The sequence below is a fragment of the Nocardia asteroides genome (assembly GCF_900637185.1).
GTDB classification, from domain to species: domain Bacteria; phylum Actinomycetota; class Actinomycetes; order Mycobacteriales; family Mycobacteriaceae; genus Nocardia; species Nocardia asteroides.
The window spans coordinates 1,948,414-2,006,084 of the sequence record NZ_LR134352.1 but is presented as its reverse complement, the minus strand read 5'-3'; the positions used below and the strand labels follow the sequence as shown (position 1 = coordinate 2,006,084).

44 protein-coding genes (1 of these 44 running past the window's edge) are annotated in these 57,671 nt (G+C 69.7%); 24 read left to right on the top strand and 20 right to left on the bottom strand.

Going from position 1 to position 57,671, the window contains the following annotated elements; genetic code table 11:
* The 3 genes from EL493_RS09290 to EL493_RS09280 all read left to right on the top strand — a co-directional run.
* Positions 1 to 3,846, top strand: the final stretch of a protein-coding gene (locus tag EL493_RS09290) for an amino acid adenylation domain-containing protein (RefSeq protein ID WP_019045338.1). The gene continues 5,034 nt to the left of window position 1, outside the view; the window shows 3,846 of its 8,880 coding nt (coding positions 5,035-8,880); its start codon lies beyond the left edge, outside the window; it ends in the stop codon at positions 3,844 to 3,846.
* 36 nt (positions 3,847 to 3,882) lie between these two features.
* On the top strand, positions 3,883 to 4,878 hold the full coding sequence (locus EL493_RS09285) for an ABC transporter substrate-binding protein (protein ID WP_030200303.1): 996 nt from the start codon (positions 3,883 to 3,885) through the stop codon (positions 4,876 to 4,878).
* Between the two features lie 153 nt (positions 4,879 to 5,031).
* Positions 5,032 to 5,775, top strand: a complete 744-nt coding sequence (locus tag EL493_RS09280) for a hypothetical protein (protein WP_019045336.1) — start codon at positions 5,032 to 5,034, stop codon at positions 5,773 to 5,775.
* A 171-nt stretch (positions 5,776 to 5,946) separates the two neighbouring features.
* Here EL493_RS09280 and EL493_RS09275 read toward each other — a convergent pair whose 3' ends face one another.
* From EL493_RS09275 to EL493_RS09265, 3 genes are read right to left on the bottom strand one after another with little or no spacing between them, the layout of a single operon-like run.
* Positions 5,947 to 7,365 carry an NAD(P)(+) transhydrogenase (Re/Si-specific) subunit beta gene (locus EL493_RS09275; RefSeq protein WP_030200304.1) on the bottom strand — a complete coding sequence of 473 codons (1,419 nt, stop codon included), beginning with the start codon at positions 7,363 to 7,365 and terminating at the stop codon, positions 5,947 to 5,949.
* A 17-nt stretch (positions 7,366 to 7,382) separates the two neighbouring features.
* Positions 7,383 to 7,685, bottom strand: a complete 303-nt coding sequence (locus tag EL493_RS09270; RefSeq protein WP_019045334.1) for an NAD(P) transhydrogenase subunit alpha — start codon at positions 7,683 to 7,685, stop codon at positions 7,383 to 7,385.
* Positions 7,685 to 8,803: a Re/Si-specific NAD(P)(+) transhydrogenase subunit alpha gene (locus EL493_RS09265; RefSeq protein ID WP_022567382.1), complete on the bottom strand. Its 1,119-nt coding sequence runs from the start codon at positions 8,801 to 8,803 to the stop codon at positions 7,685 to 7,687. Before EL493_RS09265 ends, EL493_RS09270 begins: the two co-directional genes overlap by 1 nt.
* Positions 8,804 to 9,212: 409 nt before the next feature.
* Here EL493_RS09265 and EL493_RS09260 point away from each other — a divergent pair, with 409 nt between their 5' ends.
* From EL493_RS09260 to EL493_RS09250, 3 genes are read left to right on the top strand one after another with little or no spacing between them, the layout of a single operon-like run.
* A complete protein-coding gene (locus EL493_RS09260; RefSeq protein ID WP_019045332.1) occupies positions 9,213 to 9,665 on the top strand; it encodes an HIT family protein in 453 nt (150 codons plus the stop codon).
* Positions 9,662 to 10,504: a maleylpyruvate isomerase family mycothiol-dependent enzyme gene (locus tag EL493_RS09255; protein WP_019045331.1), complete on the top strand. Its 843-nt coding sequence runs from the start codon at positions 9,662 to 9,664 to the stop codon at positions 10,502 to 10,504. The genes EL493_RS09260 and EL493_RS09255 overlap by 4 nt, the downstream gene beginning before the upstream one ends.
* Positions 10,504 to 11,178 carry a Type 1 glutamine amidotransferase-like domain-containing protein gene (locus tag EL493_RS09250; protein WP_019045330.1) on the top strand — a complete coding sequence of 225 codons (675 nt, stop codon included), beginning with the start codon at positions 10,504 to 10,506 and terminating at the stop codon, positions 11,176 to 11,178. Before EL493_RS09255 ends, EL493_RS09250 begins: the two co-directional genes overlap by 1 nt.
* Here EL493_RS09250 and EL493_RS09245 read toward each other — a convergent pair.
* On the bottom strand, positions 11,149 to 11,652 hold the full coding sequence (locus EL493_RS09245; RefSeq protein ID WP_019045329.1) for a GtrA family protein: 504 nt from the start codon (positions 11,650 to 11,652) through the stop codon (positions 11,149 to 11,151). The two genes, EL493_RS09250 and EL493_RS09245, sit on opposite strands and share 30 nt — an antisense overlap.
* A gap of 56 nt (positions 11,653 to 11,708) precedes the next feature.
* Positions 11,709 to 12,038: a hypothetical protein gene (locus EL493_RS09240; protein WP_019045328.1), complete on the bottom strand. Its 330-nt coding sequence runs from the start codon at positions 12,036 to 12,038 to the stop codon at positions 11,709 to 11,711.
* A 295-nt stretch (positions 12,039 to 12,333) separates the two neighbouring features.
* Between EL493_RS09240 and EL493_RS09235 the strand changes: the two genes are divergently transcribed.
* Both EL493_RS09235 and EL493_RS09230 read left to right on the top strand, forming a co-directional pair.
* Complete coding sequence (locus EL493_RS09235; RefSeq protein WP_019045327.1) at positions 12,334 to 13,707, top strand: FAD-binding oxidoreductase; 1,374 nt, start codon at positions 12,334 to 12,336, stop codon at positions 13,705 to 13,707.
* 40 nt (positions 13,708 to 13,747) lie between these two features.
* Positions 13,748 to 14,032, top strand: a complete 285-nt coding sequence (locus tag EL493_RS09230) for a GNAT family N-acetyltransferase (protein WP_019045326.1) — start codon at positions 13,748 to 13,750, stop codon at positions 14,030 to 14,032.
* A 22-nt stretch (positions 14,033 to 14,054) separates the two neighbouring features.
* Here EL493_RS09230 and EL493_RS09225 read toward each other — a convergent pair whose 3' ends face one another.
* On the bottom strand, positions 14,055 to 15,614 hold the full coding sequence (locus EL493_RS09225) for an ATP-binding protein (RefSeq protein ID WP_022567380.1): 1,560 nt from the start codon (positions 15,612 to 15,614) through the stop codon (positions 14,055 to 14,057).
* A 375-nt stretch (positions 15,615 to 15,989) separates the two neighbouring features.
* On the opposite strand from EL493_RS09225, the gene EL493_RS09220 reads away from it, so the two are divergent.
* The 7 genes from EL493_RS09220 (at position 15,990) to EL493_RS09195 (ending at position 21,965) form a co-directional block, all read left to right on the top strand.
* Positions 15,990 to 16,787, top strand: a complete 798-nt coding sequence (locus EL493_RS09220; protein WP_162178131.1) for a phytanoyl-CoA dioxygenase family protein — start codon at positions 15,990 to 15,992, stop codon at positions 16,785 to 16,787.
* Between the two features lie 5 nt (positions 16,788 to 16,792).
* Entirely contained in the window at positions 16,793 to 16,915 is a 123-nt protein-coding gene (locus EL493_RS33505) for a hypothetical protein (protein WP_267890425.1), read from the top strand.
* 146 nt (positions 16,916 to 17,061) lie between these two features.
* Complete coding sequence (locus EL493_RS09215) at positions 17,062 to 17,982, top strand: HEXXH motif domain-containing protein (RefSeq protein ID WP_019045323.1); 921 nt, start codon at positions 17,062 to 17,064, stop codon at positions 17,980 to 17,982.
* Positions 17,972 to 18,913 carry a hypothetical protein gene (locus EL493_RS09210; protein WP_019045322.1) on the top strand — a complete coding sequence of 314 codons (942 nt, stop codon included), beginning with the start codon at positions 17,972 to 17,974 and terminating at the stop codon, positions 18,911 to 18,913. The genes EL493_RS09215 and EL493_RS09210 overlap by 11 nt, the downstream gene beginning before the upstream one ends.
* A 7-nt stretch (positions 18,914 to 18,920) precedes the next feature.
* Positions 18,921 to 20,144: an MFS transporter gene (locus tag EL493_RS09205; RefSeq protein ID WP_019045321.1), complete on the top strand. Its 1,224-nt coding sequence runs from the start codon at positions 18,921 to 18,923 to the stop codon at positions 20,142 to 20,144.
* A complete protein-coding gene (locus tag EL493_RS09200) occupies positions 20,137 to 21,198 on the top strand; it encodes a hypothetical protein (RefSeq protein ID WP_022567377.1) in 1,062 nt (353 codons plus the stop codon). Before EL493_RS09205 ends, EL493_RS09200 begins: the two co-directional genes overlap by 8 nt.
* Complete coding sequence (locus EL493_RS09195) at positions 21,189 to 21,965, top strand: hypothetical protein (protein WP_022567376.1); 777 nt, start codon at positions 21,189 to 21,191, stop codon at positions 21,963 to 21,965. The genes EL493_RS09200 and EL493_RS09195 overlap by 10 nt, the downstream gene beginning before the upstream one ends.
* 39 nt (positions 21,966 to 22,004) lie before the next feature.
* On the opposite strand, the gene EL493_RS09190 is transcribed toward EL493_RS09195, so the two are convergent.
* From EL493_RS09190 to EL493_RS09170, 6 genes are all read right to left on the bottom strand, one after another.
* Positions 22,005 to 35,702: a non-ribosomal peptide synthetase gene (locus tag EL493_RS09190; RefSeq protein WP_019045318.1), complete on the bottom strand. Its 13,698-nt coding sequence runs from the start codon at positions 35,700 to 35,702 to the stop codon at positions 22,005 to 22,007.
* Positions 35,699 to 36,382 (bottom strand): DUF6875 domain-containing protein, encoded by a 684-nt coding sequence (locus EL493_RS32240; RefSeq protein ID WP_019045317.1) that lies wholly within the window; start codon positions 36,380 to 36,382, stop codon positions 35,699 to 35,701. Before EL493_RS32240 ends, EL493_RS09190 begins: the two co-directional genes overlap by 4 nt.
* 554 nt (positions 36,383 to 36,936) lie before the next feature.
* Complete coding sequence (locus tag EL493_RS09185; RefSeq protein WP_019045316.1) at positions 36,937 to 38,094, bottom strand: acyl-CoA dehydrogenase; 1,158 nt, start codon at positions 38,092 to 38,094, stop codon at positions 36,937 to 36,939.
* Between the two features lie 154 nt (positions 38,095 to 38,248).
* On the bottom strand, positions 38,249 to 38,905 hold the full coding sequence (locus EL493_RS09180; protein WP_019045315.1) for a TetR family transcriptional regulator: 657 nt from the start codon (positions 38,903 to 38,905) through the stop codon (positions 38,249 to 38,251).
* Positions 38,906 to 38,992: 87 nt separating this feature from the next.
* Positions 38,993 to 39,499, bottom strand: coding sequence for a 5-(carboxyamino)imidazole ribonucleotide mutase (gene purE, locus EL493_RS09175; protein ID WP_019045314.1), 507 nt, complete (start codon positions 39,497 to 39,499; stop codon positions 38,993 to 38,995).
* A gap of 149 nt (positions 39,500 to 39,648) precedes the next feature.
* Positions 39,649 to 40,875, bottom strand: coding sequence for a 5-(carboxyamino)imidazole ribonucleotide synthase (locus tag EL493_RS09170; RefSeq protein WP_022567374.1), 1,227 nt, complete (start codon positions 40,873 to 40,875; stop codon positions 39,649 to 39,651).
* A gap of 39 nt (positions 40,876 to 40,914) precedes the next feature.
* Here EL493_RS09170 and EL493_RS09165 point away from each other — a divergent pair, with 39 nt between their 5' ends.
* Positions 40,915 to 41,463, top strand: coding sequence for a GtrA family protein (locus EL493_RS09165; protein WP_022567373.1), 549 nt, complete (start codon positions 40,915 to 40,917; stop codon positions 41,461 to 41,463).
* A 2-nt stretch (positions 41,464 to 41,465) separates the two neighbouring features.
* Here the strand turns inward: EL493_RS09165 and EL493_RS09160 are convergent, their stop codons facing one another.
* The 3 genes from EL493_RS09160 to EL493_RS09150 are packed head-to-tail and all read right to left on the bottom strand — an operon-like array spanning position 41,466 to position 44,054.
* A complete protein-coding gene (locus tag EL493_RS09160) occupies positions 41,466 to 42,773 on the bottom strand; it encodes a sensor histidine kinase (protein ID WP_019045311.1) in 1,308 nt (435 codons plus the stop codon).
* An 8-nt stretch (positions 42,774 to 42,781) separates the two neighbouring features.
* Positions 42,782 to 43,483 (bottom strand): response regulator transcription factor, encoded by a 702-nt coding sequence (locus EL493_RS09155; protein ID WP_019045310.1) that lies wholly within the window; start codon positions 43,481 to 43,483, stop codon positions 42,782 to 42,784.
* A 40-nt stretch (positions 43,484 to 43,523) separates the two neighbouring features.
* Positions 43,524 to 44,054 (bottom strand): PH domain-containing protein, encoded by a 531-nt coding sequence (locus EL493_RS09150; RefSeq protein ID WP_019045309.1) that lies wholly within the window; start codon positions 44,052 to 44,054, stop codon positions 43,524 to 43,526.
* 128 nt (positions 44,055 to 44,182) lie between these two features.
* On the opposite strand from EL493_RS09150, the gene EL493_RS09145 reads away from it, so the two are divergent.
* Positions 44,183 to 45,157, top strand: a complete 975-nt coding sequence (locus EL493_RS09145) for an acyl-ACP desaturase (protein WP_019045308.1) — start codon at positions 44,183 to 44,185, stop codon at positions 45,155 to 45,157.
* A gap of 51 nt (positions 45,158 to 45,208) precedes the next feature.
* Here EL493_RS09145 and EL493_RS09140 read toward each other — a convergent pair whose 3' ends face one another.
* Positions 45,209 to 46,003: a biotin--[acetyl-CoA-carboxylase] ligase gene (locus tag EL493_RS09140; RefSeq protein WP_019045307.1), complete on the bottom strand. Its 795-nt coding sequence runs from the start codon at positions 46,001 to 46,003 to the stop codon at positions 45,209 to 45,211.
* 123 nt (positions 46,004 to 46,126) lie between these two features.
* Between EL493_RS09140 and EL493_RS09135 the strand changes: the two genes are divergently transcribed.
* The 3 genes from EL493_RS09135 to EL493_RS09125 all read left to right on the top strand — a co-directional run bounded on the left by EL493_RS09135 (position 46,127) and on the right by EL493_RS09125 (position 48,902).
* Positions 46,127 to 47,767 carry an acyl-CoA carboxylase subunit beta gene (locus EL493_RS09135; RefSeq protein WP_019045306.1) on the top strand — a complete coding sequence of 547 codons (1,641 nt, stop codon included), beginning with the start codon at positions 46,127 to 46,129 and terminating at the stop codon, positions 47,765 to 47,767.
* Positions 47,768 to 47,930: 163 nt separating this feature from the next.
* Entirely contained in the window at positions 47,931 to 48,260 is a 330-nt protein-coding gene (locus EL493_RS09130; protein WP_030200323.1) for an acyl-CoA carboxylase epsilon subunit, read from the top strand.
* 6 nt (positions 48,261 to 48,266) lie between these two features.
* Entirely contained in the window at positions 48,267 to 48,902 is a 636-nt protein-coding gene (locus EL493_RS09125) for a Maf family protein (protein WP_019045304.1), read from the top strand.
* Here EL493_RS09125 and EL493_RS09120 read toward each other — a convergent pair.
* Complete coding sequence (locus EL493_RS09120) at positions 48,828 to 49,601, bottom strand: helix-turn-helix transcriptional regulator (RefSeq protein WP_019045303.1); 774 nt, start codon at positions 49,599 to 49,601, stop codon at positions 48,828 to 48,830. The genes EL493_RS09125 and EL493_RS09120 overlap by 75 nt on opposite strands.
* A gap of 152 nt (positions 49,602 to 49,753) precedes the next feature.
* Between EL493_RS09120 and EL493_RS09115 the strand changes: the two genes are divergently transcribed.
* From EL493_RS09115 to EL493_RS09100, 4 genes are all read left to right on the top strand, one after another.
* Entirely contained in the window at positions 49,754 to 50,644 is an 891-nt protein-coding gene (locus EL493_RS09115) for a sulfurtransferase (RefSeq protein WP_022567371.1), read from the top strand.
* Positions 50,645 to 50,830: 186 nt separating this feature from the next.
* Entirely contained in the window at positions 50,831 to 52,636 is a 1,806-nt protein-coding gene (locus EL493_RS09110; RefSeq protein ID WP_022567370.1) for an acetyl/propionyl/methylcrotonyl-CoA carboxylase subunit alpha, read from the top strand.
* Between the two features lie 156 nt (positions 52,637 to 52,792).
* Positions 52,793 to 53,761 carry a patatin-like phospholipase family protein gene (locus EL493_RS09105; protein WP_019045300.1) on the top strand — a complete coding sequence of 323 codons (969 nt, stop codon included), beginning with the start codon at positions 52,793 to 52,795 and terminating at the stop codon, positions 53,759 to 53,761.
* Positions 53,762 to 53,813: 52 nt separating this feature from the next.
* A complete protein-coding gene (locus tag EL493_RS09100; RefSeq protein ID WP_019045299.1) occupies positions 53,814 to 54,158 on the top strand; it encodes a hypothetical protein in 345 nt (114 codons plus the stop codon).
* A 457-nt stretch (positions 54,159 to 54,615) separates the two neighbouring features.
* Here the strand turns inward: EL493_RS09100 and EL493_RS09095 are convergent, their stop codons facing one another.
* The 3 genes from EL493_RS09095 to EL493_RS09085 all read right to left on the bottom strand — a co-directional run bounded on the left by EL493_RS09095 (position 54,616) and on the right by EL493_RS09085 (position 57,663).
* Positions 54,616 to 55,731 (bottom strand): metallophosphoesterase, encoded by a 1,116-nt coding sequence (locus EL493_RS09095; RefSeq protein ID WP_019045298.1) that lies wholly within the window; start codon positions 55,729 to 55,731, stop codon positions 54,616 to 54,618.
* Positions 55,732 to 55,804: 73 nt separating this feature from the next.
* Positions 55,805 to 57,145 (bottom strand): L-lysine 6-transaminase, encoded by a 1,341-nt coding sequence (lat, locus tag EL493_RS09090; protein ID WP_019045297.1) that lies wholly within the window; start codon positions 57,143 to 57,145, stop codon positions 55,805 to 55,807.
* A 65-nt stretch (positions 57,146 to 57,210) separates the two neighbouring features.
* Entirely contained in the window at positions 57,211 to 57,663 is a 453-nt protein-coding gene (locus tag EL493_RS09085; protein ID WP_030200325.1) for an Lrp/AsnC family transcriptional regulator, read from the bottom strand.
* Positions 57,664 to 57,671: the final 8 nt, after the last annotated feature.

Genomic DNA, 57,671 nt, shown 5'->3' with positions numbered 1-57,671 from the left:
TCGCCCCTGCAAGAAGGCCTGCTGTTCCACGCCATTCGCGACGGCGTCGAGGATGTCTACGCGCTGAGCGCCCGCGTCGACCTGCACGGACCGCTCGACGGCCCCCGCCTGTCGGCCGCCTTCGACACCGTCGTCGGCAGGCACCCCACCATGGCCGCGGCCTTCCACCACGAGGGCCTGGACCAGCCGGTGCAGGCGATTCCGCGCGCGGTCGGGATGCCGTGGCGGGAGGTCGACCTGTCCGGGCTGCCGTCGCGCATCGCCGAGGCCGCCGCCGACCGGCTGGAAGCCGACGCGACCAGGCACCGCTTCCCGGTCGACCGCTCACCGATGCTGCGCGCCACCCTTCTCCGCATGCCCGGTGACGCACACCGGCTGGTGCTCAACACCCACCACCTGGTGATCGACGGCTGGTCCACTCCCATCGTGCTGCGCGAGGTGCTGGCCACCTACCACGGCGACGACCTGCCCGCCCCCGCGTCCTACCGCGACTACCTGGCCTGGCTCGGCACCCGCGACCGCGCGGCCGTCCGTGCGGCCTGGTCGCGGCGACTGGCCGGGTTCGCCGAGCCGACACTGGTGCGCACTGATACTTTCCGCGAGCGCGAGTTCCGGCAGTGGGAGGTGCCGCTGCCCGCAGAGCTGTCCACCGCGCTGACCGACCTCGGCCGCCGCCGGGGTCTGACCCCGAACACCCTGGTACAGGGCACCTGGGCGCTGGTGCTGGCCGCGCTCACCGGTCGCACCGATGTCGTCTTCGGCGCCACCGTCTCCGGCCGCCCCGCCGAACTGCCCGGTGTGGCGGGCATGGTCGGCCTGTTCGCCAACACCGTGCCCGCGCGCTGCGACTTCGACCCCACCCGCCCATTGCTCGAGCAGCTGGCCGAACTCCAGGAACACCAGTTCGCCATGCAGGAGTTCGACTACGCCGGACTCGCGGAGATCGAACGCATCGTGGGCCTCGGCACCCTCTTCGACACCCTGGTGGCCTTCGAGAACTTCCCGAATGCCGGTGCCGGGCAACCGGACTCGCACACACTGCGCCGCGGCGCATTCCACAACCACGGCAACACGCACTACCCACTGACCCTCATCGCCCCGCCGGGCGACCGGCTCACCCTGGTGATCTGGTACGACCGCGCGGCCGTCCACGACACCACCCTGGCCCGGATCTCCGACCGGATCACCGCGATCCTGCACGCCCTCACCACCACCGAGAACCCCTCTCCCGCACCATTCCTGGAACCCCTCACGTCCGCCACCACTGCCGCCGCATCAGCTGCCGCGACCGGGCCCGGCGCACAATCGCCCGCCAGCACCGGCGCGGCATCCCCGGGCGACGGCAGTGAACAACTTCCGCAGGGCGACACCCTCGCCGACTGGGGTGCCCCCGTCGATCCGGCTTCCCCCGCCATCACGGCAGAACGCGTCACCATCGACTTCGGGGAATTCGACTCCCGCGCGAATCGCCTTGCCCGCTGGCTCATCTCGCACGGTGTCGGCCCCGAAACCGTGGTGGCCGTGGCCATGCCGAGGACCATCGACTCGGTCGTCGCGGCACACGCCATCTGCCGGGCCGGCGGCGCCTACCTGCCGATCGACCCGGAACAGCCCGCGCAGCGCGTGGCCCAGATCCTCGACACGGCGGCCCCGGCGCTGGTCCTGCGCTCGCTAGACGAGGCCGACACCAGCGGCTTCGCCGACACGGTGCTCACCGACGCCGACCGCCTGGCTCCGCTGCGCCCGGCCAATACCGCCTGCCTGCTGTTCACCTCGGGCTCGACCGGCGTGCCCAAGGGCGTGAGCCTGTCGCACGCCGCGATCGTCGCCACCTTCACCTGGCTGCACCGCGAGGTCCGGTTCGGTCCCGGCGACACCATGCTCTACCGCACCCCGCCGATCTTCGACGCCTCGCTCATGGAGATGTTCCTGCCCTTGCAGGTCGGCGCGCGGATCGTGCTGACCCGGCCCGGCGGCCACCGCGACCCCTACTACCAGGCACAACTCATGAGCGCCGAGCGGGTGACGGCGATGTGGATGACCACCTCCATGCTCACCGTGCTCGCCGAGGAGGCCGACCTGTCCGGCTGCGCGGATCTGCGCTGCGTCCTCACCGGCGGCGAGGTCCTGCCGCCCGCCACCGCGCACCGCGTGCGCGCGCTCACCGGGACGGCGGTCTACAACTTCTACGGCCCCACCGAGGCCGCGATCGGCTTCACCTTCCACGAGACCGTCGACGCCGACACCACGTCGGTGCCGGTCGGCGCCCCCGCCGATCCGGTCCGCATCCTCGACGACCAGCTGCGCCCGGTGCCCGACGGCACCATCGGCGAGCTGTACATGACCGGCGTCCGGCTGGCGCGCGGCTATCTGGCCCGTCCCGGCCAGAGCTCAGCCGCCTTCGTCGCCGACCCGGAGGGCACGGGCGCACGCATGTACCGCACCGGCGATCTGGTGAAGCGGAACCCCCGGGGCGAGCTCGACTACGTCGGCCGCACCGACAGCCAGGTGAAATTGCGCGGCCAGCGGATCGAACTGGGCGATATCGAATCGGCACTGCGCACCTGTGCCGGCGTGGCCCAGGCGGTGGTGTTGCTGCGCGAGGACACCCCGGGTGACCAGCGCCTGGTCGCCTACCTCATCGCCCGCTCCGGCATCGCGCTCGACACCGACTCGGTGCGCGAACAGCTCCGGAAGGCACTGCCCGCGTACATGATTCCGTCGGCGTTCCTGGTGCTGGATCACATTCCGCGCACCGCGACCGAGAAGATCGCCCGCCAGGAGCTGCCCGCACCGGAAACGGCTCCGTCCGTGTCGATTCCCGGCTCCGCCCTGGAACCTGCGGGCTCGATCGAGGATCCGGTCCGGGCTTCCGGTCTGCTCGACCTAATCCGCCAGGCCATGGCGGCGGTACTGTCGATCGACACCATCGGCACCGACGACGACTTCTTCGCCCAGGGCGGACACTCACTGCTCGCGGTGCGCCTGGTCGGCCGCCTCACCCGGGCGGAGCTACCGGTCGTCCTCGACGATGTCTTCTCCGCTCCCACCCCGCGCGCGCTGGCCGCCCGGATCGGCGCGGTCGACCCCGACGCGCACCGGCCGACCGACGGCCTGGCGAGTTTGGGCCGCCGCCTCGATCCGGTGCTGGAACTGCGCGCCGAGGGCTCGGCGCCCCCGCTGTTCTGTGTCCACCAGATCGGCGGCACCGCATGGAAATACGCGCCCCTGGCCCGCCTGCTGCGCGCCGAACGACCGATCATCGGCCTGCAGATGCCGCAGCTCACCGAGCCGGACCGGCAGACCGCCACCCTCGACGACCTGGCCCGGTTCTACCTCGACGCCGTGCGCCGCATCCAGCCGCACGGCCCCTACCACCTGCTCGGCTACTCCCTCGGCGGCAATATCGCCCACGCGATGGCCACCATCCTGGAAGCCGAGGGCGAGCAGGTGGCCTATGTGGGCCTGCTCGACTCGCATCCGCTGTCGAACCTGACCGAGCGGGCCGCCGCGACCCTGGCCGATCCCTCCGGCATGGAAACACTCGTGCCCGAAATCGGCGAGTACCCAGCCGAATTGGCGGCCGTGGTGGTCCATGCCGCGACCGAGCTGCTGCGCATGGTCACCATGTCCGAGTCACCGCGCTACAGCGGCCCGATGGCCCTGTACTGCGCGGACAACGGCCTGGAACCCGAGCGCGTGCGCGCGCAGCTCACCGGCTGGCAGGCCGCGGGCGCGCAACTGGTGGTCCGGCGACTTCCCTACACCCACAACGAGATCGCGATGCCGACCGGCTGGATCGAGGTCGCCGCACTCATCGACGCGGACCCCGCGATCCGCGCCTGAGCTTTCCACCTGGATAGAAAGAAGGAAACAACTCCCATGTCAGCGCACCGAATGACGGCACGCATGCGTGCCGCCGTCGCACTCCTGATCGTCGCGGTGACCGCGACGGCGGCGGGCTGCGGCAACTCCGCCTCCGAAGCCGCCGACGGCGGAACCCGCCAGGTGGACACCCCCAAGGGCCAGGTCACCGTCCCCGCCGACCCGCAGCGCATCGTGGTCCTCAACGGCGCCCTCGCCGGATACCTCTACGACCTCGACGCCAAGGTGACCGCCGCCGATCCGCGCATCCTGGGCGTGACGCTGAAGGCGGGCGAGTTCCCGGCCGCCTGGGCCGCGGACGCCAAGGAGCAGGGCACCGTGGCCGTGCCCTCCGGTGACGACCTGAACCTGGAGTTCATCGCCGCCCAGAAGCCCGACCTGATCATCGGTGGCGGGCCCGGCTGGCCCGGTCAGCAGACCATCAAGAACTACGACAAGCTGGCCGCCGTCGCCCCCACCGCCCTGGTGCCGTCGGACCTGGCCAACTGGCAGGACCAGCTGAAGACCGTGGCCAACTATGTCAACCGGCCCGACAAGGTCGACGGCATGATCACCACCTACACCGACAAGGTGGCCGAGGTGAAAGCCGCGCTGAAGCTACCCCAGGGCCCGGCCGCGGTCTACCAGTCGCAGGCCGACGGCAAGCCCATTCTGCTCGCCCCGAAGACCCCGCTGGCCAACCTGCTCACCGACGTCGGCATCACCATCGACGACAAGATCGAGGCCAAGGCGGGCAACCCGGAACGCGCCCAGGCCGGTGACTGGGTCACCTTCAGCCCCGAGCTGCTGAGCACCGTCGTCGACGCCCCCGCGCTGTTCGTCATCAAGCTCGACGGCGGCCGCGACATCGCCCAGCTGAAGCAGGACCCGGCCCTGGCCATGCTCCCCGCCTTCCAGAAGGGCCAGCTCTACGAGCTCCCCGCCACCGCCAAGCGTCCGGACTACCGCGAAGCCATGGCAACACTCGACCTGCTGGCGCAGCGCTTCAAGTGACGTCCTTCGGCGGGTGATCCGAACCCGTCCCGCACCCCGTTCGCCGGAGCCTCGGCGGGCGGGGTGATCGCGTTTCGGAGGCGGTTGTCGTGTGGATCTTCCAGGTGTGGCACAGTCGGTTTCGCGACAGTCGCAGCGGAGTGGGGGTCAGCGATGCGCAAGATCGTCGGAATCGAGCCGTTTCTCGCCGAGCGCGCGGGTCTGCTCACGGAGGGCAACCGACTCGCAGCGGAGTACAAGAGGCTGGGTGCCACCGAAGAGGGCTTCGCCGCCTATCGGGGCTTCTCGGCACTGCACGCCCGCTACCAGGAACTGCTGCCCGACATCGTGGTCTCGCGCTGCCCGTTCACCGCGCAGCTGGTGTACTGGCCGCTCGACACGGTCGATGTCGACGGGTGGTTCTGGAACGCGCGCAACCCGGTGCGCCGCACCGACCCGGTGCCGCACACCTGGTTGTTGATGGGCGGTGCGATGCGGCTCGACGGTCCGCCCGCGCCCGCGCCGTTCGACCGCTGGGTGGGGCCCGATGTGCCCTATGTCTATGCCGAGGCCCTCGATCATCCCGAGATGCGGGCCGTGATCAGCGAGGTGCGCGTCGGTCCACACACCGGGTGGCCGATCACCTACCACTGCTCGGTCCATCGACCGCGCGGCCTCGCACTCGAACCGGTATGGGGCAGTGAGCATTACGACGTGGCCGCCGCCCCGCGCCGGTATGCCGCCTGGGACGACAACTGGCACATGAACACCCCCGACTTCGACCTGCGACCGTGGCTCGACAGCGGCAAACTCCTGTGGATCGCCCCCGGCGACACCACCGCAACCCTGCGCACCGGCTCCACCGACTGCCCCTACCTGGACCTGCCCGGCACCCGCAAATACAACCCACAATTCTGAGCCGATGAGCTCGGCGCGGGGCGTTGCCGACCACCCGCACCGCCGCGCCCCCCTGCCCGCCGACATCGAGCACGAGCCGGACGACGTCGACGGCGACGAAGCCGCCGCCGCAAAGCAGCGGGCCCCGCTGTTCTTCGAGAACAGCGGGGCCCGCGTGCGTGACCGCCTGACTTACAGCGCCTTCAGTTCCTCGGTGACCGCACCGACGGACTTCTTGGCGTCGCCGAACAGCATGGAGGTGTGGTCGGCGTAGAACAGCGGGTTGTCGATGCCGGCGAAGCCGGAGTTCATCGAGCGCTTGAGCACGATGACGCTCTTGGCCTGGTCGACATTGAGGACCGGCATGCCGTAGATCGGGCTCGACTTGTCCTCGCGCGCCGCCGGGTTGGTGACGTCGTTGGCGCCGATCACCAGGACCACATCGGTGCGGTTGAACTCACCGTTGATGTCGTCCATTTCCTTCATGGCGTCGTAGGAGACCTCGGCCTCGGCCAGCAGCACGTTCATGTGACCGGGCATACGACCGGCGACCGGGTGGATCGCGTACTTGACCTCGACACCCTTGCCCTCGAGCAGGGAGGCCATCTCCTTGACCGCGTGCTGGGCCTGGGCGACGGCCATACCGTAGCCGGGCACCACGATGACCTGGTTGGCGTAGGCCATCTGGATCGCGGCGTCGGCGGCCGAGGTGGCCTTGGCCGACTTGGCTTCGCCACCACCGCTCGCGGCCGCACCGCCGCCGCCACCGAAACCACCGGCGACGATGGCCGGGATGGACCGGTTCATGGCCTTGGCCATGAGGTTGGTGAGGATGGTGCCGGACGCGCCGACGATCATGCCCGCGACGATCATCGCGGTGTTGTTCAGCGCCAGACCGGCGGCCGCGGCCGAAAGACCGGTCAGCGCGTTGAGCAGCGAGATGACGACGGGCATGTCCGCGCCGCCGATCGGCAGCACGACCATCAGGCCGAGGATGCCCGCGAGCACCAGCAGCGCGATCATCCACAGCTGCGAGACACCGCCGTTGTCGGCGCCGAGACCGATCACCACGGCGCAGACCACCGCGCCGACGAGCAGCAGCAGGTTCAGCGGCTGCTGCAGCTTGCCGATGCCGATCGGCTTGCCGGACAGGATCTCCTGCAGCTTGGCGAAGGCGATGATCGAGCCCCAGAAGGAGACCGAACCGATCACCGCGGCGAACAGCGAGCCGATGATGATGTGGATGTTGGGCTCGTCGTGCAGCGCGGAGAAGCCCGAGCTGTCGATGAACTCGGCCCACGCGATGAGCGCGACCGTGCCACCACCGACACCGTTGAACGCGGCGACCAGCTGCGGCATCTCGGTCATCTTGGTGCGCACGGCGGGCGGAACACCCAGTGCCACACCGACGACCAGGCCGCCGGCGATCAGGATCCAGTTCAGCAGCTCGGTGTGCCGGATCGAGATCAGCGTCGCGATGACCGCGATGGCCATACCGACCGCGGCGATCTGGTTACCGCGCACCGCGGTCTTCGGGCCGGTCAGGCCCATCAGACCGTAGATGAACATGGAGAAGGCCACGATGTAGAGGCCGTTGACCAGGTAGGTCATGTTGTCGACTGCGTGCATCACTCGGCCGCCTTCTTCTTACCCTTGAACATGCCGAGCATGCGGTCGGTGACCACGAAGCCACCGATGACGTTCAGCGTTCCGAACACCACGGCGACGAACAGGATGATCTGGACCAGCAGCGACGGGTCCTTCACGTTGCCCAGCGTCACCAGCGCGCCCAGCACGACGATGCCGTGGATGGCGTTGGTGCCCGACATCAGCGGGGTGTGCAGGGTGTTGGGGACCTTGGAGATGACGGCGAATCCGACGAACCCGGACAGGACCAGGATCGCGATATTGGCGAGAAGTTCGGTGTACATCAGGCTTCCACCTCACGAGTGACACAGGAGTCCGCGAGCACCTGATCGTCGAAATCGGGCGCGAGCTTGCCGTCGACCAGCATCAGTTCCAGCAGCGCCGCGATGTTCTTGGAGTACAGCTCGCTGGCGTGCTCGGGCATGGTGGCGGGCAGGTTCAGCGGCGAGGCGATGGTCACCTCGTGCTTGACCACGATCTCGCCGGGCTCGGTGAGTTCGCAGTTGCCGCCGGTCTCCCCGGCCAGGTCGACGATCACGCTGCCGGGCTTCATGCCCTCGACGGCGGCGGCGGTGACCAGGCGCGGCGCGGGACGGCCCGGCACCAGCGCGGTGGTGATGACCACGTCGAAGCCCTTGATGGCGTCTTCGAGGGCCTTCTGCTGCTGGGCCTTCTCGTCGTCGGTGAGTTCGCGGGCATAGCCGCCTTCACCGGCGGCGTCGATGCCGAGGTCGAGCCACTGGGCACCGACCGAGCGCACCTGGTCGGCGACCTCGGGTCGCACGTCGTAACCGGTGGTGCGACCGCCCAGACGCTTGGCCGTGGCCAGCGCCTGCAGACCGGCGACACCCACACCGAGCACCAGCACGGTGGCCGGCTTCACGGTGCCCGCCGCGGTGGTCAGCATCGGGAAGAAGCGGGTCGACTCCGACGCCGCGAGCAGCACGGCCTTGTATCCGGCGACATTGGCCTGCGAGGACAGCGCGTCCATCACCTGCGCGCGCGAGATACGCGGGATCGCCTCGACGGCGAAGGCCTGCACACCGGCGGACTTCAGCGCGCCGATCTGGTTGTCGGCGTTGCGGGGCGCGAGGAACCCGATCAGGGTCTGCCCGGAGGACAGCTTGCCCACCTCGGCGTCGCTGGGCGGGGCCACCTTGACCACGATCTCGGCCGACCACGGATCACCGATGGTCGCGCCCGCCTCGACAAAGGCATCGTCGGGGATGAGCGCACCGAGGCCGGCACCGGCCTCGACGACCACCTCGACGCCCTGCTTGGTCAGGGCGGGGATGATCTTGGGCACCAAGGCGACCCGCCGCTCTCCCGCGCCGGACTCGCGAACGACTCCGACACGCGCGCCGCGCGGCGAACCCTCGCCCACGTTTTGCGTTGTCTCCACTAGTCAGACTTCCTTCTCATGCTGGCTTCGAGCCGGGAACCACGGGGTCAGCCGATATTACTTACGAGTAGGTTCGGCGTAAATCCTCGCAACTGTACTCGGCTCGCGGTGAGCCTAGCGGAGATGCCGATCACACCGGACTGCTGGACCACGCATCCCCAAACCGGACAGAGCCGACTCGTTTCGCCAAGTTGCCGACCGTTCGATCCCGTGAGCGCCGTCCCGGCGCTCGCGTTCACCTTCGTCGCCGCAGGTAGAAACGAACAAGACCGCACCGGTGGGTACGTAACCCACCTCGACGTCCGGATCCTGGTCAGCCGACCGGCTCCCCCGCCGGAAGTGACGCGCGTCATGTCGGCGGCCGCGGCGGACTGTTGCGCGACCCACACCACACCGTAGGGTCGACGCTGTGAACGACTGCGTCTTCTGTCGGATCGTGGCGGGTGCCGCACCGGCGACCAAGGTCTACGAGGACGACGCGGTCTGCGCGTTCCTCGACATCCGGCCGATCACCCGTGGCCACACGCTGATCATCCCCAAGCGGCACGCCACCGAGCTCGACGACCTCGATCCGGACCTCGGCGCGACGCTGTTCCGCACCGGTCACCGCCTCGCCCGCGCCCTGCGCCGCAGTGGCCTGGCCGCCGACGGCGCCAATCTCATTCTCAACGACGGCACCGCCGCCTTCCAGACGGTCGGGCACGTGCATCTGCACGTGGTCCCCCGCAAGCACGGCGACAAGCTCAGCTTCGCCAAGGGCTTCCTGCTGCGCCGTCCGCACGAACCGACGTCGACCGCGGCGGCGATCCGCGCCGGTCTCACCGCGCTGGACAACAGCGAAGCAGAAGGAGCACAGGGATGACCGACCGCACGCCCGACCGCGAGCAGCTCACCGATCTGCTCGCCGAGCAGTGGGAGGCCATCGGCACGCTGGTCGCCGATCTGGACGAGAAGGCCTGGCGCCTGCCGTCCCCGCTGCCCGGCTGGACCCTGTTCGACGTGGTCGCGCATGTGATCGGCACCGAGTCGTGGCTGCTCGGCGAGACCCCGCCGCCGCACGACCCGCTGCGGCCCAAGACCGATGTCCGCACGCTGCCGCATGTGCGCAACGAGGTCGCGGTGCTCAACGAGATCTGGGTGGACCGGCTACGCCCCCTCTCGGGCAAGCGGCTGCTCGCGCTGTTCGACGAGGTCACCGACCGCAGGCGCGCGGCACTGGTCGCCCTGGATCAGCAGGCGTGGCAGGCACCGACCGTCTCCCCGGTCGGTCAGGTGCCCTACGGCCGGTTCATGCGCGTGCGCCTGTTCGACTGCTGGATGCACGAACTCGACCTCGCCGACGGGATCGGCCGCACGGTGTCGGAGGGCGGCGCGCGCGCCGAGACCGCCTTCGCCGAGCTCACCATCGGGCTGGGTCGCGCGGTGGTGAAGGGCGCCAAGGCGCCGGACGGCGCGCGGCTCACCCTCGACCTCACCGGCCCGGTCACCCGGCAGATCCAGCTCGCGGTGGTGGACGGCCGCGGCGCGGTGCTCGACGCGCCCGACCGCGAAGCCGATGCCGTGGTGACGCTCGATTCCGGGCTGTTCGCCCGGCTGCGCGGCGGCCGGACCAGCGTCGACAAGCACCGCGACGAGATCACCCTCGCCGGCGACACCGCCCTCGGCGACCGGCTGGTGCGGAACCTGGCCTTCACCATCTGATGCGGCTGTTCCTGGCGTCCTACCGGTTCGGCGCCTTCGCCGACCGGCTCGCCGAGCTGGCCGGCGCGCCCGGCGGCCGGGTCGCGGTGATCCCCAACGCCTGCGACGCGTGGCCCGCGTCCTGGTCGTCGGCGGTGACCAGCGACCTGCTGCCGCTGCGACAGCACGGCTACGCGCCGGAGGTGGTCGACCTGCGCGATTACGCCGGGCAGCCCGGACAGCTGGAACGACGGCTGCGCGAGTTCGCGATGGTCTGGGTACGCGGCGGGAACACCTTCGTGCTGCGCGCCCAATTCGCCCGCAGCGGAGCCGATTCCGTGCTGCCTGCCCTCCTGCGCGAGGACGCGCTGGTCTACGCGGGCTACAGCGCGGGCGCCTGCCTGCTCGGTCCCGATCTGCACGGGCTGGAGACCATGGACGACCCGGCCGAGGTGCGGCCCGCCACCGGCGTCGACGTGCGCTGGGACGGCCTGGGCCTGGTGGACCGGCACCTCGTGGTGCACCTGGACTCCCCCACCGATCCGGACGGCGAGTCGGTGAAACTGCTGGCGCGCTACCGATCCGACGGCACCGCGCACTGGGCGCTCACCGACGACGACGTCGTCCTGGTGGACGGCGACCGCACCGAGGTGCTGCGCGGGCGGTCAGGACCCGACGGCGACCGGCTCGGCTGAACGCTTGCGCCGGAACACGATCCAGCGCATGGCCGAATACATGTACACCGCCTCGCAGGCCCCCGCGACCAGGCGCGCGAGGTGGTATTCCACGCCGAGCGCCACCAGCCCGGAACCGACGCCGAGGATGAAGGCCAGATAGTTCACCAGCACGACCACCGCGTACACCACGGCCTGCCTGCCCATCGGCGCGTGCGAGTGGAAGTTGAAGGTGCGATTGAGCACGAAGGCCAGGCCGAACGCGACGACGTAGGCCAGCGAGATCGACACCGGCACCGCCACGCCGAACCCGGTGTGCAGCACGGTGAGCAACAGCAGGTCGACGCCGAAGGTGAAGCTGTTGATCAGGCCGAAGCCGAGCAGCGTCGCCGGGACGATCCGGTCCAGCCCGAACGGCAGCCGGGCGACGACGGCCTCGCACCAGCGGGTGAACCGGTCGGCGATCGAGTCGGTGACACCCGCGTGCTGCTCCACGCCGTCAGCCTGCCAGCGTGAGGTGACGCCCAGATGAGCAGTCGGCAAACGGCCGCTCAGTGCGGCAGCGCGACGACCTGGGCCGGTGCGGCGACGGCCGGGCGGCGATCGAGCTCCGACCAGGTGGTCAGGCAGCGGCGGCGGGTGAACTCGTCGGCCTCGGTGAGCAGCGCGTCGCGCAGCAGGCGCGGGTCGGCGGCCCATTCGGCGGCGATCTCGGCCAGTGCCCTGACCCCGAACATGCCGGTCGACTCGAGCGCCGACAGCCACTCCTCGTGCGCGCCCGAGTGCACCCGGCGCATGGCGTCCGGATCGATCCCGGCGTCGGCGAACTCGGCGGCCAGCAGCGCGCCGACCAGTTCTGCGCGGTCCTGCGGTTCCTTCATCTCCCGGCCCCTCCCGGCGAAGTACGGTGCGTCGATGTGCGATGCGCGGGCGCACCGTAGAGCGAAATGCGAAACACGCCGGGCGAGCGGTGACGAACACCGCGAAAACCCGTTGGAGGCATTGTGACGGGTTGGACGCCGTATACACCAACCGGGCGCGCGGGATCACAATCATGCACATATTCACTTGGTTCGCAGCACATCGCCGCCGGACCCGATCAGGTCGCGTGACCATCAGGTATCCGGCGGGCCCGAGTGCCCACGCGGGGCGGGTCGCGCGGGTTAGCGTGGACGGGTGGACGAGAGCAGGATCGACCTCGGTGCACTGATTTCCGTGGTGTCCGACGGTGCGGTGGTCACCGATCCGGATCTGCTGGCGGGGTACCGGCACGACTGGGCGCGCGATCCCGACGCGGGCACCCCGGTGGCGGTGGTGCGGGCGCGCGGCACCGCCGATGTGGCGGCCACGCTCGCCTGGGCGCACGCGCGGGGAGTACCGGTGGTGCCGCGCGGCGCCGGTACGGGACTGTCCGGCGGGGCGACCGCGGTGGACGGCGGGATCGTGCTCAGCACCGAACTCATGCGTGAGATCAGCGTGCACGCGATGACCCGCACCGCCGTCGTCCAGCCGGGTCTGCTCAACGCCGAGGTGAAGCGGGCCGTCGCCGCCGAGGGACTGTGGTACCCGCCGGACCCGTCCTCGTTCGAGATGTGCTCGATCGGCGGCAACGCGGCGACCAACGCGGGCGGGCTGTGCTGCGTGAAATACGGCGTCACCACCGATTACGTGCTCGGCATGGAGGTGGTGCTGGCCGACGGCACCGTGGTGCGCCTGGGCGGACCGCGCCTGAAGGACTCGGCCGGACTGTCGCTGACCAAGCTGTTCGTCGGCAGCGAGGGCACCCTGGGCGTGATCACCGAACTCACCCTGCGGCTGCTGCCCGCGCAGCCGCCGCAGGCCACGGTGGTGGCGAGCTTCGGCACGCTCACCGCGGCCACCGACGCGATCCTGGCCATCACCTCGACGCTGCGTCCGGCCATGCTCGAGTTCATGGACACGGTCGCGATCAACGCCGTGGAGGACGAGATGCGAATGGGGCTGGACCGCACCGCCGCCGCGCTGCTCGTCGCCCGGTCCGACGCGCCGGGCGAGTTCGCCGCGCACGAGGCGCAGCTGATGCTGTCGCTGTGCGAAAAGGCGGGCGCCACCGAGGTTTTCGACACCCAGGACCCCGACGAGGGCGAAGCCTTCACCGCCGCACGGCGATTCGCCATCCCGGCGGTGGAGCGGATCGGGCCGCTGCTGCTCGAGGACGTCGGGGTGCCGCTGCCCCGGCTCGGTGAGCTGATCACCGGGGTCGCCGCCATCGCCGAACGCAACGACGTGCTGATCTCGGTGATCGCGCACGCGGGCGACGGCAATACCCACCCGCTGATCGTGCACGACCCCACCGACCCCGACAACACCGCCCGCGCCCACCGCGCCTTCGGCGAGATCATGGACCTGGCGATCGAGCTCGGCGGCACCATCACCGGCGAGCACGGCGTCGGCCGCCTGAAGAAGGGCTGGCTACCCGACCAGGTGGGCCCCGAGGTGATGGCACTGACCCGCCGCATCAAGGACGCCCTCGACCCGACCGGCATCCTCAACCCCGGCGCGGTGCTCTAGCGCGGAACAAACCGTTCGGATGTCCGGGTTAACATCCGGTATGACCACCAGGCTCGAGCACAACGTCGCCGATACCCGATTCGAGATCTACCACGACGACGTCCTCGCGGGCTACGCCGACTACGCCGAACGCGAAGATCTCAAGGTCCGCGACTTCCACCACACCATGACCTTTCCCGAGTACCGGGGCCGCGGGGTGGCCGCCGACGTGGTGAAGTTCGGCCTCGACGACTCCCGCGCCAACGGCTACCAGGTCGTCCCCACCTGCTGGTACGTGGAGAAGTACATCACCGAGCACCGCGAGTACGCCGACCTGGTGGCCTAGCCGTCCGCATCCGTTCGGACACTCACGACGCCGAACGGTTCACCGAAACGAGTTCGCGGTCGGTGCCCCTGACCAACCACGGACGGTCCGAAGGCCGCCGCACCCTGTGCTGACCACCTTCGCCGGCGCCGATCCCGGCCTCGAGCCATGTCCTGAGACGACTCCAGGTCAGCACCAGGTCGTGGCTCAGATACAGCTCGTTCAGATCCACAGTGACCAGCCGTGCGTCTATCAGTTCACGGAGGACCACGGCGTGCACGCCGCGTCGATCCCGCAGTCGCGCGGCGTCCCCATGGTGGAGGCGACGACGCACGTACCCGAGATCGGTATGTACGGAAACCAGTCCCAGCAGAATCTGCTCGGCCTCGGCACGTTGTTCAGACGACAACCTGTTCCAGAGGTTGTCGGCGACGACCTGCACGATACCTTCGGCCCCACCGTTCCTCCGGTAGATGTCGACGTGCCGACACGCCATGTGCCGGCCTTCGGCCATCGACCGCAGGATGCCGGTCAGGATTGGGAGCTCAGCCGGTTCACGACCTCGGAATCCGGTATCTCCGCGGAACCCACAGAGCGTAGCGATCAGGGCTTCCTCCAGCCCGGGATCAGCGTCACCGCCGGGACGATGTAGGCCGGTCCGGATCACCGAGCGGAGTTCGGCGGTGTTCATGGGTTCGAGTACGTAGTGACGACTGTCGAGGGCCTCCGCGAGCAGAGGGAACTCGTAGCAGTCGGGGATGTGATCGCTGCGAACGCAGACAATGACCACGGCGACCTCGGTCAGCAGCCCGAGCTGTGCGACGATGCACTCTCGGCTGTCCGCAGGCACCGGGTCACCGAACATCATCTCCACCTGGTCGACGACCACCACATGAGCAACTCCCTCCTCCAGCTCACCCACCCTTCCCATTCCTCGACCGTCCTCCCGTGCTCGACGTAGCTCCTCCGATATCGAGGCCAGCGTTTGCGCTGTACTCCCACCGAGAACGATCGTCCGGACCGTGAGCTGCTGTGGCTTCGTCTCTTTCAGCCGAGCCGTCAACCCCACGTTCAGCAGCGTGCTCTTGCCGACTCCACTGGCACCGGTTACCGCGATGATGCGACCATCCGGCGCCCCGACCGCAGTGTCGACCAAGTCTGCCAGCGCGCGTGTGGCGACTTCCCTTCCGGTGAAGCACCCACCCGCCATATCGGCAGACGATGCCCACCCTGCCGTGTGCGCCGACACTGCGCGGATTGCCTGGGCTCTGTTCCACAGTTGGCGCCAAGCTGGAACGCTCAGAACAACGCCCACCTTGGCATCACGGCGGCGAGCCGACTCGATGAGTACCAGCAGCACGGGGTGCAGCACGTCGAATCGGGCGGGTACGTTTCGGCCGGCCTTCCAGTCACTGATCCGCTGTGCCGATACCGCGCACCCCTGCACCGGTCCGCCCTTGGACTTGCGCTTCGCGGAATCCGCCAATGACCGTAGCGAGCGACAACCTGAGGCCACGTACAAGGCGTTGAACTCCTCCGCGAACTCCTCGCGCGCCGACCCTGCGCTCTGCACCGCCGACCGAATCGGACCGCCACTTGCCATTCGAGACCCCTCCGAACCGCTGTTTCCGTCCAGGCCCGTCGGACGCACCCGACCCCTGCAACGTGCCTACATCGATTTGGACGCGCCGCGAGTACGTCAGGTTCCGTTGATGGACAAGGTTTCTCGCAGATCTCGACTCGTCGGCAGCACTGGCATGCGCGGCCTCCCGGCCGCGTAGGCACCACCGCTGCGGCCGAGCTCCGCTGCACCGGCTTCGAGCAGCGGGTGGCAGTCGCGCGAGTGTCCGGACCGGACAGAAGTTTCCAGCGGCTGATCTGCTGTTAGCCGTCCCGGGCCGACCGGGTTCGTTGATGGCACCGCGGCCCGCTGTTACGTTTCAGAACATACGGAATGCGAATCTGCGCCATTCGAGGGGTGGCCGAGGGGGGATTCTTCATCGCTAACTCACTTATGTCCGATGCCGGCGGAAATCGCGAGATCGACAAACTGCAACGGTGCGCAGATGCCGTCGCCTCGAGGGGTTTCGGAATCAAACGGCAGATGCTGCCGCCCGAAATGGTCGCAACATTGTCGGCCGAGCTGGATATCGCCGAATACTCCGGAACGGGAGTTCAGACCATCCGGGCCGGCCACGTCCGCAGCGTGCGGAAAATTAAGGATCTTGCCAGGAACTCGGAGCTCATCGCTGCTCTCGCGGCCGACGGTGCCCCAGCGGAGCTGGCTGCCCGCTGCCTCGCCACCGACGTCCGCCTCGTGGCGGTGACCGCCTGGATGAAGCCAGCGACAACCGGCACGCCGAAGCCTCCTCATCAGGATGCCGCCCATTGGCTGCACATGACTCCGCTGGAGTTCGTCACCGTATGGATTTCGATCGACCGCGCTGGAATCGACAACGGCTGTCTCTATTTCGTCCCCGACAGCCATAGGTCCGGCGTCCATCGCCACGTCAGATCGACTCGCGACGACGCAGCCGGCCTGATCATCCCCGAATGGAGCGGCGCAGGCACCCCGGTCGAACTGGAACCGGGCGACGCGAGCGCGCATCTGGGAACGACGGTCCACTGGTCCGGCCGCAACAGCAGTGCCGAGCCCCGCCGCGGCATCGGATTCTCCTATTGCCGCGCCGACGTGCGTAGCAGCCTTCCAGAACTCGACATCCGCAGTTTGCGGCTATGTCGCACAGCTTCACCCACAACCCACGAAAGGAGGTGAACAACATGGAGACGACTGCCGAGCTCACCGAGCAGGCCGGGGATGTGACCCAGCCTGCCGAGCTGACCTTCGACGAGGTCGACGCGAGCTACCTGGTGGTGGCATCGCCCACCTGTCAGATCAGCTGATGCAACCTTCGGGGTGCCCGTGCCGAAAGCGCGGGCACCCCGAAGCACCGACGACAAGGCCGAAAATGACTGCAACACATTCAGAGATATTCCATGCAGAACCGTCCGAATCTCGTGCAGAAATTCTGCGACGGCGCATAAATGATATGGCCAAGACTGATCTGATCGCCTACTGCCACTCCGCCGGAAGGGTATTCGGCAAGCATGCCGAAAACGCGGCAAACGAAATCGAGCAGTTGGATACCTCGCGCCAGTTCAACCCACTTCTCTATACCCTGCATTGGAAGCTCCACACCGGGATAGCAGCGAAGAACTTCGGGCGAGTCTCGTCCGCGCTGGGCGAGATACAGTCCGCCGCAGACCGCGGACTGTTGTACAACAAGAGTTTCGCGATATCGAATCTTCAGTGGGATACTCTGGACTCCGAAGTCTACGATTTCCTGGCCGGACCCGAAGGGCCTCGGCAAGCCAACGGCGGACTGCCGATCACTCGACGGCTCGACGCGGAGCATTACGCGACGGCGAAGCGGTGGGTCGAGGAGTCACTGCCGGTTCTGCGGCAGGTCGACCCTGGTATGTTCGCCGAATTCGACCAGCTCGTCGCCGGGGTGAGGCTGTTCGACGGAATCGCTGCCAGAGGGATCACCAGCGTGCGCTGCTGGGGCATGATCCTGCTCCGTGTGCCCAACAGCGGCTTGGAGACCGAGGAGTCGACGCTGTACTTCCTCGATCACATCACCCATGAAACGTCGCACACGGTGTTGCACAGCATCATGACGTTCGATCCGCTGATCACGAACGGGCACGGAGCCAGGTTCACAGCCCCGATCCGGCCCGATCCTCGGCCGTTGTACGGGATCTTCCATGCGATGTTCGTCCTGAGCCGAATCGCCAAAGTCCTCGACGGTTACGCGCGCGTCGAGGGTCGCGCGAGCGTCGAGCAGTGGCGCGACGGCTCGATCACCCGTTTCTACAAGGGTTATCAGACGATTCGCCAACACGCCGAGCTGACCGAAGCAGGAGAGGCAATACTGCGGACCTGCAAGGAATCCGTGGATGCTCTCTGACGCCGAGCAGCTGTTCGCGCTGCCGTTCCGCACGATCGCGCACACCGCTGCGTCCGATCCCCGAGTGTGGATCGCCTCGACCGGCATCAGCTGGCGTTCGGGATCGAACACCGAGGCTCGGTACGCCCTCGGTCATGCCGCATCGGGTCGGCGGGACGACAGCGAGAACGTCTCCCGGTGGGAGTGTTTCGAACGCCTCCTGATGAATGCCGAGGTGACCGCCAGCCGAGGCAGGCTGGTGCACGGCACTTTTCGCGACGGCAGACAGGCAACCAGCCGAACCTTCGAGACCGTTGTGCCCCGACCCTGGCACGTTGGCGGACAGCGACTCTTCCCCACGGGCGCAACGGGCCTAGCTATCCACACCTGTGCCGACACCGCGCGAAACAACGCTGTCGCCGAAGTCCTGGAGCGGCACGTATCGGAGTCGCTGTGGTACGGAAATCTGCAGGAGCCGGCGAACCTACTCCACTCCGACGACTCGTCCACCTCCGTGTGGTGGCCGCTCGGCGACGGCTCCGTGCTCGCGTGGCACGTGGCCGAACGGCTGGACGAACAGGTGTTCGTCGTGGGGAGTGCCGTGCGCTCCGAGATCGCCGAAGCAGTTCGGCACGCGCAGGAGGAAGCGACGATGCTCTTGGATGCCGTGCTGTCGCACCGTCGGCCGACCTATTCTTCGGAAGCGAAGACCCACCGCTACGCCAGTCTGCGAGGTTCGGCTTCGGGCGCACGGCGAGGGCATTTCCAGCGGTTGATCGCTGGTTCCGGACGAGCCGGAGCCGTGGCGGAATTCGCTGAGATGGTGTCGAAGCACATTGTCGTGTACGCGTTGATCGAGTGGCCGGAGCTTGTTTTGGTACGCGGCGTACCGATCGGCATCGGCGCACCTCAGCCGCAGCGCGACGGCATCCCGGATCATCCCTTCAGCTAGGAACCACGTGACGCAATCTCGTTTCCTGTCAGAACAGCTCGCCGACTACCGGACGATCCTGGCCGACTCGAAGGTCAGGACGATTCTGTCGGCATCGGTCCTCAACACATTCGGAACCGGTTTGTACAGCGCGACTTTCGTGCTGTGGGTGCTACGCGGGGGCGTCACGGTCTCGACGCTGACGCTGGTGCTGAGCTCAGGGGCCTTCCTCGCGCTGTTCCTGGCGCCGGTCGGCGCGGTCGTGGCCGAGCGGTGGGGCGCGCGAAATGTGTCCGTCGCGCTGAGCGCGGCCCGCGGCGCCCTCAACGTCGTTCTCGCGCTCGTGCTGCCGCCGAGCGTGCTGGCGGGAGTCCTGCTAGGCGTGCTGGTGCTGGACCGTCTCGCGTTTCCCGCGAGTCAAGCCGTCGTCCAGCGAGTCAGCGCCGGGGCGATGCAGTCCTCGGTGCTCGCCGCGCGTCAGCTGACGCAGACGTTCGGGCTCGCCGCAGGCGCGTTGGTCGCAGCGATTTTCCAGCTGGCGGTGCCGGAGTCATGGTTCGGGTGGCTGATCGTGTTGAACGGTGTCTCCTTCTTCGTGAACGCTCTGCTGTTCGCCCGACTGCCCGCCGACGCCGCGCTGCGACCGCAGAAGCTGCCCTGGACAGACGGGTGGCCGCGCGGACGTATCGCGCTCTTCCTCGCGGCACTCGCGATCGTCGACATCGCGGGCTCGGCTACCGGGCTCGGCCTGCCGATCTACCTTTCGATCCACCACAACTCGATGATCGGCTGGGTCGGGGTGGCGGTCGCAGTCACTACATGGATCGGTACCGGGATGACCTTCTTCGCCGGCCGACTCTTCGCGCCACCTGGAGCCAGTCGCCGCTATCTGGTCCTCGGAACACTGCTGGTCGGTGCGGCGTGCGTGCTGATAGGAGTGGCTCCAGTCTCCGGGAACGCAGGGGTCGTGACGATTCTGCTGTTCGCCGCGGCGATCGGTGCCGGCGCGGCCTTGGCGTCCTTCGCGGGCTACTACCGGGTCATGGAGATCGCGGAGGAGGGCTACCGCGAACGGGTGCTGGCCAGCTACGGGCTCTCCGGGTCGTTGCAGCGCCTGATCGCACCCGTGGTCCTGAGCGCATGCATCGCCATCGGAGACCTCGGCTGGCTGGTATTCGGTGCCGTCGCGATGGCGGGCGGCGCCCTGGCAAGTTTCGCACTGGGCACACAACGATCGGAAAACGATGGATAGCGAACAATTCTCACTGTCGGTAATGGCACACCCGTCACGCGAACGTCAGGCCGCCGAACTGTGCGCTCGGCTGTCGCTGCCCGAAGACGCCATCGCCTTCGACCCTTTCCCCGACGAACCGACATCGGCACTACCGACCGCGGTGGCCGCGTGGAGCCGTGCCGATCCCAGCAGGCGTCCGTGGCATGTGGTCTTGATGGACGACGCACAGGTGTGCCATGACTTCGCAGCCAAGGTCGACGAGCTCGTCGCGACGCTCGACGGGCCGGTCTCCCTCTACGCGGAATGGGGTTCGCGAACCGGTGCGATCGCGCGTGCCGCGCACCTGATGGATCGCCACCTGGTGCCTGTCGGTGACCCTTACGTGCCCACCTTGGGAATGGCTTTGCCCTCCGAGATCGCACTGCGTTTCGCGGAGACCTACCGCGGCAGGCAGTACATCACCGAAGACGTCGCCTTGGGCAGATTCCTTGCGGCTGAGCGCATCGTGGCGCATTCGGTGGTACCAACCCTGGTCGAACACGACCTCTCCCCCAGCCTGATCGGCAACGACACTCGTGGGCTACGCCGATCGGTGCTGTTCCGTGACGACACCGCCGTGCCCATGACCACGCGACCGTGGCCGGATTCCGTTGCCGAAGTCCCCTACATTCGCTATCAGGATCTGGCACTGCACGTGTTGGAACGTGTCGATGGCATCTGGTGGAAACGGGGGTTCGCGGCCTGGCTGCATATGCGTCCTCACCATTTCCCGCTGATCGATCGCGCGGTCCGCTCGGCCGTACCGCAGTTGCAGGGCGTACTGGCGGCGAGGGACCCGGCGTTCACGGAACCATCGTGCACATGCTCCCTCCTGATCGCTCGCTATCTCACGATTCTGAGCATGTCCGTGGACCCGTCGATGCGCGTCCCCGCCAACAGCGCCGCGGCTCTGGGGACACTTGTTCCCGGCACGCTCCGACTGTTCCATGACCCCCATCGGCTGAACGGGCTGGGCGCGGACCTGTCCGACGTGTTGTCCGAGATCGACCGCGAAATCGGCCGGTGCGACTAGTCATCATCAGCGGGGACGGCGGCCCCGGCGGCGCCTGGCTGAGTCGTATCCTCTCAGCCAACGGATTCGAGATTCCCTACCCGAGTACGGCAGGACACCCGCGAGCACCCGACGGCTTCTTCGAGTCACAAGCGGTGGTGGATATCAATCGGCAGGCGCTGGCGGATGTCGGTGGGCGCGGGCCTGATCTGCCCGCCTTCGCGATTCTCGCGGCGCTGGCCTTCGATCGGTCGGCGCGCGAACGCTGCACCAGATTCCTGGCGGAATTGCCACACGGGCGGTCGATCGTCCTGTACGACGCGCGTATGCCGTGGTTGCTACGGTCGTGGATGACCGCTGCCATCGAGCTCGGCCTACATCCCGAACTTGTGGTCACCTGCGACCCCGCTGACGCTGTCGTTGCCTACAAAGAGGCATTGTTCGGGCCGAATCGAGATGAGCGAACGCGTCAATTGCAATGGGCTTCAGCGGTTCTGGAAGGGCTCGAGTGTGCTCGTGAATTCGACGGGATCGCGGTGACCGGAATGCTCACCGCCGGAATCGTGAACTCGTCAGCGCAGTCGGCCCTGCTCCGTTTGCTCGGTGATCGCAGCCGACATTCCCTCCCGCCCTGTCCGGTGACCGATCTGAGCACACCCGTGACGTCACCGGACTCGGTCGACAGCTGGTACGGGCGCCTCTACGAACACGTCGCCCGTGGCGACGATGCCGAAACAGTGTGGTCGGAGTTCTGGCCCCACCTGCTGACCGCGGCGGATTACGTCTGACGCTCCAGGACGAGACCTGCGCGTACCGGTGCGTTCCGCCTAGCCGCGGAGGTGGCTGGCCAGGATGGGGCCGATCACCGCGAGGGCGTCGGCGCTGGTGAGGTGGTTGTGTTCGTGGCCGGTCTGGGTGTCGTGGATGGCGCCGCTGACGTAGGGGCGCCAGGTGTCGGCGTTGGGTTCGTAGCCGGGGCGGGCGCTGGTGCTGCTGAAGAACAGCAGGTCACCGGTGAACACGCCGGGGCGGTAGTCGGCGGCCTCGCGCACCACCTGCTGGTAGTCGGCGTAGAGGCGGCGCAGGTCGGCGCCGGTGAGGCCGCCGAGGAAGTTGTCGTTGCCGGCGTCGACCTCGTTGTCGGCGCCGGGCAGCGGTGCGGCGGCCGGGTGGTCCGCCGCGGAATCGGCCGGCAACTCCGACGGCGCGATTCGTTCGGGTACGGCGGTCTCGCGCAGCAGCCGGGCGGCGCGGTCGGCGTCGTCGGCCAGGGCCGGGTCGAGGCCGCCGAATTCGGCGAGCAGGGCTTCCGGCGGCGGCATCTCGGTGGCGCTGGCCGGGTCGACATCGGCGCGGCCGTCGAGAATGGCCAGCACGTCGACGGTGGCGCCGCGATGCTGGAGTTCCACGGCGACGGCGTGCGCGATCGGTCCGCCCGCCGAGTAGCCGAGCAGGCGGTAGGGGCCGTCGGGCTGGGTCGCCTGGATCTCGTCGGCGTAGCGGGCCACGCGGTCGCGCAGCGGGCGATCGGGTTGTTCGGCCGCGATGCCGGGTGATTGCAGGCCGTAGACCGGGAAGCCGGGGTCGAGGTGGCCGGGCAGGCCCGCGTAGCACCAGGCGACACCGATCGCGGGGTGCACGCAGAACAGGGCGGGTCCGGTGCCGCCCGCGCGCAGCGGGAGCAGGGTGCGCAGGGCCGGGTCGACGGCGGTGTCGCCGCTGTCGGTGAGGCGCTGGGCGAGCGCGGCGGGCGTGGGATCACCGAACATCCACTGCACCGGCATGGCGACGCCGAGCCGGTCCCGCAGCTGGGACACCAGCCGGATGGCGACCATGGACGTGCCGCCGAGCTCGAAGAAGTTGTCGTCCAAGCCGACCCGCTCGACATCGAGCACCGTTTCGAACGCGGCGACGACGGCCTGTTCGGTCGACGTGACCGGCGGCCGGTACGGCAGGTCGACGCGATGCGCGGGCACGCGCACCACCGGATGCACGACGGTCCCGGGCGGCGCGGTGACGTCGAGTTCGCCGAGCACCTGGTTCGGATCGGCGGTGAGCGCGTCGAGCACGTCGACGAACCGGTCGGCCAGGGTGCGCGCGGTGCTCTCCTCGAACAGGTCGCGGGCGAAGGTGAGGGTGCCCGAGATGCCGGTGGGCGCGCCGTCGGCATCGATGTTCTCCGCCAGCATCCACTCCAGGTCGAATTTCGCGCCCACCGGCGGCATCTCGACCGGGTCGACCCGCAGGCCGGGCAGTTCCACCGGTTCCCGGTCGAAGTTCTGGAACACCAGCAGCACCTGGAACAGCGGATGGTGCGCGGTGGACCGGGCCGGTGCCATCACCTCGACGAGCCGTTCGAAGGGCACGTCGGCATTGCCGAACGCGTCCAGGTCGCCGTCCTTGGTGGCGGCGAGCAGGGTGTCGAAGGTGGTCTCCGGGTGCACGCGGCTGCGCAGCACCAGGGTGTTGACGAACATGCCGACCAGGTCGTCGAGTTCGCCGTCGCCGCGGCCCGCGATGACCGAACCGATGGCCACTTCGCTGGTGTCGGACAGCCGCGCGAGCAGCACCGCCAGCGCGGCGTGGGCGACCATGAACACGCTGACACCGTGCCAGCGCGCCAGTTCCCTGACCCGCCGCTGGATCGCGACGTCGATGTCGAACTCCACCAGGCCCGCGCGGTGGCTGAGCACGGTGGGCCGCGGGTGGTCGCTGGGCAGTGCCGAGACCTCGGGCAGGCCGTCGAGCGTGGCGCGCCAGAACTCGAGTTGCCGGTGCGACACGCTGGTGGGGTCGTCCTCGGCGCCGAGCAGTTCGTGCTGCCACAGCGCGTAGTCGGCGTATTGCAGCGGCAGCGGCGACCAGGTGGGTGGGGTGCAGGCCAGGCGGGCCGCGTAGGCCACCAGCATGTCGCGGGTCAGCGGGCCCAGCGACCAGCCGTCGGAGGCGATGTGGTGCATTGTCACCGCCAGCACCCAGCGCCGGTGACCGACGCGGAACAGGCTGACCCGCAGGGGAAGTTCGGTGGTGAGGTCGAACCCGTGCGCGATCTCGGCGGCCACCTGGTCACGGATCCGGTCGGGTGCGCAGTCGGCCACCGTGACCGGGACCCGCGCGGCGGCCGGCGGGCGAATCTCCTGGTACGGCTCACCGTCGGCGTCGACCGGGTAGACCGTGCGCAGCGATTCGTGCCGGGCCACCAGGTCCGTCAGGGCGGCCCGCATGGCGTCGAACTCGAGATCGCCGTCGAGTTCCAGTGCGATGGGCACGTTGTGGGCGGGCGAGGTGGGGTCGTACCGGTTGAGGAACCACATGCGCCGCTGCGCCGCCGAGAGGGGGACCCGGTCGGGCCTGCGGCGAGGTCCCGGGCGCGGGCCGGGCGCCGCGGCCGCGGTGCGCACGGCGGCGGCGAGCTCGGCCACGGTCGGCGCGTCGAAGACCATCCGCACGGGGACGCGGGTGTCGAGGGCGGCGCCGAGGCGGGCCGCGATCCTGGTGGCGATGAGCGAGTTGCCGCCGAGGGCGAAGAAGTTGTCGTCCAGGCCGACCCGGGGGACGCCGAGCAGCTCGGCGAAGGTGTCGGCCACCGTCCGCTCGGTGGGGGTGACCGGCGCACGGAACCGGCCGGACCTGAGGTCGGGGGCCGGTAGGGCGCGGCGGTCGAGTTTGCCGTTGCCGGTGCGCGGCAGCGCGTCGAGGACGACGAACGCCGACGGCACCATGTACGAGGGAAGCCGCTGCGCCAGTGCCTCTTTCACCGTGTCCACGGCGAAGTCCGCCGCCCGCTCCGGCACCAGGTAGCCGACCAGCAGCTCACCGAGCGCGGCATCGGCGTGCACGGTGACCACGGCCTGATGCACGGCGGGATCGGTGGTGAGGGCCGCTTCGATCTCGCCGGGTTCGATCCGCAGGCCACGCAGTTTCACCTGGAGATCGGATCGGCCGAGGTATTCCAGGACGTGCGCGCGCCTGCGCACGAGGTCGCCGGTGCGGTACATCCGCTCGCCCGGCGCGCCGTGCGGGTCGGCGACGAAGCGGGCCGCGGTGAGGTCGGGGCGGCCGTGGTAGCCGCGCGCCAGCGCCGGGCCGGCCAGGTAGAGCTCACCCGCGATGCCGTCGGGGACGGGGTGCAGCCGGTCGTCCAGGACCAGGGTGGCGATGCCGGGAACCGCGGTGCCGATGGTGATCTCGCAGCCGGGCAGCAGCGGTCCGGTGCCCGTGGCCCAGATGGTGGCCTCGGTCGGGCCGTAGTCGTTGAAGTGCATGCGGCCCGGCGCCGCCCAGCGCTGCACGAGTTCCGGCGGGCAGGGTTCGCCGCCGGTGATGATGCCGCGCAGGTGTTCGTGGTCGACGGTGTCGACCGAGCCCAGCGCCGACGGGGTGAGCGCGATATGGGTGACCCGTTCGCGCGCGAGCAGTTCGCCGAGTTCCGCGCCGCCGTAGGCGGTCGGCCCGGCGACCACCAGGGTGGCGGCGGCGCCGGCGGCGAGCAGCAGTTCGAGCACCGCGGCGTCGAAACTGGGCGAGGCCACGTGCAGCACCCGCGATTCCGTCGACGTGTCGAGGCGGGCATGTTGCGCGGCAACCAGATTAGCCAGGCCGGCGTGGGTGACGACCACGCCCTTCGGTCGGCCGGTGGAGCCGGAGGTGAAGATGACGTACGCGGGGTTGGCGAGTTGCGGCACTGCGCGGAGTTCGCCGGGGTGGATGGTCTTGTCCGACACGGCGGCGCACTCCGTGGCGAAGGCCGGGTCGTCGAGCAGCAACCAGCGCACGGACTGCGCGTCTGCCCGGGAGATCGGCTCGACCACGCACTGATCGGCGGTCCCGTTCGCGCCCAGGTCGTCCGACGCCCCGGATGACGCTCCCGCGGTGGCCGCGCCAGCGATCCACGGCCGGATCGATTCGGCACCTGTCGAGGTGATGCCCAGGGTCGCACCGGAGTCGGTGAGGATCTGGGCGATGCGTTCGGCGGGATAGGCGGGGTCGATGGGGACGAACGCGGCGCCGGTCTTGGCCACCGCCCACACGGCGAGGACCGAATCGGCGCTGCGGCGGACGGCGATGACCACCAGCGACTCTGGACCAGCTCCGGACTGGATCAGTGTGCGGGCCAAACGATTCGAGCGCTCGTCGAGTTCGCGGTAGGTGAGCCGGTCGGGGCCGTCCACGATCGCGATTCCGTCCGGGTTGGTGGTGACGGCGGCGGCGAGCAGGTCGGGCAGCACGGCGGGAGCGGTCACCGGCGGGAGCGCGGCGCCGGGCAGGATCGCCCGCTCGCGACCGTCGAGGAGATCGATGTCGCCTACCGGCACAGCGGGATTCACGACGATCCGGCGCAGCACCCGCAACCAGCGGTCGGTGAACTTGGCGGCGGTGCTCGCGTCGAAGAGGTCGGTGGCGTAGCCGAGCCGGACCGACAGTCCGTCCGCGCCGTCGTCGCCGACGGTGAGGCTGAGGTCGAAGCGCAGGCTGCGTTGATCCAGGTCGACGGTCTCGATCCGCAGGTCGGGCAGCGCGAGTTCGGTGCCGCCCAGGTTCTGGAACACCAGCATCGCCTGGACCAGCGGGTGCCGGGCCGCCGACCGCGCGGGATCGAGCAGGTCGACGAGCTGTTCGAACGGGACCTCCGCGTGGGCGAAGGCGTCGAGGTCGGTGCGGCGGACGTCGTCGAGCAGGTCGGTGAACGGTGTCGCGGCGCCCACCCGGGTCCGCAATACGACCGTGTTGACGAACATGCCGACGACCTCGTCGAGTTCGGCGAGGCCGCGCCCGGCGACGGGGGTGCCGACGGCCACGTCGTCGGTACCGCCGAGCCGGGCGAACAGCACGGCGAGCGCGCTGTGCAGCACCATGAACAGCGAGCACCGCCTGCTCGCGGCGAGTTCCTCCAGCGCGGTGCGCAACTCCGGGTCCACTGTCCGCAGGACGGTGCCGGCGCGCAGGGACGCGACGGGCGGGCGCGGGCGATCGGCGGGCAGTTCCAGCCGGTCCGGCAGTCCGGCCAGGGTTTCGGTCCAGTAGGCGAGCTGCTTGCCCGCGGCGGACTCGGGGTCGTCCGTGCTGCCGAGCCGGTCGCGCTGCCACAGGGTGTAATCCGCGAATTGCACCGCCTCGCGAGGCCACTGCGGCGGCGTGCCGGCGAGGCGGGCGGTGTAGGCGGTCATGACGTCGCGGGCCAGCAGTCCCATGGAGTAGCCGTCGGCGCTGATGTGGTGCACCACCACCGCCAGCACGTGCCGGTCGGCGGTGAGGCGGAACAGCCGGACCCGCAGCGGAACCGCGGCGGCGACGTCGAAACCCTCGGTGACACAGGCGAAGACGGCGGCATCCAGTTCGGCGGGGGTGACCGGAATCGGCTCGAGGTGGTCGGCGATCTCCTCCGGGGCCACGATCACCTGATAGCCGATGCCGTCGTGGTCGGGGTACATCGTGCGCAGCGCCTCGTGCCTGCCGACGACGTCGGTCAGCGCGGCCCGCAGGGCGGCGACATCGAGACGCCCCGTCAGCCGCAGCACGACCGGGATGTTGTAGGCGCCGGAGCCGGGGTCGTACTGGTTGACGAACCACATGCGCCGTTGCGCGGGGGCCAGGGGAATCCGGTCCGGTCGCGGTCCGGCGCTCGGCCCGCCGAGGGCCCCGGCGCGCAGGACGGTGTCACCGCCGAGCCGGGCCGCCAAACCGTGCACGGTCGGTGCCTCGAACAGCAGGCGGACCGGCACCTCCACCCCGAGTTCGGCGCCGAGCCGGGCGCTCACCCGGGTGGCCGAGAGCGAGTCGCCGCCGAGGGCGAAGAAGTCGTCGTCGGCGCCGACCTCGGGCCGGTCCAGCACGGTCGCGTAGACCTGCGCCACCAGGCGTTCGGCGCCGACGGGCGCGACGTAAGGGGCGCTGGTGTGCCGCGGTTCGGGCAGCGCGCGCACGTCGACCTTGCCGTTGCCGGTGACCGGCAGCGCGTCCAGTACGGTGACCGTGGCGGGCACCAGATGCCGGGGCAGCCTGCGCACCAGGAACTCCCGCAGCGCGGTGGGTGTCGGTTCCGCACCGGCGACGGGTGCGACATAGGACGCCAGGGTCTGCTCGCCGTGCGGTCCGGGCCGGGGCACGGTGACCGACAGCGCGACGCCGGGCGCGCCGAGCAGGGCCGCGTCGACCTCACCGGGCTCCACCCGGATGCCGTGCAGTTTCACCTGGGAGTCGTTGCGCCCCACATAGCTCAGCCGGTGCGCCGAGACCCGTCGCACCAGGTCGCCGGTGCGGTACATGCGCTCCCCCGGCGCGCCGAACGGGTCGGCCACGAACCGTTCCGCCGTGCGCGCGGCCGCCCCGACATAGCCGCGCGCGACGCCGGGTCCCATCAGATACAGCTCACCGACCGCGCCGGGCGGCACCGGCCGCAACCAGCTGTCCAGGACCGCGAGACCACAACCGGGCAGCGGCGCGCCCAGATCGGCGGCGTCGTCGCGGCTCAACGGGGCGCTCAGCGTGGCCGCCACGGTGGCTTCGGCCGGACCGTAGGAGTTGAACATCGCGCGACCCGCGCCCAGGCGCGCGACCAGTTCGGGCGGGCAGGATTCGCCGCCGGTCACGATGGCACGCACCCGGGCGACGGCGGCCGTGGGCAGGGTGGTGAGGACGGCGGGCGGGGCGACGAGGTGCGTCACCTCGGCGCCGGTGACGGTCGCGGCCAGCGCGTCACCGGCGGCGACGTCCCGCGCGGCGACCACCAGGGTCGCGCCGGTGTGACAGGCGGTGAGCCACACCAGGATCGCGGCGTCGAAGGCCGGGTTCATGCACAGCAGCAACCGGTCGCCCGGCCCGGGACGCAGGCGGGCGGCCACACCGGCGACCAGCCCGCTGAGCCCGGCGTGCGACACCATGACGCCCTTGGGCACGCCGGTGGAGCCGGAGGTGTAGATCAGATAGGCGGGGTGTCCGGCGTGCAGGGGGCGCACGCGGTCGGCGTCGGTCAGCGGCCCGGTGGCGTACATGCCGACCGCATCCACGGTGGCGGGGTCGTCGACCACCAGCCAGGAGACGTTGGCGGGCAGGCTGTTTCGATGTTCGGCGAGAGTGATGCCGAGGCGGGCGCCGCAGTCACCGGCCACGGTGGCGATGCGTTCGGCGGGATGGTCGACGTCGACCGGGACGAAGGCAGCGCCGGACTTGGCGATCGCCCACGCCGCGAGCAGCCAGTCCGCCGACCGCGGCACCGCGAGCAGCACCGCGTCCTCCGGGCCCGCGCCCGCCGCGACGATGGCGCGTGCCAGCCGGTTCGACCGTTCGTCGAGTTCGGGGTAGCCGAGCGTGGTCGTGCCGTCGGTCACCGCGATCCGGCCCGTGCGCACACCCGCGGTGAGCAGGTCGGGCAGCAACCGCACCGGGCGCGGCCGGGCGCGGAGGATCTCGGCGCCGTTCACCCCGCGCACCGCCGACACCGGCAGGGCGGGGTCGGTGAGCAGAGCCACGATCCGGGCCAGCCGGTGGGCCAGCGCGCCGGCCTCGGTGTCGTCGAAGTACCGGTCCGAGCAGGTGAGCTGGAGACGCAACTCGGCGTGGGCGAAGGCGGCCAGGCACAGCGGATAGTGGGTGCCGTCGCGGCCGTGGAAGTCGCGGACCCGCAAGCGCGCCTGCGCCGAGGCCGCGCGCAGCGCGTCGACATCCATGGGATACGACTCGAAGACCATGCTGGTGTCGAACAGCGGTCCCAGCCCGGCCAGCGACTGGATCTCGGTGAGTCCCAGGATGTTCCGGTCCACCAGCGCGCCTTGTTCGCGCTGCACCCTGGCCAGCAGGTCGCCGACGGGCTCGTCGGGGGTGAGCGCGATCCGCACCGGGACGGTGTTGACCAGCATCCCCACGATCCGTTCCGCCCCGGGCAGGTCCGGCGGCCTGCCGGACACCGTCGTGCCGAAGACCAGGTCGGTGTGCCCGGTCAGCTCGGCCAGCAGGAGTGCCCACGCGGTCTGCACCACGGTGTTGAGTGTGACGCCGCGCTCGCTGCGATGCCGGGCCAGCGCGGCGGCGGTGCCGGGATCCAGCGGCACGTCCCGGCGCAGCTCGCCGGGTTCGCTGTCGTGGGTGAGCGGGGCGCGGACCGCGGTGACCAGGGTCGGGCCCGCCAGGCCGGCCAGTGCCGCCGACCAGGCGGTGCGCGCGGCGGCCCAGTCCTGGCGGCCGAGCCAGGACAGGTACCGCTCGTAGGAGACCGGCTCGTCGAGGGTGGCGCCGCCGGTGTCGTAGAGCGCGAGGAGTTCACCCAGCAGCAGCGGCATCGACCAGCCGTCGAGGACGAGGTGGTGGTTGGTGACGATCAGCCGGACCTCGCGCGGTCCGCATCGCACGGCCAGGAAGCGCAGCAGCGGCGGCTGGGCGGGGTCGAACGGGCGGGCGAGCTCGATGGCGGCGATCCGCTCGCACTCGGTCTCGTCCGCGTCGATCGCTTGCCACGGCACCGTCACCTGGTCCAGTACCAGCTGGGCGGGCGCGTCGGAGGTCGTCACGAAGGCGGTGCGCAGGGCGGGGTGCCGGTGGACGAGGGCGGTAGCGGCGGCTTCCAGACGGGTCAGGTCCACGTCGCCGTCGAGGGTGAACACGGCCTGCACCGCGTACTTGTCGGCGTGACCGGCGGTGAGCCGGGTGTGGAACAGCAGACCCTGCTGGAGTGGCGAGAGGGGCCAGACGTCGGTGATGGCGGGATAGCGGCGCTGCCAGTCGGCGAGCTGGGTTCCGGTCACCGGCATCAGAGCGATGTCCGACGGTGTCAGCCTGCCCGCGCCGGGTTCGGCGACGGCCTCGGCGATCGCGGCCAGGGTCTCGGTCCAGCGCCCGGCGATCCGCGCCACCTCGTCGCGGGCGATGACGGCGGACGGAAACCGCCAGATCGCATGGACTTTCGGCCCGTCAGGGGTCTCGATGGTCACCGCATCCAGGGCGAGGACCGCCGACGCGGGCAGCTCGGCATCGCCGGCACCACCGAGCCGGTCCGCGACACCGACCGGTAGCCAGGGCATTCCGGCGTCGGTGCCCGCGATCTGGCCCAGGTAGTTGAATCCGATCTGCGGCGCGTCCGCTTCGGCGAGCCGTGCCGCGGAGTCCGGCCGCAGGTGCCGCAGCAACCCGAAACCGAAGCCGCCGTGCGGTACCGCGCGCAGCTGTTCCTTGACCGCTGCGACCATGGCCACCGGGTCCGGGTCGGCGCCGAGATCGAGCGCGATCGGGAACTGGCTGGTGAACCAGCCGACGGTGCGCGAGAGGTCGGCGCCGGGGACCGCCGTCTCGTCGCGTCCATGGCGTTCCAGCATGAGCAGAGTGGTGCCGTTCTCCAGTGCCGACACCAGGGCGGCGAGCAGTGCTTCCTCCACCCCGCAGCGCAGGGCGGTCGGCAGGTACCGGACCAGCTGATCGCTGGTTTCGGCCGGAAGGGTGATCTCCAGCCGGTCCATGCCCGCGCCCACATCACGCGTGGGATCGAGCGCGCGTTCACCCAGCTGGGGCTGCGGGGTATCGAGCACCTCGCTCCAGTAGTCCAGCTCGTCCGCCCACTCCGGCGCATCCGCCGCGGTGTCGAGGGCATGTGCCCAGGTACGCATGGAGGTGCCGACCGGCGGCAGCTGCGGCGCGACGCCCGCTTCGACAGCGGTCCAGGCGGCCATGAGGTCGGCGACCAGGATCCGCCAGGAGACGGCGTCCACCGCCAGATGATGCACAGCCACCACCAGCCGCCCACCGGAGCCGTCCCGCTCGAGCAGCCGGTCACGGTCGCCTTCGCCACTCGCCGCAGCACGACGATCGGCGTCACCGCGGACGCCGAAGCCCGGCCGAATCCCGGCCGACACCCCGTCGGCCAGGTCGGTCACCAGGCGGTCGGCCGCGGTACCGAGGTCGAGTCTCCGTTGGCCATTGCCCGATGTGTCACGGCCCGCGCGAGTCAGGTGGCTGTCGGTTGGGGCGGGATCGGGGCGGTAGTCACCATCGCGTAGTTCCTCAGCCGCGGGTCGATCCATGTCGAGCCAGGTGGCGGTGACGGAGACACCTGCCTCAGGGTCGAGGCGGTTCACGGCGGCAGTCATCACCGCGTCGAGGAGGGAGGTGTCGAGGTGGGCGCAGGGGTGGTGGTGGAGGACGGTGGTGGCGTCGATGGTGGCCGGGGCGGGAACCTCGAGGTGGTTGTCGTCGGTGACGCGGACGCGCAGCATGTCGTGGTGGTCCAGGACCGCTTGCAGGGTGCGGACCAGCTCGGCGCGGTCGATGCCGGGTGGCAGGGCCAGCACCATGGTCTGGGCGAAGTGCCGCCAGCCCGGGCGGGTCAGCAGCCAGTCGACGATCGGCGTGCGCGGTACGGAACCGACACCGCCACCGGGCAATTCGCGCAGTGCCGCCCGCTCCCCCGGCGCCGCAACGACGGCGGCGAGACCGGCCGGGGTCGGGTGCTCGAACACATCGCGGGCCGAGAAGACCAGGTCGGCGGCGCGGCCCAGCGACACCAGCTGGATGGACAGGATCGAATCGCCGCCGAGCGCGAAGAACGACGACTCGGCCGACACCTCCGGCACGCCGAGCACCTGCGCGAACAGGGCACACAGCGCCCGCTCGATCGCGTCACCGCCCGCGCGCGGCGCGGCCGGTGCGATCTCGGGCTCGGGCAGCGCCCGCCGATCGACCTTGCCGTTGCCGGTCAGCGGCAGGGCATCCAGCACCGTGACGGTGGCAGGCACGAGGTGCGCGGGCAGCCGGTCCAGGCAGAAGTCCCGCAGCGTCGGGCCGTCGAGGGCGGGCGCGTCCGGCGCGTGGACCGGAACCACATACGACGCCAGCATCGGCCGCCCCGACGCACCGGTGCGCACCACGGTCACGGCGAATTCCACACCGGGGCAGGTGGCCAGCATCGCATCGACTTCGCCCGGCTCCACCCGCATGCCACGCAACTTCACCTGGAAGTCGCTGCGGCCCAGGTATTCCAGCACGAACCGTGTCGCGGAACCCGACGCACCGTCCGGCGCGACCCCACGCCAGCGCACCAGGTCGCCCGTGCGGTACATGCGCTCCCCGGGTGCGCCGAACGGGTTCGCGATCATCCGCTGCGCGGAAACACCGGGTTGCCCGGCATATCCCCGGGCCACACCGGGCCCGGCGATGTACAGCTCACCGGCGGTTCCGGCGGGCACCGGACGGAGCCGGCGATCGAGGACGTGCAGGACGACACCGGGGACGGGTGTTCCGATCCCGGCGCGCAGGCCCGGAGCCAGTGGCTCGGTGAAGGTGGCGGCCACTGTGGTCTCCGAAGGGCCGTACGAATTCACCAGCGCGCGACGGGATCCGAAGCGCGCCACCACCTCCGGCGGACAGATCTCACCGCCGGTCGACACCGCGCGCACCCCGTCGAGCGCGTCCGGCGGCAGTGTGGTGAGCACCGCGGGCGTGGAACACAGCTGGGTGATCGAGGATTCGCGGACGATCGCGGCGAGCCCGGCACCGGCGACCGAGTCGGCGTCCGCGATCACCAAGGTGGCGCCCACACTGAAGGCGATGAGCAGTTCGAGCAGCGAGGCGTCGAAACTCGGATTCAGGCAGTGCAGGACACGCGAATCACTGTCGGCGCCGTAGGTTTCGCGCACCGCGGAGGCGAGCGAGGCGACGCCGGAATGGGTGACGACGACACCCTTGGGCGTGCCCGTGGAGCCGGAGGTGAACACGATGTACGCGGGATTGCCGAGTCTGGGACGCGGCAGCGCGGCGGTGTGGGACGGGCTCCCGTCCAGCTCGTCCAGCACGATCCAGGTCACCGTGTCGGGCAGGTCCGCGCGGTATCGCGAGCTCGTGACACCCAGTCGCGCACCGCATTCCGCCGCCATCGCCGCCAGCCGAGGCGCCGGATTCCCCACACCCACCGGCACATAGGCCGCCCCGGAACGCACGACGCCCCAGAACGCCACCACCGATTCCGTCGATCGGGGCAGCGCGACCAGCACCGCGGACTCCGGGCCGGCCCCCGAGCCGGCGATCTCGTGCGCGAGCCGGTCCGAAAGACGCTCCAGCGCAACGTAGGTCAGTTCAGTGGGTCCCGAGACTACGGCGGTCGCCTCGGGGCCAGCGGCCCGCGCCCCCGCCGCGAGCACATCGCCCAGCAGGCACGGGGCGGGCGCGGCGACACCGCGCAGCCCGGCGCGCAGCGGGCGCTCGTCGGGGAGGAAGTAGTCGAGTTCGCGCACCACGGTCCCGGGGTCGGCGTCGATCATCGCCTCGAACAGGGCCAGGAACCGGCGGTGATGGCGGGCCAGGGTCTCGTCGCCGTAGAGGTCGGGGTTGGCGGTGAAGTCCACGTGGACGGGGCTGTTCGCGCCGTGCTGATAGAAGTTGACGAACAGGTCCTCGATGGGCCCGGAGGTGAGCACGTGCAGGCTCGTGCTGACATCGGTGAAGTCGACTTCGGTCGGGAACATCATGATGTTGACCACCGGGCCGACGAAACCGCGCCCACCGGTGTCGCCCTCGCCCTGCCGGATCTCCTCGTGCCGGAACTGCTGATGGCGCAGCGCGCCGGAGACCTCCACCCGGATCGCGTCGACGAGTTCGGCGACGGTGCTGTCCGCCCGGACCGGCACCCGCAGCGGCACCACATTGGCCAGCATGCCGCCGGAGCGGCGCAGCGTGGCGGTGGTGCGGCCGGAGACCGGCAGGCTCAGCACCACGTCCTCGGTGCCGGTGGCCTGCGCGTAGTAGACGGCCAGCGCCGCCATCGTGAGACCGGCGGTGCCGACTCCGAAGCGCGCGGCGGCCGCGTCGAGCCGGGCCTTCGTCGCCGCGGACAACTCGGCCCGATGCTGGCGGCCGAGCGCGTGCGCCGGCGCGGTGGCCTCGGCGAGGCTGCATTCCCGCGGCATGTCCACGATCCGCTGCGCCCAGTACTCGGCGTCGGCGGCGTAGCGGGTGCTGCTCCGGTAGCGGGTCTCGGCCTCGTGCACGGTGCGCAGGCTCGCTGCCGTTCCCGCCGGGGCGGTGCGTCCGGCCAGTGCCGCGTTGTAGAGCTCGGCGACTCGATACAGCGCTGTGGCGGAGGCGAATCCGTCGATCACGATGTGGTGGGCGCGCGAATACCAGAGCACCCTGTCGGGGGCGATGCGGATCAGCGCGGTGAGTACCAGCCGATCTCCGAGCAGGTCGATCGGCGCCGCGACATCGGCGCGCATCCAGCGCATCGCCTCGGCTTCGGGATCGGCGGCGGCGCTGAAATCCAGGATGGACATCGTGAGCTCGATCCGCCGGTCGACCACCTGGTGCGGCCCGTCGGGGGTGTCGACCAGCCGCAACAGGCCGGACTCGAACTCCCGGCTCACCCGCTGCGACACCGCGATCAGGAGGTCGAGGTCGAGCGGGCCGCGCATGTCGATGTACTGCGCCTCGTAGAGCGGGACGGCGGGGTCGAGCTGCTGGGCGTACCACATGCCCAGCTGCGCGGGTGAGAGCGGAAACTCCTCGACCGCGGCCTGCTCGGTGGCGGGCGCGGTGGTCACTTCGCGGGTCATCGCTGTCGTCTCCCCGCGCCGACCTGCTGTAGCGCGTGTTCCTCCTCGTAGGCGGGCACCTCGGTGTTCGCACTCGCGATCAGCCTGCCGACCACGATGCGCCGGACGTGTTCGGGCACACCCGGCGCGAACTTCTTGACGTAGGCCGACATCCATTCGGGGCGCGGGAGCAGGAACGGGAAGTCGGTGGCCATCATCGTGCGCACCACCAGCATCGGGATCGGCGCGTCGAGCGGGTGGTAGTCCTTGTTCCACAGGCCCGGTTCGGTACAGCCGGGGTAGAACTGGCCGAGCATCAGGCCGCGTTCCACGAATCGGGTCTTGAGCGCGGCGTGCAGGTCGTCGATCAGCCCGTAGTCGGGCAGGTCCGGCATGGCCGTCACCAGGCAGCGCAGGACCGCGGAGCCGCCGGTCTCGGGCGGCAGCTTCGAGAACAGCTCGAGCGCGTCCTCGATCACCAGCCGGACGTACGGTGGCCACGGGCGCGCGCCGGAGACCCGGCCGACCCAGATCAGATCGCGGCGCATCGCGGGCCCGACGTAGGGGCAGACCGGGCCGTCACGGCCGATTTCGCCCAGCGGTTGGGTGAGATGTTCCAGTGCCCAGGCTCGAACCCCGTCCAGTGTCGCCTGGGTACACCGGGATCCTTCGTCGGCGGTCGACAACGGATACCAGTTCATACCGGAACGGGTTCCAGAAATTACGTCGCTCATAATTCACCTCGCCACATCACGAGGTCGAGCATTCCCCGGCAGCACCGCCGGGCACGCGCGTAGTAGACCACTCGAAATATCGGAGCGGCCCCGCCTGCACAAGGTTTCAGCGCTATGCAACATGTTGTCGACTCCTGCTATAGACGGCCAAAGGGCCAGCTCACAGCCCTTTTCTAGTCAGGAGGATTCGACATCTGCCACTTTTTCAACCCCGACGGCTCAGTTGGATCCCACCTGTCCTGGTATATGGCACGCACAGCGCGAAACGATTCGCTCCAGAGCTACGAATAAATAACCCTCCGATATCGGAATAATTTCCCGATACATCTTCCACTTAATAAACGGCCACATTTCGATCATCAAACCCGCCACTAGCTGGGGCGATCGAGATAACGCCGCGCAACCTGCGTCAGCGGCAGCGGTTCGGGTCGAGCACCGCACAGCGCGCGGTCGAGGTCAACATGCGGCGGCCCCCCGGCGGATTCGCCGAGGGGCCGTGAGAAGCGCTGGGGTGCTGAGGATCAGCGCAGGATCTGGCGGGACATGACCAGGCGCTGGATCTGGTTGGTGCCCTCGTAGATCTGGGTGATCTTGGCGTCGCGCATCATGCGCTCGACCGGGAAGTCGGTGGTGTAGCCGGCGCCACCGAACAGCTGGACGGCGTTGGTGGTGACCTCCATGGCCACGTCGGAGGCGAAGCACTTGGCGGCGGCGGAGATGAAGCCGAGGTTCTTCTCACCACGCTCGGCGCGGGCCGCGGAGGTGTAGACCATGAGGCGGGCGGCCTCGACCTTCATCGCCATGTCGGCCAGCATGAACTGGGTGTTCTGGAAGTCGGCGATGGCCTTGCCGAACTGCTTGCGGTCCTTGGTGTAGGCGATCGCGGCGTCCAGGGCACCCTGTGCCAGGCCCACGGCCTGCGCGCCGATGGTCGGGCGGGTGTGGTCCAGGGTCTGCAGCGCGGTCTTGAAACCGGTGCCGGGCTCGCCGACGATGCGGTCACCGGGGACGCGGCAGTTCTCGAAGTACAGCTCGGCGGTGGGCGAACCCTTGATGCCCAGCTTGTGCTCGAGCGGGCCCACGACGAAGCCCTCGTCGTCCTTGTGGACCATGAACGAGGAGATGCCGTTGGCACCCTTCTCGGCGTCGGTCACGGCCATCACGGTGTACCACTCGGACTTGCCGCCGTTGGTGATCCAGCACTTGGAGCCGTTGATGATCCAGTCGTCGCCGTCGGCCTTGGCGCGGGTGCGCATGGAGGCGGCGTCGGAGCCGGCCTCGCGCTCGGACAGCGCGTAGGATGCCATCTTGCCGTTCACCAGGTCGCCGAGGACCTTCTGCTTGAGCTCCTCGGAGCCGTTGAGGATCAGGCCCATGGTGCCCAGCTTGTTCACGGCCGGGATCAGCGAGGCCGAACCACAGACGCGGGCGACCTCCTCGATGACGATACAGGTGGCGACCGAGTCGGCGCCCTGGCCGCCGTAGGCCTCGGGCACGTGCACGGCGTTGAAGCCGGCGGCGTTGAGGGCGGTCAGCGCCTCCTCGGGGAAGCGGGCGTTGCCGTCGACGTCCTTGGCGTAGGGAGCGATCTCCTTCTCGGCGAGGCCACGGATGGCGCCGCGGAGCTCATCGTGGAAGTCCTCGAGCTGGAACAGGTTGAAATCCGGGTTTCCCGCCATCGGGCACTCTCCTGGTCGTCGTGGTGATCAGCGTGGCTTGCATCGGCACCGAGTGCCAATCCAGTCTGGATTATACGCCCCACCCTTCCGCGCTACATGGGGATATACCCGTGGCACTCAGTGTCACCGTGGGCGCTGGTCGCCGGAACGGCGGTCACAGGTTACCCAGCTGGGCGGTGATCCGGTCGGCCACCTCACGCGGCGGCATGTCCCGCGGGAACACCGCGACCACCAGCTCCTCACGCGGGCCCTCCCGCCTGCCGCGCGGGATCGCGGCCAGCTCGGTGCGCAGATCGGCGACCTCGGCCGCCGGTTCCCCGCGCACCATCCGGCGCAGCAGGTAGTTGTGGGTGGCGGTCACCGCCGCGGCGAACTGCACCCGCGCGAGGTCGGGCACCTCGGGCAGGCGGTCCCGCAGGAAATCGGTGAACAGGCGTTCGTAGCGGAACACCGTGACGATCTCGCGCTCGCGCAGCGCGGGGACCCGCCGCACCACCTGGTACCGGCGCGCGGCGATGTCACGCCACTGGGTGAACCGCTCGAACACCCCGAGCACCGCCTCGCACACCGCGTCCCAGGCGTCGCCCTCGGCCCGCGCCAGCGACTCCGCGGCCAGGGCGAGCTGGAACTCGTGATCGGCGAAGATCACGTCCTCCTTGGACCGGAACTGCCGGAAGAAGGTCCGCCGGGAAATCCCCGCCGCCACCGCGATCTCGTCCACCGTCGTCGCCTCGTACCCCCGTTCGGCGAACAACCGCAACGCCTGATCCACCACCGTGAGCCGGAACTGCGCCGCGTCGTCGTGTGCCACTCGGTCAACGTTAGCCACCGCCCCGCAACCCGCTCCAGCCAGGCAACCACCAGCACCACGCCGCCGAACGCGGCTCGTGGGGCCGGGTCAGCCGAGGAGCTTGGTGCGGAGGGCGGCGTCCTTGTCGAGGACCATCTGTTCGAGGGAAGCCTGGAACTGTTCCATGCGGGCGCGCAGGGCGGGGTCATGGGCGGCGAGGATGCGGACGGCGAGCAGGCCGGCGTTGCGGGCGCCGCCGATGGAGACGGTGGCGACGGGGACGCCTGCGGGCATCTGCACGATCGAGAGCAGGGAATCCATGCCGTCGAGGTACTTCAGCGGGACCGGGACACCGATCACCGGCAGCGGCGTGGCCGAGGCGACCATGCCGGGCAGGTGGGCGGCGCCACCCGCGCCCGCGATGATGGCCTGCAGACCGCGGCCCGCGGCCTCCTTGGCGTAGTCGAGCATGCGCTGCGGGGTGCGATGCGCGGAGACCACGCCGACCTCGAAGCGGACGCCGAACTCGGCCAGCGCCTCGGCGGCGGCCTCCATCGTCGGCCAGTCCGAATCGCTGCCCATGATCAGGCCGACCTGGGGACCGTTGGTGCTCATGCTCTGCCTTTCTGCGGCTGGCGCCGCGGGGTTCCGGCCTCGTGACCTCGTCGCCGAGAGGCGATACTGCGCCTGCGGCGTTACGTCTCGCCTCTCGGCGACGAGGCGGCCGAAACCCGGGGGTGGTGGGGTGGGTGAGTGGCTCTCGGTCAGGCGGCGCCGTGCGGGTCCCAGCCGTCGGTCCACACCGCGTGCGACATCCAGTGCGCCGCGCGTTCGGCCTTCTCCCGCGTCTCGGTGACATCGTCGCCGAGCACGTTGACGTGGCCGATCTTGCGGTCGGGCCGCTCGCCCTTGCCGTAGAGGTGGACCTTCGCCTCGGGCAGCCGGGCGAACAGGTGGTGCAGCCGCTCGTCCATCGGCATCGCGGGGGCCTCGGGGGCGCCCAGGATGTTGGCCATCACCGTCACCGGCGCGAGCGGGGTGGTGTCGCCGAGCGGGTAGTCCAGGACAGCGCGCAGGTGCTGTTCGAACTGGCCGGTGCAGGCGCCGTCCATGCCCCAGTGCCCGGAGTTGTGCGGGCGCATCGCCAGCTCGTTCACCAGCACCTCGCCGTCGTGGGTCTCGAACAGCTCGACGGCCATCACACCCACCACGCCGAGCCCGGCGGCCAGCTCCAGCGCCATCGTCTCGGCGCGGGCGGCCAGCTCCTCGGGCAGGTCGGGCGCGGGCGCGATGACGACCGCGCACTGACCGTTGCGCTGCACGGTCTCCACCACCGGCCAGGTCGCGGCCTGCCCGAACGGCGAGCGCGCCACCATGGCCGACAGCTCCCGCTTCAGGTCGACCTTGGCCTCGGCCAGCAGCTGCACGCCGTGCGCGAGCTGGTCGGTGACCAGGCGCTCGGCCTCGGCCGCGTCGGCGGGCATCCACACGCCGCGACCGTCATAGCCGCCGCGCACCGCCTTGAGGACGAACGGCCAGCCGTGCTCGTCACCGAAGGCGATGGCGTCGGCGGGCGCGGTGACCTCGGTGAACGCGGGCACCGGCAGACCCAGCCCGGACAGCTTGGCGCGCATGGCCAGCTTGTCCTGGGCGAAGATCAGCGCCTGCGGCGGCGGCGCCACATTGACGCCCTCGGCCACCAGCACCTCGAGGTGCGCGGTGGGGACGTGCTCGTGGTCGAAGGTCAGCGCGTGCGACCCGACCGCGGCTGCGCGCAGCGCGGACAGGTCGTCGTGGCTGCCGAGCACCACATCGGGTGTCACCTGCGCGGCCGGGTCCTCCGGCCGTTCGGCGAGGACCCGCAGACGCTGGCCGAGGGCGACCGCGGCCTGGTGCGTCATGCGCGCGAGCTGGCCACCACCGACCATCGTGACGGTGGGCATGGCAGACGGATCGAACGAACGTGCACTCACGTCGTGCAATGTTGTCATGTCGATCGCGAATCTCTGCTACCGGTACACTCGGAACTCGTGTCAATTGTCGACGGCGTGGTCAGCGCCCTTCCCCCGCGCCTGCGCGAGCTAGCGTTCCGGCATCAAGAGCTGATCAAGTTCGCCATCGTCGGTGCCACGACGTTCGTGATCGACAGCGGCTTGTTCTACCTCCTGAAATGGACGGTTCTGGCCGAGAAACCGGTCACCGCCAAGATCATTTCCGGCGTCGTCGCGGTGATCGCCTCCTACATTCTCAACCGGGAATGGTCGTTCAAGAATCGCGGCGGCCGGGAGAAGCACCACGAGGCGCTGCTGTTCTTCGGGGTCAGCGGCATCGGTGTCATCCTCAGCAATATCCCGCTGTGGATCTCGAGCTACGTCTTCGACCTGCGCCAGCCGAATGTGAGCTTCCTGGTCGAGAACGTCGCCGACTTCATCAGCGCGTTCGTCATCGGCAACCTGCTGCAGATGGCGTTCCGGTTCTGGGCCATGCGCCGCTGGGTGTTCCCGGACGAGATGAACGAGATCGTCGCCGAGCTCGAGGACCTCATCGAAGAGGAGCCCGAGCCGCTCGGCCGCAGCTGAGGTCAGCGCGGCTCGGTGAGGGTCGCGTTCGGGGATCGGTTCATCTTCGAGCCGAGGAACACCGCGAACAGCGCGGGGCGGCGGCGCTGCAACTCCAGCCGTCCGCCGTCGGCCTCCACCAGGGCGCGGGCCAGCGCCAGCCCCACACCGGTGGAACCGCCCGCCGAGAAGCCGCGATCGAAGACGTGCGGGGCGAGTTCGTCGCGGATGCCCTCGCCCTCGTCGGCGACCTCCACGCAGATCAGCGGATCGCGCGCGCTCATCGTGGGCACCGTGCGCACCGACACCGTGCAGGTGCCGCCGCCGTGCATCAGGGCATTGTCGACCAGCACCGCGACCGCCTCGCGCAGCCGGGAGCCGGTGATGGGGGCTCGCAGCGACTCGTCCCCGGTCAGGCGCAGTTCCCTGCCCTCCTCGGTGAACGGGTGTGCCCACTCGGCCACCACGCCGCGCAGTTCGGCCATCACCGGCACCGGGTCGCGGTCGGCGGCGTCCTCGTCGCGGGAGGCGCGGACCAGGTCGTCGATGGCGTCGGTGAGCCGGTCGACCTGGGCCATCGCCTCCTCCGCCTCGTGCACCACCTCCGGGTCGGCGTGCGTGGACAGCTCGTCCAGGCGCAGGCGCACGGCGGTGAGGCGGCTGCGCAGCTGATGCGAGACGTCGGCGACCAGCGCGTGCTCGCGCTGCAGGCGCCCGGCGATCTCGACGGTGGCCGAATCGAGCACGTCGGAGACGCGGTCCAGCTCGGCGATGCCGTGCCTGCGCGGGTCGGGCCGGAAGTCGCCCATGGCCAGCCGGGCGGCGCGATTGGCCACGTCGCGCAGCGGGTCGGCGACCCGGCGCGCGGTCACCACCGCCACCGAGAACGCGGCGCCGAGCGAGGCGAGCACCGCCAGCGCGACCGCGGCCACCGCCTGCTCCTGGCGCGCGTGCATCGGCCCGGCGGGCACCTCGAGCCGCAGCGAACCGGAGGTCCCCATGGACAGCGATTCCACCAGCGGATCGTCCACCTGGTCGACGCCGAGATCGGTGCGCGCGGCATTGTCGTGCGGCGCCGGATAGACGATGGTGAGCTTGCCGCCCTCGGGCACCAGCGCGCGCATGGTGCGCACGTCGAGGCCGTCGTGCACGGTGCCGTCGACGCGCTCCTGGGCGATCACCTCGGCGGCCACCTGTTCCAGGCGGCTCTGCAGGTCGTTGCGGGTGATGTCCTCCACCCACAGCCACGCCGTGTAGATCAGCGGCACGCCGAGCACCACCGTGGTGATGGTCAGCACGGTCAGGATCGAGCGCAGGATGCGGCGGCGCACTGCCCGGATCAGCCCCGGCCCGCGCTGGAGGGACCGTCGGTGTTGAGCCGGAACCCGACCCCGCGCACGGTGACGATGCGCCGCTCCGCCATCGGGCCCTCGTCGCCGATCTTGCGGCGCAACCAGGACATGTGCATGTCGAGGGTCTTGGAGCCGCGCAGATCGGCGTCGCCCCACACCTCGCGCAGGATGGTCTCGCGCGGCACCACCTGACCGGCCCGGTCGATGAGCACCTTGAGCAGCTCGTACTCCTTGTTGGCCAGGTTCACCTCGGCGCCGTTCACCAGCACCCGGCGCGCGGCGGGTTCGAGCCGGATGCCGCCGACCTCCACCGCGTCGTCGCCGATCCCGCTGCGCCGCAGCAGGGCGCGCACCCGGGCCAGCAGCTCGGCCAGCCGGAACGGCTTGCCGACGTAGTCGTCGGCGCCCGCGTCCAGGCCGACCACGAAGTCCACCTCGTCGGTGCGCGCGGTGAGCATCAGCACCGCCAGATCGGCGCCGCTGGCCCTGACCTGGCGGCACACCTCGAGCCCGTCCATGCCGGGCAGGCCCAGATCGAGGATGAGCAGGTCGTGGTCGCCTTCGAGGGCGCGGCGCAGCACCGCGGGCCCGAACCGTTCGACGGTGACGGTGTAGCCCTCGCGGCCCAGGGCCCGGGACAGCGGCGCGGCGATCGCCTCGTCGTCTTCGGCGAGCAGTACGGCGGTCATGTGCTCAGATTACGGTCGGTGGCGGCGGTGGGCCGACAGCTCACCGATAACCACCCCAGGACTGGTCGCGGCGGCTGCTGCCCGCCTCGAACACCTCGTGATAGAGCAGCGCGTGCACCTGCTGCACCTGGGGGATGTCGTCGTATTCGAGCGGCTCCTCCGACGACGAGCCGATGATCAGCGTGCCGGTGCCGAGCATCCGGTCGAAGACCCCGTGCTGGAACTGCACGCTGGAGATGCGGCTGAGCGGGATGTCGATGCCGGTGTGGGTGATCACGCCCTGCCGGACCAGCACCCGCCGGTCGGTGATGATGAAGTGCGTGGACTTCCAGGCGATCACCTTGCCGACGCAGCGCCACAGGATCAGCCCGAGCCAGATCAGGCCGATCAGCAGCAACAGCACCGTGCGCACGCTGCCCTCGGTGTTGCGCCAGGCCAGGCCGCCGAGGAAGCCGGCGATCGCGGTGCCGCCGATGAGTGTGACGACGGGCCACACCAGCATCTTCCAGTGCGGGTGGCGGTGCAGGATCAGCTGTTCGTCGGGCGCGAGAACGTCCTCCGGGTACCCCATGGCCGAACAGTACCCCGTTGCGACGGTGCATTTCTCGATGCCACGGCCGAGGCGATAGTGTTGTTTCCACGCTAGATGCCAGGTTTTGCCCATATCTGCTTGCTCGACACCCGACAGTGGAGGCACGCGTGACCAAAGCTCTGACTCAGCTCGAAATTCTCACGGCGCTGGAACCGGTCGCCGAACAGAATCTGAACCGGCACCTGTCCATCGCCAAGGACTGGAATCCGCACGATTACGTGCCGTGGGAAGAAGGCCGCAATTTCGCCGCCATGGGCGGAATCGATTGGGAGCCCGAACAATCCCGGCTCTCCGATGTCGCCAAGGCCGCGATGATCACCAACCTGCTCACCGAGGACAATCTCCCGTCCTACCACCGTGAGATCGCCGAGAACTTCTCCCAGGACGGCGCCTGGGGTACCTGGGTCGGTCGCTGGACCGCCGAGGAGAACCGGCACGGCATCGTCATCCGCGATTATCTGGTCGTCACCCGCGGCGTCGACCCGGTGGCGCTGGAAGAGGCCAGGATGATCCACATGACCCAGGGCGCGCACGCCCCGGCGAACTGGGGCGGATTCCTGGTCAACGTCGCGTACGTGACGTTCCAGGAGCTGGCCACCCGGGTCAGCCACCGCAACACCGGCCGCGTCTGCGACGACCCGGTCGCCGACCGCATGCTGGCCCGCGTCGCCACCGACGAGAACCTGCACATGATCTTCTACCGCAACCTCTGCGGCGCGGCCCTGGACCTGGTCCCCGACCAGGCGATGCCCGCGATCACCAAGGTGCTCACCAACTTCCAGATGCCCGGCGCGGGGATGCCGAACTGGCGGCGCAACGGCGTGCTGATGGCCAAGCACGGCATCTACGACCTGCGCCAGCACCTCGACGAGGTGGTGGCGCCGGTGCTCAAGCAGTGGAACATCTTCGACCGCACCGATTTCGGGCCCGCGGGCGAGGCGGCGCGCGACGAGCTGGCCCAGTTCATGGCCAAGCTGGAGAAGGACGTCCTCAAGTTCGAGGAGCAGCGCGATCGGCTGCTGGCTCGCGAACGCGAGGTCGCCGAGCGCGACAGCGTCGCCGCGGGAGCCGCGGCCCGCTGATCCGGGGACGTCCGGGGCCGGGCCGCGAGTAACACGCGGCACCGGCCGCCGTCAGTACTGGCCGCGCAGGTGGGACACGTCGCCCGCCGAGACGGCCCGCTCGCCGATGAGCAGCCTGCCGGTGTCGTCGACGCCCGTCGCGATCCCGGCCAGGACCTGACCGCCCGGCAGCTCGGCCTTGACCTCGAGGCCGATGGTGGCGCAGCGCTCCCGGTAGGCGGCGGCCAGCTCGGTCGTCGCCCAGCCCGCCCGCTGCCAGGCGGTGAACCGGGTGGCGAACTCGGTCAGGATGGCGGCGACCAGGTCGGTCCGGTCGACGGCGACACCGGCCAGGGCCAGCGAAGTCGCGTGCGGGACAGGCAGTTCGGACTCGGCCAGGTCGACGTTGAGGCCGATGCCGACCACCACGGCGGGGGCGGCGCCCGTCGCGGCCACCTCGGCCAGGATGCCGGCCAGCTTGCGGCCGCCGAGGAGCACGTCGTTGGGCCACTTCAGATCCGCGGCCGCGCCGGTCGCGGACCGCAGCGCGTCGACCACCGCCACACCGGTGAGCAGCGGGAGCCAGCCCAGCGTGGTCGGATCGATGCCGGGCAGCCGGACCAGGATCGACAGCGAGATCTGCGCGCGCGGCGGGCTCACCCAGGCCCGGGCGTGCCTGCCGCGACCGCGCACCTGTTCCTCGGCGAGCAGGGCCTGCCGGTCGACGGTCGAGTCGGCGGCTCTGGCGACCAGATCGGCGTTGGTCGATCCGGTCGACTCGACGACCTCGATCCGGTCGTAGAACGCCAGCGGCCCGCCGGCCGGAAAACCGCGCAGACGAGACGCGTCGATCGGTGCCCTGTTCATTCCCGGCACGCTACCCGCCCGGGTAAAACGCCAGCGTGAGCGCGGCTAGCAGGGGTTTCTGTACTGGCCGGTAGGCGAGACTGCCGTAGTGCGACGTGGTGTCACTCGTTACACTCGCAACCCATGACGAGTGTCCAGCAGCAGCCCGCATCGGAATCGGCGGGCGCCCCCGATATCCACACCACCGCCGGGAAGCTGGCTGACCTGCGGAATCGGCTGGAAGAAGCGCAACACCCGATGGGTGAGGCCGCGGTCGACAAGGTGCACGCCAAGGGCAAGATGACCGCGCGCGAGCGCATCCTGGCCCTGGTCGACGAAGGTTCCTTCGTCGAGCTCGACGCCCTGGCCAAGCACCGCAGCGTGAACTTCGGCCTGGAGAACAACCGCCCGCTCGGCGACGGCGTGGTGACCGGTTACGGCACCATCGACGGCCGCGACGTGTGCCTGTTCTCGCAGGACGTCACCGTGTTCGGCGGCTCGCTCGGCGAGGTGTACGGCGAGAAGATCGTCAAGGTCATGGACCTGGCCATCAAGACCGGCCGTCCGCTGGTCGGCATCAACGAGGGCGCCGGCGCGCGCATCCAGGAGGGCGTGGTCTCCCTGGGCCTCTACGGCGAGATCTTCCACCGCAACGTGCAGGCCTCCGGCGTGATCCCGCAGATCTCGCTGATCATGGGCCCGGCCGCCGGTGGCCACGTGTACTCCCCCGCGCTCACCGACTTCGTGGTGATGGTCGACCAGACCTCGCAGATGTTCGTCACCGGTCCCGACGTGATCAAGACCGTCACCGGTGAAGAGGTCACCATGGAGGACCTGGGTGGCGCGCACACCCACATGACCAAGTCCGGCGTGGCCCACTACGTGGCCTCCGGCGAGCAGGACGCCCTGGACTACGTCAAGGACCTGCTCAGCTACCTGCCGAGCAACAACCGTGCCGAGGCGCCCCGGCACGAGCCGAGCGACCCGATCCACGGCGCGATCGAGGACTCCCTCACCGACGAGGACCTCGAGCTCGACACGATCATCCCGGACTCGCCGAACCAGCCGTACGACATGCACGAGGTCATCACCCGGCTGCTCGACGACGACGAGTTCCTCGAAGTCCAGGCCGAGCGCGCGATGAACATCATCTGCGGTTTCGGTCGCGTCGACGGCCGCAGCGTCGGCATCGTCGCCAACCAGCCGACCCAGTTCGCCGGTTGCCTCGACATCGACGCCTCGGAGAAGGCCGCGCGCTTCGTGCGCACTTGCGACGCCTTCAACATCCCGATCATCACCCTGGTGGACGTGCCCGGCTTCCTGCCCGGCACCGGCCAGGAGTACAACGGCATCATCCGCCGCGGCGCGAAGCTGCTCTACGCCTACGGCGAGGCCACTGTGGGCAAGATCACGATCATCACGCGCAAGGCCTACGGCGGCGCCTACGACGTCATGGGTTCCAAGCACATGGGCGCCGATGTGAACCTGGCGTGGCCGACCGCGCAGATCGCCGTCATGGGTGCCTCCGGCGCCGTCGGCTTCGTCTACCGCAAGCAGCTGTCCGAGGCCGCCAAGAACGGCGCCGACGTGGACGCTCTGCGCCTCGAGCTGCAGAACGAGTACGAGGACACCCTCGTGAACCCGTACGTGGCGGCCGAGCGTGGCTACGTCGACGCGGTCATCCCGCCGTCGCACACCCGAGGCCAGATCGTGTCGGCCCTGCGGCTGCTCGAGCGCAAGATGGTGACCCTTCCGCCGAAGAAACACGGCAACATTCCGCTCTGAAAACGCGATATCCCCGGTAGGCCGCGCACACTTGTTGCTATGACGCAACAGTTGATCGTCGCGTTCCTACCGGGAATGATCGCGTCAACCGCGCTGTGACATCGAAGTACCACAGCCAGACCCCGGGGAGATCTCCCGGGCGAGGCAGGAAGGATCTGGCACTGTGACAACTGTGGCAGAAGAAGACGTGTTGACCGCCGCCGAGCTCGAGCTCGCCGTCGAACCACTCGTCGACGAGGTCGAGCAGTCTGTGAGCGCGGTTGCCGTCGAGCCCGCGGAAAGCCTCGGTGAGCCGATGTTCCGCATCGTGAAGGGCTCACCGACCGACGAGGACGTCGCGGCCCTGGTCGCCGTCCTGAGCGCGGCCGCCGCGAACGTCCCCGCGGGCGGCGCGACCGGACCGGTCGACAACTGGGGCCGCGCGACGCTGATGCATCGCGGTACCTCCCCGTTCTCGCCGTACGCGTACCCGATGCTGTCGCATCTGCGCTGATCGCCGGTGACCCGGCTGGTTCTGGCCTCCGCGTCCCCGGCCCGGCTCGGGATTCTGCGCACGGCGGGTATCGATCCCGTCGTGCGCGTCTCGGGTGTGGACGAGGACGCGGTCTCGGCCGCGCTACCCCCTGACACCTCCTCCTCCGGCGTCGTCGTCGCCCTGGCCCGTGCCAAGGCGGTCGACGTCGCCGCGTCGATTCCCGAACTCGCCGCCGACTGTGTCGTCGTCGGCTGCGATTCGATGCTGCTCGTCGACGGGCAGCTGCAAGGCAAACCGCACACCCCCGAGGTGGCGCGGGCGCGCTGGGCCGCGATGGCGGGCCGCAGCGCCGAGCTGCTGACCGGGCACTGTGTGCTGCGGCTGCGCGACGGCGAGATCGTCGCCGAGTCGGCCGAGTGCAGCGGCACCACGGTGCATTTCGCGAAACCGGAACCCGACGAACTCGACGCCTACATCGCCACCGGCGAGCCGCTGCAGGTCGCGGGCGCGTTCACCCTGGACGGGCTGGGCGGCTGGTTCGTGGACCGGATCGAGGGTGACCCGTCCAGCGTCATCGGGATCGGGCTACCGCTGTTGCGCAGGCTGCTCGAAGACGTCGGTGTCGGTGTCACGCAGCTGTGGCGGGACGCGCGGGCCTGACGGCGCGATCACCGGCTGTTCCCCGGTCGCGGCGGGTGTCGCCTGGGGGGCGGGGTTCTCGGCGCTCAGCGTGAGCTCCAGGCGGGCCGTGCACAGTTCCGGCTCCGCGAACGGGTGCAACCGCACGTCTACCCGGCCGCGTGCCCCGTTGCGTTCGAGCACTTCGCGCATGAGTCCCTGGTGCACACCGCACACGACCTCGGAGTGCGAGCGGGCCAGTTCCCGCAGCGGGCAGGCGGTGAGATTGATCTGCACGTGCTCCGGCGTCTCCCCCGCCGGGTCCTTCTCTGGCGCGAAGCCCAGCTCCGACATCAGCGACATGGTGATGTCCCTGGCGTCGGCCAGCGTCTCCACCGGGTGCGCGCCGATGTCCATGCGCGCTCCCCAGGCGCGGCCCGCGGCGACGGCGGCCGCGGCGCGGGTCACCGGATCGGGGCCGAGGTGGTCGGCGAGGACCTGGGCGAGTTCCTGATAGCCCACCGAGCGCTGCACGGCGCGATACCCGATGCGCGGGCGTCCACGGCCGCGCGGCGGCTGCTGGAACTGCCGGACGAGGGATTCGCGGGTGAGGACGTCGAGGTGGAATCGGACGGTGGTGACATGCTGTCCGGTGATCCGGGCCAGTTCCTGGGCGTCGAGGGGCTCGGTGGCGCCACGTAGGATCGCGAGCAGTCGGCGTCGCGGCCAAGAATCGGACATAGCTCACCCCTCCTCTCCAGAGACTTTATCGGACGGCTCTGCGCTTTATTCGACCATTGTGTCGATTCGTGATGTGCCGACACAGACATACCATCGGCTGCGACCCTGCACACTGTCACACCCGCCCATACTCTCGCGTGAAGGACCACACCGTGCCCGTCGCCCCGGATCCGCACCCCGCCTTCGGTTCCTACGCAGTCCCGCATCGATTGGTAACCACAGAATGGCTGTCCGCAAACATCGGTGTGCCCGGTTTGAAGATCATCGAGTCCAACGATGACATCCTGCTCTACGACATCGGCCATGTCCCCGGCGCGGTCAAGATCGACTGGCGTGGCGACCTGAGCGACCCGGTCACCCGCGATTACGTCGACGGCGCCCGGTTCACCGCCCTCATGCGGGCCAAGGGCATCTCCCGCGAGGACACCGTGGTGATCTACGGCGACCGCGGTAACGCCCAGGCCGCGCACACCGCCTGGATCTTCACCCTGTTCGGCCACGAGGACGTGCGCCTGCTCGACGGCGGCCGCGACGCCTGGATCTCCGAGGAACGCGACACCACTTTCGACCTGCCCTACCCGGCGCCCAGCGACTACCCCGAGGTCGAACGCGACGACAGCACCGCCCGCGCGTTCCGCGAACAGGTGCTGGCCCGCCTCGGCGACCCGCTGGTCGACGTGCGCTCGGCCCAGGAGTACTCGGGCGAGTCCGAGGACAAGCCGCTGGACCAGGAGTACGCGACGCTGCGCGGCGGCCACGTGCCCACCGCGGTGAACATCCCGTGGGCGCAGGCCTGCGCCGCCGACGGCCGCTTCCGGTCGCGCACCGAGCTCGACGAGCTCTACGGCGCCCTGCCGGACGCGGATCTGGTCGTGTACAGCCGCGTCGGCGAGCGGTCCAGCCACACCTGGTTCGTCCTGACCTTCCTGCTCGGCCGCAGGTCGGTGCGCAATTACGACGGTTCCTGGATCGAATGGGGCAACTCGGTGCGGCTGCCGATCAGCCGGGGCGCCGAACCGGGCACCGCGGTCACACTTAATTGAAACGAGTTCACATCACACTGTGACGAGTACTGTGACCTGCGACCTACTCGACGGTAGGGCTAGCCGAGTTCGGGCCGAATTGGCACACTGCCTACACTCGCCCGAGACGAAAGTTGTCGACCGGGCACGGGGCCTACACGGCGACCCGTTCCCCGAAGCGACCAAAGATTGCACACAGGAGGCTCAGTGCCCAGCCATGCCAGCGCACGGATCACGAAGGTACTCGTAGCTAACCGCGGCGAGATCGCGGTCCGCGTGATCCGGGCTGCCAAGGACGCGGGGATCACCAGCGTCGCGGTGTACGCCGAGCCCGATGCCGACGCTCCCTTCGTGAAGCTCGCCGACGAGGCGTTCGCCCTCGGCGGTCAGACCTCGGCCGAGTCGTACCTCGTGTTCGACAAGATCCTCGACGCCGCCGCCAAGTCCGGCGCCGACGCGATCCACCCGGGTTACGGCTTCCTCTCCGAGAACGCCGACTTCGCCCAGGCCGTCCTCGACGCCGGGCTCATCTGGATCGGCCCCTCGCCGCAGTCCATCCGCGACCTGGGCGACAAGGTCACCGCGCGCCACATCGCCGAGCGCGCCAGCGCGCCGATGGCCGCCGGTACCAAGGACCCCGTCAAGAACGCCGACGAGGTCGTCGCGTTCGCCAAGGAGTACGGCGTTCCCGTCGCCATCAAGGCGGCGTTCGGTGGCGGTGGCCGCGGCATGAAGGTCGCGCACACCATCGAGGAAATTCCCGAGCTGTTCGAGTCGGCCACCCGTGAGGCCATCGCCGCCTTCGGCCGTGGCGAGTGCTTCGTCGAGCAGTACCTGGACAAGGCCCGCCACGTCGAGGCCCAGGTCATTGCCGACCAGCACGGCAACGTGGTCGTCGCCGGTACCCGCGACTGCTCGCTGCAGCGCCGCTTCCAGAAGCTCGTCGAGGAGGCGCCCGCGCCGTTCCTGTCCGACGAGGTCCGCGCCAAGATCCACGACTCCGCCAAGCGCATCTGCCGCGAGGCCGGCTACTACGGCGCGGGCACCGTGGAGTACCTGGTGCAGGGCGAGACCGTGTCCTTCCTCGAGGTGAACACCCGCCTGCAGGTGGAGCACCCGGTCACCGAGGAGACCGCGGGCATCGACCTGGTGCGTCAGCAGTTCCGCATCGCCAACGGCGAAGAACTGACCATCAAGGAAGACCCCACCCCGCGCGGCCACTCGTTCGAGTTCCGGATCAACGGTGAGGACGCCGGCCGCGGCTTCCTGCCCGCCCCCGGCCCGGTCAGCGTGTACCGCGAGCCCACCGGCCCCGGCGTGCGCGTCGACTCCGGCGTCGTCGAGGGCAGCGTCATCGGCGGTCAGTTCGACTCGATGCTGGCCAAGCTGATCGTCACCGGCGAGAACCGCGAGCAGGCCCTGCAGCGCGCCCGGCGCGCGCTGGCCGAGTTCGAGGTCGACGGCCTGGCCACGGTCATCCCGTTCCACCGCGCGATCGTCGAGGACCCGGCGTTCATCGGCGACGGCGAGAAGTTCGACGTCTACACCAAGTGGATCGAAACCGAGTGGAAGAACACCGTCGAGCCGTTCACGGCCGGTGGCGTCACCGAGGACGACGAAGAGGCCCTGCCGCGGCAGAAGGTCGTCGTCGAGGTCGGTGGCCGTCGCGTCGAGGTGTCGCTGCCCGGTCAGTTCACCCTCGGCGGCGGCGCGGCGGGCTCGGCCGGTAACGGCGCGGGCGTCATCCGCAAGAAGCCGAAGGCGCGCAAGCGTGGCGGCGCCGGTGCCGGTGCGGCCTCCGGTGACGCGGTCACCGCGCCCATGCAGGGCACCGTCGTGAAGGTCGCGGTCGAAGAGGGCCAGACCGTCGAGGCGGGCGACCTGATCGTGGTGCTCGAGGCCATGAAGATGGAGAACCCGGTCAACGCGCACAAGGCGGGTGTCGTCACCGGCCTGGCCGTGGAGGCGGGCGCCGCGATCACCCAGGGCACCGTCCTGGCGGAGATCAAGTAGAAGGTAGTTCCCCGACGGGCGCCGGTCGATCACGACCGGCGCCCGTCGGCGTTTTCCGACGCTCCGGCAACGGGCGCCCTGGCCTGGGTGAACGGGCGGCGAAGATCGCCTTTCCGGCCCGGCCGGACCTCGGCTGGTTGTCGTATCGTTGACCGGGTGACCAGCAGTGCGCGTATCGATCGGGATCCGTCGGCTTCACCGGATCCGGCCACGGTCGCCGAGGTGATCCGGTCCCGGCGCACGTCCGGGTCCCGCGACGACGGGAACCGCCTCGCGCTCGTGATCGAGGGCGGCGGTAGTCGCGGGGTCTATTCCAGCGGCATGGTGCAGGCGCTCGAGGAACTGGGCCTGTCCGCGGTGTTCGACGCGGTCTACGGCACCTCGGCGGGGGCCATCAACGGCGCCTGGCTGCTGTGCGGACGCGCGGCGACGGGCATGCGGTCCTGGACCGACGCGACGATCATGCGTCGCGTGGTCGACCCGGTCCGCATCCTGCGCGGGCGCCCGGTCTTCGATCTGCGCTATCTGGTGCATCAGGTCTACGACGGCATCGAGCCGATGGACTTCCCCGCGATCCTGGCCAATCCCACCACCTTCCATCCCATCGCCACCGACGTCCGCACCGGCCGGTCGGTCGACCTCGGACCCCACATCGTCGACAAAACCACGTTGATGACCGCGCTACGGGCCTCCGCGGGCCTACCCCTGCTGGCCGGTCCCCCGGTCGATCTGGGCGGGCGCAGCTACTTCGACGGCGGCCTGTCCGAGACCGTGCCGATCCGCACCGCCGTGGCGGCCGGTACCACGCACGCGCTGGTGCTGCGGACCCGCCGCTCCGACGAGATCCGCCCGCCCGCGCCCCTGCTGCACCGCATCGTCGGCGGCGGCTACATGCGGGCCATCGCGCCCGGCGCCTTCCGCGCCTGGTCGCAGCGTCCCGGTCAGCAGGCCGTGGAGGACGACTTCCTCGCCGGCCTGGGCGAACAGGTCCTGCAGGTGCACCCGCCCGCGGGCGCCCCCGCCATCGACAGCGCGGCTCGCGACACCGACCTGCTCACCCGCGCGCTCGAGATCGGCCGCACCGCCGTTCACTCGCTGCTCGGCGCCCAGCCCCGCCTGGCCTGACCCCGCCGAAGCCTGCCGTCGCGTGCGCCGACCCTCCCCCTACACTGCTGACGTGGAACCGATCGAGATCAACGCAGGCTCCTGGTATCTGCGGGCCCTGCGCGCCGACGAGCGCATCGACGACCGTCCGGCCCTGGCCGACGGCGGCGTCACCGATCCCGGCTACGTGGCCACCCGCTCGGCCCAGTGGGCCGACGAATCCCACTTCTCCTGGGCCGTCTGCGTCCCGACGACAGCCGAGCTGGTCGCCGAGATCGGCGTGACCCCCGGCCCCGACGGCACCGCGACGGTCACCGGCTGGGCCCGCCCCGGCGAAGACGAGGCCCTGGCCGCCGGCCTGGCGTCGGTCCACCGCTTCGTCACCGGCGCCCTCGGCCTGACCGCCGCCCCCGCCTGAACGCCGCCCCGCCTGAACGCCGCCTCGCGTGAACACCGCCCCGCCTGAACGCCGCCCTGCCTGAAGGCGGCTCCCGCTTGAGGGCCGCCCCTGCCTGAGGGCCGCTCCCGCCTGAGGGCCGCATCAGCAGTGGCGTCCCGCCTGAGCGGCGCAGGAACGCCGCTCCCGGCGCGACCTCGCCGCTGTGATGCTTGGCGTCGCACCGGCCCGCACCGGCAGTCCACCGCGCGCGCGTGCCTTCGTCGTCGGCACACGTTGCCCGACCACCGCTCCGCCGCAGCGGTGCCCCCACCGAGCAGCAGGCACGCGTCAGCCGGCGCGCAGGCGTCACCACGGTGATGTCCGGCGTCGCACCGGCGCGCACCGGAAGTCCCCCGCGCGCATGCCTTCGTCGCCGGCACACGTTGCCCGACCACCGCTCCGCCGCAGCGGTGCCCCACCGAGCAGCAGGCACGCGTCAGCCGGCGCGCAACGTCACCACGGTGATGTCCGGCGGCGCACCGACCCGGACCGGCGGTCCCCACGCGCCGATGCCTCGGGTGGTGTACAGCTGCATGTCGCCGATTCGGCTGTGCCCCCACACGGTGTCGTTGATCCACCGGACCGGATACATCAGCGGCCACATCTGACCGCCGTGGGTGTGTCCGGACAGTTGCAGGTCCACCCCGTGCTCGCTCGCCGCCGTGCCCTGCAACGGCTGATGCGCGAGCAGCACGGTGAAGCGGCCGGGATCCTGTCCCGCCAGCGCGGCCGCCACGTCGGGCGCCGGATCGGTGGCGTCGAAGTCGTAGACCCCGGCGATGTCGATGGTCGCGCCGCCGACTGTCAGCGGAGCGCGGCTGTTGCGCAGCGAGGTCAGCCCCAGCTTGTCGTAGTAGTCAAGCCAGCTGTCGGGCCGGTTCACATACCCTTCGTGATTACCCGCGACCACGAATTGCCCGTATTTCGAGCGCAATCCGGCCAGCGGGTCGATGTCGCCGCTGACGTGTCGCACCGCGCCGTCGAGCAGATCGCCCGGCAGCACGATGACATCGGGCCGCTGCGCGTTGACCAGATCGACGACGCGCTGGGTGAAACCGGAACCCCGCGCGGCACCGACGTGGATGTCGGCGACGACCGCGACCCGCAGCCCGTCGAATTCCCGCGGCAGCTGCGCGAAGGCGAGTTCGGCCTCGACCACCCGCAGCCGCTCGGCCTCCGTGACCCCGTAGGCCACTGTGCCGAGCGAACCGAGAAGCACCACCACCGACAGCACCCGGACCAGCCGCCGCCGATCCCGGTACTTCGCCAGCCGGGCCACCAGCAGCACGAGCCCGGCCCCCAGCAACCCGATCCCGAGGTAGAACAGCACCGCGAGCCAGACTTCACCGAACCAGACGATCGGCCGGATCGGCGCCGGCGAGTAGATACTTCCCGCACCGACCGCTACGAACGCCGGGATCCACAGCAGCACCAGCACGATCCCGGCGGCACGGCGCGCGGCGGTGCCGAGCCCGGTCGCGACCACGAAACGCCGGTACAGCAGCACGTGTACGAGGCCGAGGACCGCGCCGACCACCAACATCTGGAGCATCCGCACATCGTGCCATCACACCCGGTCGCCACGGTGTGCCGCCGCTGACGGTCACCGTGGCGTACCCGCTGTGCTACAGCCGCTCTCGCGTGAGGACCGCGTCCAGCGCGTCGACCGCGTGCTCCAGCTCCTCCTCGGTGACCGTCAGCGGCGGCCGGAACCGGATACCGCGCGGACCGGTGCCGAGCAGCAGTACGTGCTGGCGTTCCCGCAGGGCGGTCACCACCCGGTCCCGCAGATCCGGGGTGGCCAGGGTGATCGCGCACATCAGGCCGCGCCCGCGCGGTTCGCTCACCTTGTCCGGGTGCGCGGCGGCGAGCTGGCGGAGCTGGTCGAGCAGGTAGGCGCCCAGCGGCACCGACTTCTCGATCAGCCGGTACTGCTCGATCACCTCGAGGATGCGCCGGGTGCGCACCATGTCGGTGAGGTTGCCGCCCCAGGTGGAGTTGAGCCGCGAGCTCACCCGGAACACATTGTCGGTGACCTCGTCGACCCGTCCGCCCGCCATGATCCCGCACACCTGGGTCTTCTTGCCGAAGGCCACGACATCGGGCCGCACCCCCAATTGCTGGTAGGCCCAAGTGGTTCCGGTCATGCCGACGCCGGTCTGCACCTCGTCGAGGACGAACAGCGCGTCGTTGTCGTGACACAGCCGCTGCATGGCGCCGAGGAACTGCGGCCGCAGGTGCCGGTCGCCGCCCTCGCCCTGGATGGGCTCGGCGATGAAGCAGGCGATGTCGTGCGGATGATCGGCGAAGGCCTGCGCGGCCTGGGCGACGGCCCTGGCTTCCAGGGCGGCGATGTCGGGGCCGGCGAAGGTGTGCGGCGTCTCGATGCGCGGCCAGTCGAACTTCGGGAAGCGCGCGGTCTTGACCGGATCGGTGTTGGTGAGCGACATCGTGTAGCCGCTGCGGCCGTGGAAGGCACCGGTCAGATGCAGCACCTGGGTGCCGAGTTCCGGTGGGCGGCCGTGCAGTTCGTTGTGCCTGCTCTTCCAGTCGAAGGCGACCTTGAGCGCGTTCTCCACGGCGAGGGCACCGCCGTCGACGAAGAACAGGTGCGGTAGGTCGGGGTCGCCGACCACGCGGACGAAGGCCTCGACGAAGCGGGCCATCGCCACCGTGTACATATCGGAATTGCTCGGCTTGTTCAGCGCGGCGGTGGCCAGTTCGGCGCGGAAGCGGTCGTCGCCCGCGAGCGCGGGATGGTTCATCCCGAGCGCGTTGGAGGCGAAGAAGCCGAACATGTCGAGGTAGGCGGTGCCGTCTCGCTCGTCGATCAGTGTCCGGCCGTGCGACTTGTGCAGGTCGAGCACCAGCTCGAAGCCGTCCGCGAGGATGTGCGAGGACAGGATTTCGTGGACCCGGTTGGCGGGGGTGACCGCCGCGCCGGGGCGCTCCAGTTCGATGGTCACAAAACCGAGGGTACGCAAATATTTACGGAACCTCTACAGAATCGCGGAACAATTACGAGGAATCGTTACCTGTCGTAGAATGTCTGCAGAATGATGGTGCTGCGCGTCCGCACGTTCGCGGTGGCCCTGATCTCCTGCAGCAGCTGTTCCAGGTGCCGCGGGGAGGCCACCCGGACCAGCAGGACGTAGCTCTCCTCGCCCGCCACCGAGTGGCATGCCTCGATGCCGGGGATGTGCTGCAACAGGGCGGGCGCGTCATCGGGCTGGGACGGGTCGAGAGGAGTGATCGCGACGAACGCCGACAGCAGATGCCCCAGCGCCTCGGGATCGACATGGGCCGCGTATCCGCGGATCACCCCGCGCGCTTCGAGCCTGCGCACCCGCGACTGCACCGCCGATACCGAGAGGCTGGCCTTCTCCGCCAGATTCGACAGCGTGGCGCGACCATCGGTCATCAGTTCTTTGATCAATAGTCGGTCGATGTCGTCGAGCTGGGGTCTAGCCGGTGTATCCGCCATCAGCGAAG

Coding starts and splice junctions, on each gene's coding strand:
- EL493_RS09285 (WP_030200303.1), top strand. CDS start 3,883: ATGTCAGCGCACCGAATGACGGCACGCATGCGTGCCGCCGTCGCACTC.
- EL493_RS09280 (WP_019045336.1), top strand. CDS start 5,032: ATGCGCAAGATCGTCGGAATCGAGCCGTTTCTCGCCGAGCGCGCGGGT.
- EL493_RS09275 (WP_030200304.1), bottom strand. CDS start 7,365: ATGACCTACCTGGTCAACGGCCTCTACATCGTGGCCTTCTCCATGTTC.
- EL493_RS09270 (WP_019045334.1), bottom strand. CDS start 7,685: ATGTACACCGAACTTCTCGCCAATATCGCGATCCTGGTCCTGTCCGGG.
- EL493_RS09255 (WP_019045331.1), top strand. CDS start 9,662: ATGACCGACCGCACGCCCGACCGCGAGCAGCTCACCGATCTGCTCGCC.
- EL493_RS09250 (WP_019045330.1), top strand. CDS start 10,504: ATGCGGCTGTTCCTGGCGTCCTACCGGTTCGGCGCCTTCGCCGACCGG.
- EL493_RS09240 (WP_019045328.1), bottom strand. CDS start 12,038: ATGAAGGAACCGCAGGACCGCGCAGAACTGGTCGGCGCGCTGCTGGCC.
- EL493_RS09230 (WP_019045326.1), top strand. CDS start 13,748: ATGACCACCAGGCTCGAGCACAACGTCGCCGATACCCGATTCGAGATC.
- EL493_RS09225 (WP_022567380.1), bottom strand. CDS start 15,614: ATGGCAAGTGGCGGTCCGATTCGGTCGGCGGTGCAGAGCGCAGGGTCG.
- EL493_RS33505 (WP_267890425.1), top strand. CDS start 16,793: ATGGAGACGACTGCCGAGCTCACCGAGCAGGCCGGGGATGTGACCCAG.
- EL493_RS09215 (WP_019045323.1), top strand. CDS start 17,062: ATGGCCAAGACTGATCTGATCGCCTACTGCCACTCCGCCGGAAGGGTA.
- EL493_RS09210 (WP_019045322.1), top strand. CDS start 17,972: ATGCTCTCTGACGCCGAGCAGCTGTTCGCGCTGCCGTTCCGCACGATC.
- EL493_RS09200 (WP_022567377.1), top strand. CDS start 20,137: ATGGATAGCGAACAATTCTCACTGTCGGTAATGGCACACCCGTCACGC.
- EL493_RS09190 (WP_019045318.1), bottom strand. CDS start 35,702: ATGACCCGCGAAGTGACCACCGCGCCCGCCACCGAGCAGGCCGCGGTC.
- EL493_RS32240 (WP_019045317.1), bottom strand. CDS start 36,382: ATGAACTGGTATCCGTTGTCGACCGCCGACGAAGGATCCCGGTGTACC.
- EL493_RS09185 (WP_019045316.1), bottom strand. CDS start 38,094: ATGGCGGGAAACCCGGATTTCAACCTGTTCCAGCTCGAGGACTTCCAC.
- purE (WP_019045314.1), bottom strand. CDS start 39,499: ATGAGCACCAACGGTCCCCAGGTCGGCCTGATCATGGGCAGCGATTCG.
- EL493_RS09170 (WP_022567374.1), bottom strand. CDS start 40,875: ATGACAACATTGCACGACGTGAGTGCACGTTCGTTCGATCCGTCTGCC.
- EL493_RS09155 (WP_019045310.1), bottom strand. CDS start 43,483: ATGACCGCCGTACTGCTCGCCGAAGACGACGAGGCGATCGCCGCGCCG.
- EL493_RS09150 (WP_019045309.1), bottom strand. CDS start 44,054: ATGGGGTACCCGGAGGACGTTCTCGCGCCCGACGAACAGCTGATCCTG.
- EL493_RS09140 (WP_019045307.1), bottom strand. CDS start 46,003: ATGAACAGGGCACCGATCGACGCGTCTCGTCTGCGCGGTTTTCCGGCC.
- EL493_RS09135 (WP_019045306.1), top strand. CDS start 46,127: ATGACGAGTGTCCAGCAGCAGCCCGCATCGGAATCGGCGGGCGCCCCC.
- EL493_RS09120 (WP_019045303.1), bottom strand. CDS start 49,601: ATGTCCGATTCTTGGCCGCGACGCCGACTGCTCGCGATCCTACGTGGC.
- EL493_RS09095 (WP_019045298.1), bottom strand. CDS start 55,731: ATGCTCCAGATGTTGGTGGTCGGCGCGGTCCTCGGCCTCGTACACGTG.
- EL493_RS09085 (WP_030200325.1), bottom strand. CDS start 57,663: ATGGCGGATACACCGGCTAGACCCCAGCTCGACGACATCGACCGACTA.